The 57,671-nt window shown below is 73.4% G+C and carries 49 protein-coding genes and 1 rRNA gene (1 of these 50 running past the window's edge); 12 read left to right on the top strand and 38 right to left on the bottom strand.

The window, feature by feature from the left end; translation table 11 throughout:
• Positions 1 to 1,642, bottom strand: the 5' end (the start) of a protein-coding gene (gene dnaE / locus EV562_RS18520; RefSeq protein ID WP_133887919.1) for a DNA polymerase III subunit alpha. The gene continues 1,907 nt to the left of window position 1, outside the view; the window shows 1,642 of its 3,549 coding nt (coding positions 1–1,642); the start codon lies at positions 1,640 to 1,642; the stop codon falls past the left edge of the window.
• A 173-nt stretch (positions 1,643 to 1,815) separates the two neighbouring features.
• On the opposite strand from dnaE, the gene EV562_RS18515 reads away from it, so the two are divergent.
• Complete coding sequence (locus EV562_RS18515; RefSeq protein WP_133887918.1) at positions 1,816 to 2,880, top strand: DUF3533 domain-containing protein; 1,065 nt, start codon at positions 1,816 to 1,818, stop codon at positions 2,878 to 2,880.
• A gap of 69 nt (positions 2,881 to 2,949) precedes the next feature.
• On the opposite strand, the gene EV562_RS18510 is transcribed toward EV562_RS18515, so the two are convergent.
• From EV562_RS18510 to EV562_RS18490, 5 genes are all read right to left on the bottom strand, one after another.
• Positions 2,950 to 4,032, bottom strand: coding sequence for a S1 family peptidase (locus EV562_RS18510; RefSeq protein WP_133887917.1), 1,083 nt, complete (start codon positions 4,030 to 4,032; stop codon positions 2,950 to 2,952).
• Positions 4,033 to 4,307: 275 nt separating this feature from the next.
• A complete protein-coding gene (locus EV562_RS18505; protein ID WP_133887916.1) occupies positions 4,308 to 5,210 on the bottom strand; it encodes a S1 family peptidase in 903 nt (300 codons plus the stop codon).
• Between the two features lie 520 nt (positions 5,211 to 5,730).
• Positions 5,731 to 7,071, bottom strand: a complete 1,341-nt coding sequence (locus EV562_RS18500) for an NtaA/DmoA family FMN-dependent monooxygenase (protein ID WP_133888215.1) — start codon at positions 7,069 to 7,071, stop codon at positions 5,731 to 5,733.
• An 89-nt stretch (positions 7,072 to 7,160) separates the two neighbouring features.
• Entirely contained in the window at positions 7,161 to 8,240 is a 1,080-nt protein-coding gene (locus EV562_RS18495) for an LLM class flavin-dependent oxidoreductase (protein WP_133887915.1), read from the bottom strand.
• An 898-nt stretch (positions 8,241 to 9,138) separates the two neighbouring features.
• The gene (locus EV562_RS18490) at positions 9,139 to 10,323 is read right to left on the bottom strand and encodes a DUF5685 family protein (protein ID WP_166661867.1); all 1,185 of its coding nucleotides are present in this window, start codon (positions 10,321 to 10,323) and stop codon (positions 9,139 to 9,141) included.
• A gap of 289 nt (positions 10,324 to 10,612) precedes the next feature.
• Here EV562_RS18490 and EV562_RS18485 point away from each other — a divergent pair, with 289 nt between their 5' ends.
• Positions 10,613 to 11,050 (top strand): cell division protein SepF, encoded by a 438-nt coding sequence (locus tag EV562_RS18485; protein WP_133887913.1) that lies wholly within the window; start codon positions 10,613 to 10,615, stop codon positions 11,048 to 11,050.
• 47 nt (positions 11,051 to 11,097) lie between these two features.
• Here EV562_RS18485 and EV562_RS18480 read toward each other — a convergent pair whose 3' ends face one another.
• Together EV562_RS18480 and EV562_RS18475 are read right to left on the bottom strand one after the other, a co-directional pair.
• On the bottom strand, positions 11,098 to 12,291 hold the full coding sequence (locus EV562_RS18480) for an acyl-CoA dehydrogenase family protein (protein WP_133887912.1): 1,194 nt from the start codon (positions 12,289 to 12,291) through the stop codon (positions 11,098 to 11,100).
• Positions 12,292 to 12,459: 168 nt separating this feature from the next.
• A complete protein-coding gene (locus tag EV562_RS18475) occupies positions 12,460 to 14,064 on the bottom strand; it encodes an MFS transporter (protein ID WP_133887911.1) in 1,605 nt (534 codons plus the stop codon).
• 258 nt (positions 14,065 to 14,322) lie between these two features.
• Here EV562_RS18475 and EV562_RS18470 point away from each other — a divergent pair, with 258 nt between their 5' ends.
• On the top strand, positions 14,323 to 15,504 hold the full coding sequence (locus tag EV562_RS18470; RefSeq protein ID WP_133887910.1) for a mannosyltransferase family protein: 1,182 nt from the start codon (positions 14,323 to 14,325) through the stop codon (positions 15,502 to 15,504).
• Positions 15,505 to 15,752: 248 nt separating this feature from the next.
• Positions 15,753 to 16,772 (top strand): phosphatase PAP2 family protein, encoded by a 1,020-nt coding sequence (locus tag EV562_RS18465; protein WP_133887909.1) that lies wholly within the window; start codon positions 15,753 to 15,755, stop codon positions 16,770 to 16,772.
• 9 nt (positions 16,773 to 16,781) lie between these two features.
• Here the strand turns inward: EV562_RS18465 and EV562_RS18460 are convergent, their stop codons facing one another.
• Both EV562_RS18460 and EV562_RS18455 read right to left on the bottom strand, forming a co-directional pair.
• Positions 16,782 to 16,997: an I78 family peptidase inhibitor gene (locus EV562_RS18460; RefSeq protein ID WP_133887908.1), complete on the bottom strand. Its 216-nt coding sequence runs from the start codon at positions 16,995 to 16,997 to the stop codon at positions 16,782 to 16,784.
• 337 nt (positions 16,998 to 17,334) lie between these two features.
• Positions 17,335 to 18,171, bottom strand: a complete 837-nt coding sequence (locus EV562_RS18455) for a hypothetical protein (RefSeq protein WP_133887907.1) — start codon at positions 18,169 to 18,171, stop codon at positions 17,335 to 17,337.
• Between the two features lie 419 nt (positions 18,172 to 18,590).
• On the opposite strand from EV562_RS18455, the gene EV562_RS18450 reads away from it, so the two are divergent.
• The gene (locus tag EV562_RS18450) at positions 18,591 to 19,388 is read left to right on the top strand and encodes a hypothetical protein (protein ID WP_133887906.1); all 798 of its coding nucleotides are present in this window, start codon (positions 18,591 to 18,593) and stop codon (positions 19,386 to 19,388) included.
• A gap of 73 nt (positions 19,389 to 19,461) precedes the next feature.
• Positions 19,462 to 19,752, top strand: a complete 291-nt coding sequence (locus EV562_RS18445; protein WP_133887905.1) for a hypothetical protein — start codon at positions 19,462 to 19,464, stop codon at positions 19,750 to 19,752.
• Between the two features lie 65 nt (positions 19,753 to 19,817).
• Here EV562_RS18445 and der read toward each other — a convergent pair whose 3' ends face one another.
• The 5 genes from der to aroH all read right to left on the bottom strand — a co-directional run bounded on the left by der (position 19,818) and on the right by aroH (position 24,344).
• Entirely contained in the window at positions 19,818 to 21,296 is a 1,479-nt protein-coding gene (der, locus tag EV562_RS18440) for a ribosome biogenesis GTPase Der (protein WP_133887904.1), read from the bottom strand.
• Positions 21,297 to 21,370: 74 nt separating this feature from the next.
• Entirely contained in the window at positions 21,371 to 22,033 is a 663-nt protein-coding gene (locus EV562_RS18435) for a lysophospholipid acyltransferase family protein (RefSeq protein ID WP_133887903.1), read from the bottom strand.
• The gene (cmk, locus tag EV562_RS18430) at positions 22,030 to 22,725 is read right to left on the bottom strand and encodes a (d)CMP kinase (RefSeq protein WP_133887902.1); all 696 of its coding nucleotides are present in this window, start codon (positions 22,723 to 22,725) and stop codon (positions 22,030 to 22,032) included. Before cmk ends, EV562_RS18435 begins: the two co-directional genes overlap by 4 nt.
• A 174-nt stretch (positions 22,726 to 22,899) precedes the next feature.
• Complete coding sequence (locus EV562_RS18425; RefSeq protein ID WP_133887901.1) at positions 22,900 to 23,985, bottom strand: prephenate dehydrogenase; 1,086 nt, start codon at positions 23,983 to 23,985, stop codon at positions 22,900 to 22,902.
• Positions 23,982 to 24,344: a chorismate mutase gene (gene aroH / locus EV562_RS18420; RefSeq protein ID WP_061445536.1), complete on the bottom strand. Its 363-nt coding sequence runs from the start codon at positions 24,342 to 24,344 to the stop codon at positions 23,982 to 23,984. Before aroH ends, EV562_RS18425 begins: the two co-directional genes overlap by 4 nt.
• A 152-nt stretch (positions 24,345 to 24,496) precedes the next feature.
• Between aroH and EV562_RS18415 the strand changes: the two genes are divergently transcribed.
• Positions 24,497 to 25,240 carry a nucleotidyltransferase domain-containing protein gene (locus EV562_RS18415; RefSeq protein WP_133887900.1) on the top strand — a complete coding sequence of 248 codons (744 nt, stop codon included), beginning with the start codon at positions 24,497 to 24,499 and terminating at the stop codon, positions 25,238 to 25,240.
• Positions 25,241 to 25,253: 13 nt separating this feature from the next.
• On the opposite strand, the gene EV562_RS18410 is transcribed toward EV562_RS18415, so the two are convergent.
• From EV562_RS18410 to EV562_RS18360, 11 genes are all read right to left on the bottom strand, one after another.
• Entirely contained in the window at positions 25,254 to 26,276 is a 1,023-nt protein-coding gene (locus tag EV562_RS18410) for an ADP-ribosylglycohydrolase family protein (RefSeq protein WP_133887899.1), read from the bottom strand.
• Positions 26,273 to 26,992: an NUDIX domain-containing protein gene (locus EV562_RS18405; protein WP_133888214.1), complete on the bottom strand. Its 720-nt coding sequence runs from the start codon at positions 26,990 to 26,992 to the stop codon at positions 26,273 to 26,275. Before EV562_RS18405 ends, EV562_RS18410 begins: the two co-directional genes overlap by 4 nt.
• An 88-nt stretch (positions 26,993 to 27,080) precedes the next feature.
• Positions 27,081 to 28,229, bottom strand: a complete 1,149-nt coding sequence (locus EV562_RS18400) for a pseudouridine synthase (RefSeq protein ID WP_133887898.1) — start codon at positions 28,227 to 28,229, stop codon at positions 27,081 to 27,083.
• The gene (gene scpB / locus EV562_RS18395) at positions 28,229 to 28,825 is read right to left on the bottom strand and encodes an SMC-Scp complex subunit ScpB (protein ID WP_166661896.1); all 597 of its coding nucleotides are present in this window, start codon (positions 28,823 to 28,825) and stop codon (positions 28,229 to 28,231) included. The genes EV562_RS18400 and scpB overlap by 1 nt, the downstream gene beginning before the upstream one ends.
• A gap of 107 nt (positions 28,826 to 28,932) precedes the next feature.
• On the bottom strand, positions 28,933 to 30,216 hold the full coding sequence (locus EV562_RS35120; protein WP_166661866.1) for a segregation/condensation protein A: 1,284 nt from the start codon (positions 30,214 to 30,216) through the stop codon (positions 28,933 to 28,935).
• Positions 30,217 to 30,234: 18 nt separating this feature from the next.
• Positions 30,235 to 30,813 carry a hypothetical protein gene (locus tag EV562_RS18385; RefSeq protein ID WP_166661865.1) on the bottom strand — a complete coding sequence of 193 codons (579 nt, stop codon included), beginning with the start codon at positions 30,811 to 30,813 and terminating at the stop codon, positions 30,235 to 30,237.
• Positions 30,798 to 31,928 (bottom strand): ParA family protein, encoded by a 1,131-nt coding sequence (locus EV562_RS18380; protein WP_166661864.1) that lies wholly within the window; start codon positions 31,926 to 31,928, stop codon positions 30,798 to 30,800. The genes EV562_RS18385 and EV562_RS18380 overlap by 16 nt, the downstream gene beginning before the upstream one ends.
• A 438-nt stretch (positions 31,929 to 32,366) precedes the next feature.
• Positions 32,367 to 33,491 carry an alanine dehydrogenase gene (gene ald, locus EV562_RS18375; protein WP_133887896.1) on the bottom strand — a complete coding sequence of 375 codons (1,125 nt, stop codon included), beginning with the start codon at positions 33,489 to 33,491 and terminating at the stop codon, positions 32,367 to 32,369.
• A gap of 133 nt (positions 33,492 to 33,624) precedes the next feature.
• Positions 33,625 to 35,652 (bottom strand): tetratricopeptide repeat protein, encoded by a 2,028-nt coding sequence (locus EV562_RS18370; protein WP_166661863.1) that lies wholly within the window; start codon positions 35,650 to 35,652, stop codon positions 33,625 to 33,627.
• A 161-nt stretch (positions 35,653 to 35,813) separates the two neighbouring features.
• Positions 35,814 to 36,449, bottom strand: a complete 636-nt coding sequence (locus EV562_RS18365; protein WP_133887894.1) for an NUDIX hydrolase — start codon at positions 36,447 to 36,449, stop codon at positions 35,814 to 35,816.
• 86 nt (positions 36,450 to 36,535) lie between these two features.
• Positions 36,536 to 38,203, bottom strand: a complete 1,668-nt coding sequence (locus EV562_RS18360; RefSeq protein WP_133888211.1) for a CTP synthase — start codon at positions 38,201 to 38,203, stop codon at positions 36,536 to 36,538.
• Between the two features lie 576 nt (positions 38,204 to 38,779).
• Here EV562_RS18360 and EV562_RS18355 point away from each other — a divergent pair.
• The 3 genes from EV562_RS18355 to EV562_RS18345 all read left to right on the top strand — a co-directional run bounded on the left by EV562_RS18355 (position 38,780) and on the right by EV562_RS18345 (position 43,818).
• Positions 38,780 to 40,606 carry a glycoside hydrolase family 15 protein gene (locus EV562_RS18355; protein ID WP_208298375.1) on the top strand — a complete coding sequence of 609 codons (1,827 nt, stop codon included), beginning with the start codon at positions 38,780 to 38,782 and terminating at the stop codon, positions 40,604 to 40,606.
• Between the two features lie 257 nt (positions 40,607 to 40,863).
• A complete protein-coding gene (locus EV562_RS18350; protein ID WP_208298383.1) occupies positions 40,864 to 41,988 on the top strand; it encodes an MFS transporter in 1,125 nt (374 codons plus the stop codon).
• A 183-nt stretch (positions 41,989 to 42,171) separates the two neighbouring features.
• The gene (locus tag EV562_RS18345; protein ID WP_133887893.1) at positions 42,172 to 43,818 is read left to right on the top strand and encodes a PucR family transcriptional regulator; all 1,647 of its coding nucleotides are present in this window, start codon (positions 42,172 to 42,174) and stop codon (positions 43,816 to 43,818) included.
• Positions 43,819 to 43,850: 32 nt separating this feature from the next.
• Here the strand turns inward: EV562_RS18345 and EV562_RS18340 are convergent, their stop codons facing one another.
• The 5 genes from EV562_RS18340 to EV562_RS18320 all read right to left on the bottom strand — a co-directional run bounded on the left by EV562_RS18340 (position 43,851) and on the right by EV562_RS18320 (position 49,553).
• On the bottom strand, positions 43,851 to 44,999 hold the full coding sequence (locus EV562_RS18340) for a glycosyltransferase family 4 protein (protein ID WP_166661862.1): 1,149 nt from the start codon (positions 44,997 to 44,999) through the stop codon (positions 43,851 to 43,853).
• A gap of 612 nt (positions 45,000 to 45,611) precedes the next feature.
• Positions 45,612 to 47,330, bottom strand: a complete 1,719-nt coding sequence (recN, locus tag EV562_RS18335; protein WP_133888208.1) for a DNA repair protein RecN — start codon at positions 47,328 to 47,330, stop codon at positions 45,612 to 45,614.
• A gap of 186 nt (positions 47,331 to 47,516) precedes the next feature.
• Positions 47,517 to 48,422 (bottom strand): NAD kinase, encoded by a 906-nt coding sequence (locus tag EV562_RS18330; protein WP_133887891.1) that lies wholly within the window; start codon positions 48,420 to 48,422, stop codon positions 47,517 to 47,519.
• Positions 48,419 to 49,234, bottom strand: coding sequence for a hemolysin (locus tag EV562_RS18325; protein WP_133887890.1), 816 nt, complete (start codon positions 49,232 to 49,234; stop codon positions 48,419 to 48,421). Before EV562_RS18325 ends, EV562_RS18330 begins: the two co-directional genes overlap by 4 nt.
• A gap of 7 nt (positions 49,235 to 49,241) precedes the next feature.
• Entirely contained in the window at positions 49,242 to 49,553 is a 312-nt protein-coding gene (locus EV562_RS18320; protein WP_133887889.1) for a hypothetical protein, read from the bottom strand.
• Positions 49,554 to 49,595: 42 nt separating this feature from the next.
• Here EV562_RS18320 and EV562_RS18315 point away from each other — a divergent pair, with 42 nt between their 5' ends.
• Positions 49,596 to 49,943 (top strand): sterol-binding protein, encoded by a 348-nt coding sequence (locus EV562_RS18315; RefSeq protein ID WP_133887888.1) that lies wholly within the window; start codon positions 49,596 to 49,598, stop codon positions 49,941 to 49,943.
• On the opposite strand, the gene EV562_RS18310 is transcribed toward EV562_RS18315, so the two are convergent.
• The 4 genes from EV562_RS18310 to EV562_RS18295 all read right to left on the bottom strand — a co-directional run bounded on the left by EV562_RS18310 (position 49,927) and on the right by EV562_RS18295 (position 54,040).
• A complete protein-coding gene (locus tag EV562_RS18310) occupies positions 49,927 to 50,802 on the bottom strand; it encodes an ABC transporter ATP-binding protein (protein ID WP_133887887.1) in 876 nt (291 codons plus the stop codon). The two genes, EV562_RS18315 and EV562_RS18310, sit on opposite strands and share 17 nt — an antisense overlap.
• Positions 50,799 to 51,836: an iron chelate uptake ABC transporter family permease subunit gene (locus EV562_RS18305; protein ID WP_133888207.1), complete on the bottom strand. Its 1,038-nt coding sequence runs from the start codon at positions 51,834 to 51,836 to the stop codon at positions 50,799 to 50,801. Before EV562_RS18305 ends, EV562_RS18310 begins: the two co-directional genes overlap by 4 nt.
• Before the next feature lie 5 nt (positions 51,837 to 51,841).
• A complete protein-coding gene (locus tag EV562_RS18300; protein ID WP_133887886.1) occupies positions 51,842 to 52,888 on the bottom strand; it encodes an iron chelate uptake ABC transporter family permease subunit in 1,047 nt (348 codons plus the stop codon).
• 120 nt (positions 52,889 to 53,008) lie between these two features.
• Positions 53,009 to 54,040 carry an HAD-IIA family hydrolase gene (locus EV562_RS18295; RefSeq protein WP_133887885.1) on the bottom strand — a complete coding sequence of 344 codons (1,032 nt, stop codon included), beginning with the start codon at positions 54,038 to 54,040 and terminating at the stop codon, positions 53,009 to 53,011.
• A gap of 72 nt (positions 54,041 to 54,112) precedes the next feature.
• On the opposite strand from EV562_RS18295, the gene EV562_RS18290 reads away from it, so the two are divergent.
• Complete coding sequence (locus EV562_RS18290) at positions 54,113 to 55,405, top strand: DUF1015 domain-containing protein (RefSeq protein WP_133887884.1); 1,293 nt, start codon at positions 54,113 to 54,115, stop codon at positions 55,403 to 55,405.
• A gap of 68 nt (positions 55,406 to 55,473) precedes the next feature.
• On the opposite strand, the gene EV562_RS35345 is transcribed toward EV562_RS18290, so the two are convergent.
• From EV562_RS35345 to rrf, 3 genes are all read right to left on the bottom strand, one after another.
• Positions 55,474 to 56,259 carry a tetratricopeptide repeat protein gene (locus tag EV562_RS35345; RefSeq protein WP_208298381.1) on the bottom strand — a complete coding sequence of 262 codons (786 nt, stop codon included), beginning with the start codon at positions 56,257 to 56,259 and terminating at the stop codon, positions 55,474 to 55,476.
• On the bottom strand, positions 56,151 to 57,368 hold the full coding sequence (locus tag EV562_RS35340; RefSeq protein WP_243860099.1) for a hypothetical protein: 1,218 nt from the start codon (positions 57,366 to 57,368) through the stop codon (positions 56,151 to 56,153). The genes EV562_RS35345 and EV562_RS35340 overlap by 109 nt, the downstream gene beginning before the upstream one ends.
• Before the next feature lie 212 nt (positions 57,369 to 57,580).
• Positions 57,581 to 57,671: ribosomal RNA gene (gene rrf / locus EV562_RS18275) — 5S ribosomal RNA — on the bottom strand; the annotation flags it as partial.

Genomic DNA, 57,671 nt, shown 5'->3' with positions numbered 1-57,671 from the left:
CGCAGGGGTGCATGGCGATGCCGCGCGGGAGGGCGTCGAGGCCCTCGACCAGTTCCCAGAGCCTGCCGTACCGCCCTCCTCCGTCCCGCCGGGACTCCCCCGCCAGTTCCCGCAGCTCGGGCAGCTCCTCCAGCGCCGCGCGGGCGTCGCGGGCGCGGATGTGCGGGAAGGACTTGGCGACCCGGTCGATCTCGGCCGGGTCCATGGACAGGGCGGCGCCGACGTCGCGGATGGCGTGGCGCACCCGGTACGTCTCCGGCATGGCGACCGTGGCGACCCGCTCGGTGCCGAACCGGCCGATGATCGCGCGGTAGACCTCCAGGCGGCGGGCGGACTCCACGTCGATGTCGATGTCGGGCAGCACGACCCGCTCCTTGGACAGGAACCGCTCCATCAGCAGCCCGTGCTCGACCGGGTCGGCGTGGGCGATGCCGAGGAGGTGGTTGACGAGCGAGCCCGCGCCGGATCCGCGCGCGGCGACCCGGATGCCCATGTGCCGTACGTCGTCCACGACCTGGGCGACGGTGAGGAAGTACGAGGCGAAGCCGTGGTGGGCGATGATGTCCAGCTCGTGGTGCATCCGCTCCCAGTACTCGCGGTGGCCCGGCCGCCGGTCGTAGCCGCGGCGCACCATGCCCGCCGCCGCCCGGGACGCGAGCGTCCGCTGGGCGGTGCGGCGCCCGGCGCCCACGAGGTGCGGCTCGGGGAAGTGGACGGCGCCCATGCCGAGGTCGTCCTCGGGGTCCACCAGGCACTCGGCTGCCGTGGCCCGGGTCTGCTCCAGCAGGCGGTGGGCGGCCTCGCGCCGGAAGCCCGCGGACTCGACGATCCGCTCGGCGGCCTGCCCCATGGCACCGGCGTCCTTGAGCCAGGCCTCGCCGGAGTCCAGCTCCTTGGTGGCGTCGATCGGGACGAGGCGGCGGGCGGCGTCCAGGACGTCGGCGACGGGGCCCTGGCCGGGGTCGGCGTAGCGGACGGCGTTGGTGAGCACCGGCCGGACGCCCTGCTCGGCGGCGAAGCCGACGGTGCGGGAGGCCAGGCGCAGGGAGCCGTGACCGGTGCCCTTGCGGCCGTGCCAGACGGCCTCCAGGCGCAGGGCGTCGCCGTAGACCTCCCGCCAGGGGGCGAGGAGCTTCGCCGCGCGGTCGGGGCGGCCGGCGGCGAGGGCGCGGCCGACGTCGGAGTCGGGGCCGAGCAGGACGGTCAGCCCTTCGGCGTGGTTGTCGGGCCAGGACAGCAGCGGGGTGCCCTCGGCCGTGTGGGCGGCGGAGACGAGGCGGCACAGGTCGGCCCAGCCGCGGGCGCCGTCCCGGGCGAGGAAGGTCACCCGCGGGGCCGACTCGTCGACGAAGGCGCCGCCGCGCACGGGAGTACGGAGCCGGTCCCGGCGTACGGAGGTGTCCGTGCGTTCCGCCTCGGGCTCGGGGGCGGCGACCGCGAGCTCCGTTCCGAACAGCGGACGGACGCCCGCCTTCGCGCAGGCCTTGGCGAAGCGGACCGTGCCCGCGAGGGTGTCGCGGTCGGTGAGGGCGAGGGCGTCCATGCCCCGCTCGACGGCGCGCTCGGCCAGCCGCTCCGGGTGGGAGGCGCCGTAGCGGGCGGAGAACCCGGAGACGGTGTGCAGGTGCGTGAAACCCGGCATCACGCACCTCCCGACTCATGAACCGACGCCTGACCACGTCGGCCCGAACGCCATTATCGAACGTCTGTTCCCAGCTACCTCACCCACCATACCCCCATCCTCGAATGTATGTACGACATCCGTTCGGCCCCGCCCCACCTGCGCAAACGCTCCCCGACCCGGACTGTGGGGACATGTCACACACACCGGGCCCCCGCACGCGAAGCGGCTCCTTCCTCGGTGAGGTGAAGGACGCCGTCACCCCGCGGGCCACCCTGCTCGTACTCGGCGTGATCGCGCTCCAGCTGCTGTTCATCGCCTCCTACGTAGGAGCACTGCACGACCCCAGGCCGAAGGACGTGCCCTTCGGGGTGGTCGCGCCCGGGGCGGCGGCCGGGCGGACGGTGGACCGGCTGGAGCGGCTGCCCGGCTCCCCGCTGGACCCGCGCGCGGTGACCGACGAGGCGAGCGCCCGGCGGCAGATCATGGACCGGGAGATCGACGGCGCCCTGGTCCTCGACCCCTCCGGCCGCACCGACACCCTGCTGGTCGCCTCCGGCGGCGGCACCGTCCTCGCCACCACCCTGGAGGGCGTCACCGGCCGGGTGGAGAAGGCCGAGGGGCGCACCGTACGGGTCGTCGACGTGGCCCCGGCCTCGCCCCACGACTTCGACGGGCTGTCGTCCTTCTACCTGGTCGTGGGCTGGTGCGTCGGCGGCTACCTGTGCGCCTCGATCCTGGCGATCAGCACCGGCGCCCGGCCGGCCAACCCGCGCCGGGCGGCGATCCGGCTGATCGTGATGGCGCTGGTCTCGATCGTCGGCGGGCTCGGCGGCGCGGTGATCATCGGGCCGATTCTGGGCGCGCTGCCCGGCAGTGTGCTGGACCTGTGGGGGCTCGGTGCGCTGATCACCTTCGCGGTGGGGGCCGCCACGCTCGCCCTCCAGGGCGTCTTCGGGATCGTCGGCATCGGCCTGGCGATCCTGCTGGTGGTGATCGCGGGCAACCCGAGCGCGGGCGGCGCCTTCCCGCTGCCGCTGCTGCCGCCGTTCTGGAAGGCGATCGGCCCGGCGCTGCCGCCGGGCGCGGGCACCTGGGCGGCCCGCTCGATCGCCTACTTCAAGGGGAACGACGTGACCGCCTCCCTGCTGGTGCTGTGGGCGTGGGCGGTCGCGGGGACGGTGATCACGATGCTGGCGGCCGCGCTGCCGCGCCGCGGGCGACAGGAGCCGGACCTGCCGCCCGCGCCGGCCGGCTGACCGCCGTACCCACGCGGAAGTCCCGCCCCACGTGCGCGGGACGGGACTTCACCGGAGTGCGGGTACCGCTCAGCCGATCTGCGTGCCGGTGGCCGACAGGGCCTCCGTCACCGGCTGGAAGAAGGTCTCGCCGCCGGAGGTGCAGTCGCCGCTGCCGCCGGAGGTGAGGCCGATGGCCTTGTCGCCCGAGAAGAGCGAGCCGCCGCTGTCACCGGGCTCGGCGCAGACGTCGGTCTGGATGAGGCCGTTGACGATGTCGCCGTTGCCGTAGTTCACGGTGGCGTCCAGGCCGGTGACCGTCCCGTCGTGCACCTGGGTGGTGGAGCCGCTGCGGGTCACCTGCATGCCGACGGTGGCCTCGGCGGCGCCCGAGATGGCCTGCGAGGAGCCGTTGTAGAGGTTCACCTCGCTCGGGTGGGCCACGTCGGCGGTGTACTTGACCAGCCCGTAGTCGTTGTCCGGGAAGCTGGAGGCCTCGTTCTCGCCGATGACGTTCCCGGAGGAGTCCGACCAGCTGGAGATGGACTCGGTGCAGTGGCCGGCGGTGATGAAGTACGGCTCGCCGCCCTTGGTCACGTTGAAGCCGAGCGAGCAGCGCCCGCCGCCTCCGGTGATGGCGTCCCCGCCCGCGACGAAGGCCTTGTACTCGCCCTTGGTCCGCTTGAGCTCGGCCTTGGCGCCCAGTCCGTCGACCACCCGGGTCAGCTTGGCCAGCTCGGCCTTGGAGACCGTGCGGTCGGCGGTGACGACGACCTTGTTGGTGGTCGGGTCGGTCGCCCAGGACGTGCCCGGGATGGTCGCGTCCTCGGTGAGGGTGGTGCGCGCGCTCTTCAGGTCGGCGAGCGAGTTCTCGACGATTCTCGCCTCGGCGCCGGCGTCCTCGACGGTCTGCGCGGCGGCCTGATCGAGCACGTTGACGACGAGGCTCTTGGCCTGCGCGTCGTAGTACGTGCCCGCGGCGTCGGTGCCGAGGTCGCCGAGCAGCGTGGAGGCGAGCTTCCCGGCCGCCGTGACCGACAGGGTCTCGGGTGCGGCGGTCTTCGGGGCCTCGCTGGCGTTCGCGCTCTGGAAGGTGACTCCCGCGGCGACCAGTGCGGTGATTCCCGCACCTACCACGGCGGCCCGTCGCCTGGGTATGCGTCGGTGCTTCAACTCACGTCCTCCTGTGGGGGGTCGGTCCGCGAGGTTGTGGGGACCCCGTGAACCGGAAGGCTGGTTGACGAGCGTTGACTCTTCCGATTCCACAGGCCGCACACAAGGTCGACTCCAGGACGTGCGCACGACAACTCCAGGGCGGTCACACGGCCTTCACCATTCGTATCCCTTCGCAGAGGATTCGCGGGCCCTCGGCCCGGACAGCGGAGAGCCCCCGCACACCACTGGGTGTACGGGGGCTGGTCGCACCGCCGGCCGGACGGGCGGACCGGTCAGTAGACGCTGACGCCGTAGGCGTTCAGGGCCTCCACGACCGGCTGGAAGAACGTCGTACCGCCGGAGGAGCAGTTGCCGCTGCCGCCGGAGGTCAGACCGTACGCGGTGCCGTTGCTGCCGTAGAGCGAACCGCCGGAGTCGCCGGGCTCGGCGCAGACCGTGGTCTGGATCAGGCCGGAGACTACGTCGCCGCCGCCGTAGTTGACGGTGGCGTTCAGGGCGGTGACCCGGCCGCTGTGGGTACCGCTGGTGGACCCGTCACGGATGACCGTGGTGCCCACACTCGGGGTGGCCGCGCGGGTGATGTCCACGCCGTTGGCGGTGCCGGGCCGGGCGACGGACCCGGTGTACTGCACGATGCCGTAGTCGTTGCCCGGGAAGCTCGAGCCGGCCGTCTGTCCGATGACGGTGCCTCCGGAGCTGGCGCGCCAGGCGCCGGCGCCGTCGGTGCAGTGACCGGCGGTCAGGAAGTACTCGGTGCCGTTGCTGGCGCGGACGTTGAAGCCGAGGGAGCAGCGCCAGCTGCTCGCGTAGATGGCGTCGCCGCCCTGGATGAGCTTGTTGAACGTGCCGGGGGTGCGCTTGATCGTGAGCGCGTCGGCCTTGTCCCCGGCCTGCTTCTTGATCTTCGCGAGCTCCGCCTGGGAGACGGTGCTGTCGACGGTGAGCAGCACCCGGCCGGACTCGCTGTCGACGGCCCAGGCGGTGCCCGGGACGTCGGCCTGGAGCACCGCGTTGCCGGCACTGCTCAGCTCGGCGGCGCTGAAGGTGGCCGGGGCGGGTGCCGCGTTCGCGCTGGGGATCGCGACGGCGGCGGCGGCCACGAGGCCGGTGGAAACGGCGATCAGCCGAGTCCGTCTCGTGATGCCGCTGCGGGGGGTGGTGCGCTTGATCCTCACTTTTCGTTCCTCCACAGGGGAAGTCGGGGGCCCCGCTTGTGGGGTCGGGGGCCCGTGAGGCGCAGCCAGGGACGGACCTCCGGGGTTCCCGGATTACGTCGTGCCCCTGACAAGCGCTGAAGTTGGAGTATTCGGCCGAACGTCCGGTCGGCGCAAGAGTGCCTTTCGGACTTCGCCCTTTGAACGGCCTTTACCAACTCCCGTGGACCGTCCGGGCGGTGGACGCTCCCCCGCCTCACCCCGGGCCGCCGGACTGTCTCCCGGTGGGCGGGAGGGGCCGGACACGGTGTTCGGCGACCGCGCACGGGGGCAGCCGCGCCCGGTGGAGGCCGGCCGCCGTACGCCCTCGGCATCCGGCCCGGCCGGACGCCGAGGGCGCCGGTGGCCGCGATGTCACGGAACGCCCCGCCGTGCCGGGACGGCCGGGGCGACGTCACGGACGCCCGGGGGTGTCCGGAAGTCGCCCCTCCGGATGGTCCGCCGGCCGGCGGGTGCGACGCGTCGCCGGGCGAGCCCTTCGTCACGACGCGCCCTTCGCCGCCGGGTCGGCCAGACCGAGGTGGGAGCGCAGGGTGGCGCCCTCGTACGCGGTACGGAACGCGCCGCGCTCCTGCAGCAACGGGACCACCCGGTCGACGAACTCGTCCAGCCCGCCCGGGGCCGGATGCGGTATCAGGACGAAGCCGTCCGCGGCGTCCCGCGCCACCGACTCCGTCAGTTCGGCCGCGACCCCCTCGGGTGTGCCGACCACGGACCGCCGGGCGCCCGCCTCGATCAGGGTCTGCCGGATGGACAGCCCCCGCTCCTGCGCCAGCGCCCGCCACTTCTCGGCGGTCGCCACGTTGTCACCGTCCCGGGGCCACCCCCGGCCGGGCTGCGGACCGGGCACCGGGTCGATGTCGGGCAGCGGCCCTTCGGGGTCGTACGCGGACAGGTCGACGCCCCAGATCCGCTCCAGCGTGAGCAGTGCGGACCGCGGGGACACCTGCTGCCGCCTGATCTCCTCGGCCCGCTCGTGCGCCTCGGCGTCGGTGTCCCCGAGGACCACCGCGACCCCGGGCATGATCTTGAGGTCCCCGGGGCTCCGGCCGTAGGCCGCCAGGCGGCGTTTCACGTCGGTGCGGAAGGCGCGGCCCGCTTCCGGGGAGCCGTACCGGGTGAGGATCACGTCCGCCGACGAGGCGGCGAACTCCCGGTCCTCCTCGCGGTCGCCCGCCCGGATCACCACCGGATGCCCCTGCGGGGGACGGGGCAGGGTGAACTCGCCCGCGATGTCGAAGTGCGGTCCGTGATGGGCGAAGGGGCGGGGGGTGCCGTCCGGGGCCCAGGAGTCCCACAGTTCCCGCGCGGCGGCCACGAACTCGGCGGCCCGCGTGAGGGTTCCCTCGCCGGAGCGAAGCGGGGAGCCGGGGAGGCCGGCCCGCTCCTGGCGGTCGCCGCACCGGAAGTTCTCGCCGGTGAAGGAGTCGGAGGAGGCCACCACGTGCCAGGCCGCCCGGCCGTCGCTGAGGTGGTCCAGGGTGGCGAGCCGGCGGGCGACGTCGTAGGGCTCGTTGAAGGCGGCGTCGACCGTGGCGGCCAGGCCGAGGCGTCCGGTGACGCCGGCGAGCGCGTTCAGCATGGTCAGGGACTCGGGGCGGCCGGCCACGTCCAGGTCGTGGATGCGGCCCTTGTGCTCGCGCAGCCGCAGCCCACCGGAAACGAGGAAGAAGTCGAACAGGCCGCGTTCGGCGGTGCGCGCGAGGTGCTCGAAGGAGGCGAAGTCGATCTGCGAGCCCGAGCCCGAGCGCGGATCGGCCCGGACCGTGGTGTCGTCGACCGTGGTGTCGTCGGCCTCCGGGAAGCGCACGGCAAGGTGCATCCGCCGCGGCTGCCCCGCCTCCGGGCGCAGCGGACCGGGCCGCGTCGGCTCCGGCGGCGCCGGCTGGGTCCACGTCCGTTCCGGTCCGGTCATGACGCTCCCCGCGCGACGGCGTACTGGTTGGCGGGCCGGTTCAGGCCCAGGTGGTCCCGGAGCGTGCTGCCCGGGTAGAAGGTGCGGAACAGGCCCCGGTGCTGGAGCAGCGGCACGGTGCCGTTGACGAGGCGCTCCAGGTCCCGGCGCGGGTCGACCGGCGTGAAATGGAAACCGTCGACGATGCCGTCCCGGTGCCAGGAGATGATCAGTTCGGCCAGGTCGACGGGGCCGCCCCGGTACAGCGGGCCGTGCGGCGTGGCACGGGGGCCGCCTCCGCCGTGCCCTGGTTCGGCCGCGCACTCGCCGTCGCCCAGGTCGACGTCGAGGGCGGCGAGGACCCGCAGGTCGTCCGGGTCCCGGCCGTGCGTCCCGGCGGACGTCCGCAGTTCGGCCCGCGCGGCGGCGGCCCGGACGGGGAGCGCGGTGCGCACCAGGGCCACGTCGGCGTACCGGGCCGCGACGGCCCGTGCGGCGGGATCGGTGGCGTCGACCACGCGCACGGGGTGCCCCTGCGGGGGCCGCGGCACGGTCGAGGGCCCCTTGACGGAGAAGGCGGAGCCGGTGAAGTCGACGTGGTGGAGCTTGTCCGGGTCGACGAAGCGACCGGTGGCCGCGTCCCGGATCTCCGCGCCGTCCTCCCAGCTGTCCCACAGGCGCGCCGCCACCTCGGCGACCTCGCCGGCCTCCCGCCAGAGCACGTCGGCTGGTGCCGCGTGGCGGCGGCCGAAGAGGCGGGCCTCGCCCTCGGTGGTGGACACCTCGATCCGCCAGCCCGCCCGGCCGCGGCTGACCCAGTCGAGGGTCGCCACCGCCGCCTGGACGTGGAAGGGCTCGGTGTGCGTGGTGGAGACGCTGGGGACCAGGCCGATGCGCCGGGTGGCGGGCGCCAGCCGGGACAGGACGGCGAGCGCGTCGGGGCCGGGGCGGGCGAGGCTGTCTCCCAGGGTCACGAAGTCCAGCGCGCCGTGTTCGGCGAGCCGGGCGGCCGTCACGTACGCGTCCGCGTCGTACACCGACCGCCGGTCCAGGGCGGCGGCCACGTGCAGCCGCCGCCTGCCGGGTGAGGAGTTCATACGGCGACGCCCCTTCCGTCCGTGCCGGCGGCCCTGTCCGCACCGGACCCGGGAGAGGAACGTCCGCGGACGCACGCGCCGCGGGCGGCCCGGTGCCCGCCGGGGCCAGCTCCTCCACTACGCCGGGGAACCCCCCGGCCGGCACGGGGGCGGGCGCAGGCGCCGGTGACGCGGGGCGGATCACCGGGGGCGCTCCGGGTCGCGGGCGCGGGGCGACCGGAACACGCGCACGTGCGCCCACCGCACGGCGCACGGCACGGAGCGGGCGGCGGGACGCGGCGGGAGGAGGACGTCGACGGCGGCCGTCCACCGGGCGGGCGGCGGCGCGGGAAGGTCCGCGGGAGGACCGCCCGGTCCGGGGACGCGGGTACGGCGGCGGACGGGACGAGGTGGTCGCAGGACATGCGAAGGCTCCGTGACGGCGCGTCAGTCGGACGCGGTGGATGGTGCCTTCACACGGCCGAGCCCCTCAGCAGGCCGTCCGCCGAGAGTACGGGGGCGTTTCCGTGCGCTGTCAAGGCTGTCCACACTGTGAGCCGTGGATCTCCCTGCGTTGACGAGGAACCGGATGCCTGTTCCACTTGGCCCATGCATCCGCAGCAGTGGCTGGTCAAGCGCTCCCACATCGACTTCGGTCGAGTGTGGTCCTGTTCCTGTTGAGCCGACCTCCCTGCCCGCCCCGCTGGTCCGGCCGCCCGGCCCCCGGATCCGCCGATGGAGCGGTCCGCCGCTTGACCGGTCCCGTCAGGGCCTTCCCGGGTTCGACCTGCCGTCCCGCCTTCACACGCGCCCCCTCCCCTCGCCCCGCCCCCGCCTTTCGTTTTCAGGAGACCTGACGGCGCAGGAACCCGCCCGTTCCCACCTGACGGGCCGACATCCCACGGTCCCTGACGGCTTTTCAGCAGCTGCAACCGCAGTCGCAGCCGTCACAACCGCAGTCACACCCGTCGCCGCAGCAGTTGCAGCAGTCGCAGCAGTTGCCGCAGTCCCCGCAGTCGCCGCAGTCGCAGTTGGAACAGAGGCCGTCCCGGCGCTGCCGGCTCCACGGGTCCTCGAAGGTGCCGCAGCACATCTGGCACGTGCAGGCCAGCCCGAGCCACACGGCGCAGCCCGCGAGCAGCCCGCGCCGGTCGCGGCGCGGCGGCTCCGGGGGCGTCGGGCCGCCGGGGGCACCCGGGGTGCTGCCGGGAGGGGCGTACGGATGGCTGCCGTGGGCGCACGAGACGGTGCCGAACGCGCGGTCCACGGAGTTGCCCAGCTCGTGCACGAGCAGCCGGTGCACCAGCCGGCCGTCGGTGAACTCGGCCTCCCGCAGGGCCAGCCGGACCCCGCGCACGGCGTCGTCCGCGAGCCGCCGGGCCTCGGCTAGCGGCGTCCCGGTGGCGGCGAGCGGGTTCCAGGCGCCGGACGCGGCGTCGGCCTCCCGGTCCTCCACGGCGTCCAGGAGGTGGGCGAGCCGGCCGAAGAGCCGTCCGGCCTCGGCGAGCGGCGCGGCGTTCTCCGGCCGCCCGGCGAGGTGCGCGGTGTGCGCGAAGGCGGCCGCGGTCGCGGTCTCCGTCGGCTCGGTGACGGTCAGCAGGGGCGTCCCGGGCCCGGCGAGGGCCTCGATACCGCCCTGCCGGTCCACGGCGTCGACCAGTACGGCGGTGTCGAAGCCGACGGCGCCGCCGCCGCGCGCCCCGGCCGCGTCCCAGCCGGTGGCGATCCGGCGGGCGGCGAGCGCCACCGGCCGCCGGGCCAGCAGGCCGTCGCCGTCGGCCACGTGGTCGCGCACCTTGGCCGAGGCCAGCACCAGGGAGACGGCCGCCGCGAGCCGGGCGCCCTCGCCGTGCGCCACGGAGGCGGTGCGCATCCCGCGCAGCGGGCAGGGCCCGGCGGTGCGCCGCCCGGCTCCTGCACCGCCCCGCCCCGCCTGAGCCTCCGTCAAAACCGATATGAGCAGCCCGTCATAGTTCGTCACGATCCGCGCGAACTGTCCGTGGTCCTTGCGCAGTGCGAGACACAGCCCGCACAAATGAGCCATCCACTGACTGGTGAGGCTCTCTCCGAGCCGGTGCCTGCACGGCCTGACGATTCCGAACACGACGCTCCCCCGAGGTTGGTACGACGCTGAGCTGCGGCATCGTACCGACCGCCGCCGTCACCCGTACGCACCCGCCCTCACCCGTGTGCCGTGAAGAATCATATTTCACTCACAGTCAGCATCCGTTTGGGAAACGACCCTTGGGACACAAGGACTCTCGACGGATCCGCTGTGCACCAGTACCGTCACAAACCCCCCGCGCGGCGTCTATCCACTTGGCGCGACGTCCGCATCATGGATGACCATAGGGATGCGGAAGCACGAAAGACCGCTGTGAGAGGAGGCGTCCATGGGATCGGTACGCAAGGCGAGTGCGTGGCTCGGCCTCGTCGACGACAACGATGACGAGCGTTACTACGACGACGACTACTCCGAGGGCACCGAGTCCGGGGACGCCTGGGTCACGGACCCCCGGGTCAAGGTGGCCTCGGACGTGGCCGAGGAGAAGGGCCGCCGCATCGCGACGGTCACCCCGGACAGCTTCCGGGACGCACGGGCCATCGGTGAGCTGTTCCGGGACGGGGTCCCCGTCATCGTGAACCTGACGGCCATGGAGGGCACCGACGCCAAGCGCGTGGTCGACTTCGCGGCCGGGCTCATCTTCGGCCTGCGCGGTTCGATCGAGCGAGTGTCCACCCGGGTGTTCCTGCTGAGCCCGGCCGACACCCAGGTGATCAGCGGCGAGCCCGCCGCGCACCGTTCCGACGGTTTCTTCAACCAGAGCTGAGGCGGGGCCGCACACCACGGCCCCGCCCCCGCCCCCCCGCCGGGCTCCTACCGGAAGGCGTCGAGTCCGGTGAGCGCCTTGCCCAGCACCAACTGGTGCATCTCGACGGTGCCCTCGTAGGTGAGCACCGATTCCAGGTTCGTCGCGTGCCGCATCACGGGATATTCGAGCGAGATCCCGTTGGCGCCGAGAATCGTGCGGGCCGTACGGCAGATGTCGATGGCCTCGCGGACGTTGTTGAGCTTGCCGAAGCTGACCTGCTCGGGACGCAGGCGGCCGGCGTCCATGCGCCGCCCGAGGTGATGGGCGAGCAGGATCCCCTTGTGCAGTTCGACCGCCATGTCGGCGAGCTTGGCCTGGGTGAGCTGGAAGCCCCCGATCGGCCGCCCGAACTGCTCCCGCGACTTCGCGTACTCCACCGCCGCCTCGAAGGAGCTTCGAGCCGCGCCCATCGAACCCCAGACGATGCCGTACCGGGCGTGCGACAGACAGCTCAGCGGCCCGCGCAGCCCGGTCACCTCCGGCAGCACCGCGTCGGCGGGCAGCCGTACGCCGTCCATGACCAGCTCACTGGTGACGCTGGCCCGCAGGGACCACTTGTGCTTGATCTCCGGCGCGGAGAACCCGGGGCTGTCGGTCGGCACGACGAAACCGCGGATGCCCTCCTCGGTCTGCGCCCAGACGACGGCCACGCCGGCCACCGAGCCGTTGGTGATCCACATCTTGCGCCCGTCGAGCACCCAGTCCCCGCCGGCGTCGCGCTTGGCGCGAGTACGCATGTGAGCCGGGTCGGACCCGTGGTCGGGCTCGGTGAGGCCGAAGCACCCGATGACCTCGCCCGCGGCCATCCGCGGCAGCCAGGTCTGCTTCTGCTCCTCGCTGCCGAAGCGGTGAACGGCGTACATGGCAAGGGAGCCCTGCACGGAGACGAGGGAGCGGATGCCGGAGTCGGCCGCCTCCAGCTCCAGACAGGCCAGCCCGTACTGGACGGCGCTCGCCCCGGCGCAGCCGTACCCGTCGAGGGACATCCCGAGCGCGCCGATGGAGCCCAGCTCGCGCGCCAGCTCCCTGATCCCGGGCAGTTCGCCCTTCTCGTACCAGTCCGCGACGTGCGGCAGCACGCGGTCCGCGGCCCAGCCCCGCACGGTGTCCCGGACCGCCAGGTCCTCCGGGTCGAGGAGGTCGTCGATGCCGAGGGGGTCGGCGGGGTCGAACGCGGGCAACTTGGTGGACGCGGCCATGGGACACCCTCCGGACTGTTAAAACTAGCGCCGCTAGTCACGGCTTGTGGAGCCGACGTTACGATGCGACGCCCCGCGCGTCCACCACGGCCCGGGCCGACGCGCCCCCTCCCGCCCACGAGCCGCGTCCGCCGACCCTCCTCGGCCGGCCGCGGGCGACGCCCCTGCTCACACCGAGACGCGGGACTGCGACTCCACCGAGTCCCGGGGCGCCGGCACCGACACCGCGTCGCACTGCATCACTCGCGGCAACCGCAGCGCCATCACCGCCCCCAGCAGCAGCAACCCCGCGCTCACCACCAACGTCACGTGCAGCCCGTGCACGAACGCGTCCCCCGCGGCCCGTCGCAACGCGACCCCCGCGGGCCCCCCGAGCTGCGCGGCGACCTCGTACGCCTCCCCCAGCGAATGGCCGGCCGCCGCCGACGCCGCCGACGGCACCCCGGGCACGCCCCCCGTCAGCCCCGGCGCGTACGCCGCGTTCATCACGCTGCCCAGCAGGGCGATGCCGATCCCGGCGCCCAGCTGGTAGGAGGTCTCACCGATCGCCGCCGCCCCGCCGGACTGTTCCGGCGGTGCCTCGCTCAGCATCGACTCGTACGCCCCGAACAGCGTCGTCTCCAGGCCGAAGCCGAGCAGCACGAACCCGCTCAGCAGCAGCGCGGTGTTGTCGGCCCGGCCCATCGCCGTCAGCAGCAGCACCGCGAAGGCGGTCAGGCAGAATCCCGCACACACCGTCCGCCGCGGGCCGAAACGCCGCAGCAGCCGCGCTCCCGCGAGGCCCGCGCCCATCGCCGCGAAGGTCAGCGGCAGCAGCCGCAGCCCGGTCTCCAGCGGCGACAGCCCGAGCACCAGCTGCAGATACTGCGCCGCGATCAGCTCCAGACCCACCAGCGCCAGCATCGCCAGCACGATGCACCCGACCGACGTGCTGAACGCCGCCCGCCGGAACATCCGCAGGTCCACCAGCGGGTACGTGCGCCGTCGCTGCCGGCGTACGAAGCCGGCCAGCAGCGCCGCGCCGAGCACCAGCGGCAGCAGGGTGAGCAGGCTCGCCACCGGCTCTCCGCCGCCCAGCCGCTTCACCCCCAGCACGACCCCGAACAGACCGCCCGCCGCCATCAGCGCGCCGACCACGTCCCAGGGCCCTCGGCCGTCGCCCTTCGACTCGGGCAGCAGCAGCCGCCCCACCGGCAGGCTGACCAGCATCAGCGGGATGTTGACGAGGAAGACCGAGCCCCACCAGAAGTGCTCGAGGAGGAAGCCGCCGAGCAGCGGGCCGACCGCCGCGCCGACCGCGGCCACGGCGCTCCAGATGCCGATCGCCAGCGCCCGCTCCCGCCGATCGGGGAAGACCTGCCGCAGGATCGACAGCGTCGCCGGCATGATCATGGCGCCGCCGACCCCGAGCAGCGCGCGGGCCGCGATCAGCACCTGGGCGCTCTCGGCGAGGGCCGCGAGCGCGGAGGCGACGCCGAAGAGGGCGCAGCCGAGCAGCAGGATTCGTCTGCGGCCCACCCGGTCGCCCAGCGTGCCGAAGAGGATCAGCAGCGAGGCGCAGACCAGCGGATAGACGTCGACGATCCAGAGCAGTTCGATGGCGCCGGGCCTGAGGTCCTCGGTGACGGCGGGCACCGCCACGTGCAGCACGGTCGCGTCGACGGCGACGAGCAGCAGGCTCACGCAGAGGACGACCAGGACCACCCAGCGGTCGGCACCGGCCCCGGCCGTCCGACGGCGCAGCGCGGCGGCAGCCGTGGGCGTCCCGGACATGTACGTACCTCCAAGATGTTCCCTCGCGCCCGGCGGGCCGCGGGGCGGGGACTCCCCTGCGGCACGGCCGGAGAGGAGCGGGGGCTCCGGCCCGTGCAACGGAACGCGAGTGACTCGCCAGAGTACGCGAGACCGTGCATCGCACACGTGGCGGGCCTCACGCATCCCTCGGCACCCGTGTGGCATGCGCCACTGCGGTCACGGTCCCGCCCGCCCCGGCGACGCGACCGCCCTCGCACCCGGCAGATAATCGAGCCCGTGACCGATCTCGCAACGCGCACCGCGGGCCGCTCCGTCGCCCCGGGCCTGTCCGGTGCCCTGCGCCGGGCCGCCCCGGCGCTGCTCGGTTACGCGGCCGTACGCGCCCTGGGCCTGCTCACCCTGGCCCTGTGGAGTGCCGCGCGCGACAAGAGCGCGTACACGCTGCTCACGGCCCGGTGGGACTCCCTCTGGTACACGAGGGTGGCGGAGCAGGGGTACGGCTACGAGGTGCGGCTCCCGGACGGCGACGTGCACTCCGACCTCGCCTTCTTCCCGCTGCTGCCCTGGCTGGAGCGACTCGGCGCCGCGGTGACCCCGCTGTCGTACGCGGACGCCGGCTTCGTCGTCTCCCTGGTCGCCTCGCTCGCCGCCGCCTGGGGGATCTTCGCGGTGGCGGACCACGTGTACGGCCGCCGTGCCGCCGGGTGCGCGGTGCTGCTGTGGGCGGTGCTGCCGGTCGGCGTCGTGCAGTCGATGGCGTACAGCGAGTCCCTGTTCACCGCGCTGGCCGCCTGGTCGCTGTACGCGGTGCTGACCGGACGCTGGGTGACCGCGGGGACGCTGGCCGCACTGGCCGGGCTGACCCGCCCGGTGGGGCTGGCGGTGGCGGCGGCGGTGTGGGCGGCCGCGATCACGACGTGGGTGCGCGACCGGAACGGGGGCGAGGGCGGCGTCCCGCCCGGCGCGCGCCGCGTGCTCGGCACGGTGCTGGCACCCCTGGGCGCCGCCGGTTACGTCCTGTGGGTCGGTCACCGCACCGGCAAGGGCCCGCTGGGCTATCTCGACGTGCAGGCCGGCTGGCGCAACGGCTTCGACGGGGGCGTGGCCTTCGCCCGCTTCGTCGCCGGCCGGTTCACGTCGTTCCCCGGGGCCCTGGCGGGCGTCGCACTGACCGTGGGGGTCGCACTGCTCGTGTGGCTGTACCTGGTGGGCGTACGGCGGGGCCAGCCGCTGCCGCTGCTGGTGTACACGGGGCTCGTCGCCGTGCTCGCCCTGTGCGCGTCGAGCTACTTCGGCTCGAAGCCCCGGCTGCTGCTGCCCGCGTTCCCGCTGCTGTTCCCGCCGGCCGTGGGCCTGGCCCGGCTGCGCACCGCCAGGTCGGCGCTGGTCGTCTGCGGCGTCGCGGCGGCGTCGGCGGTCTACGGGGCCTTCTGGCTGAACGGCTCCGGGCCGCCCTGACCGGCTCCGGCCCGCCGGTAGCCGCCGGTAGCCGGCGGGTCAATTCCGTACCAGCATTCGGTGAACGCATTCATAAGCGGGATAAAATCGCCGGCCGGACAGATCAAAGGAATTGAAGTCCGCAGCCGATCGCCATTGCGGATTACCCGGAAATAGGGCCCCGCCTGAGAGGAATCCCACATCACATCGTCATCACAAAGCCGTTGATTCGTCGGGGATCACTCCTCACTCGCTGTAACGTCGATTGGGTGCGTACCGAACGGAAGCCCACCCGTCTGGACCGGGTGTTCGCGAGACTGGACCGGGAGCCGGAACGACCGGAGCTCCTGGACGCGCCGGAGATGTCCCGGCACAGGCTCGTGCTGTTCGCTTCGACCCTCGCGTTCTACGTCGCGATCGTGTGGGCCGTGGTGATCACCTCGTGGCTGGTCCGGCTCGACTGGCAGGTCATGTTCTTCCGGCCCTACCAGCAGTGGCCGCAGATCCACGCGTTCGTCGACTACTACGTGGTGCTCGGCCAGCGCGGCCCCACCGCCGTGATGGTCGCCTCCTGGCTCGGCTGGCGCTCCTGGCGGCAGCACACCCTGCGTCCGCTGCTGGCGCTGGGCGTCTCCCTGCTGCTGCTGAACATCACGGTCGGCGCCGCCAAGTACGGCATGGGCCGGCTGGGACCGCACTACGCGACCACGATCGGCGCCAACGAGATGTGGCTCGGCGGCGATATATTTCCGAGCGGTCACACCGCGAACGCCGTCGTCACCTGGGGCATCCTCGCCTACCTGGCCGCGACGCACCGCGCCCGGCGCTGGCTGTCCGCGCTGTCCGCGGTCACCTCGCTCGGGGTGGGGATGTCCACCGTCTACCTCGGTACGCACTGGCTCAGCGACGTGGTCCTCGGCTGGGCGGCGGGACTGCTGATCCTGCTGGCGCTCCCCTGGTTCGAACCGCTGATCGCCCGCGCCGAGGCGTGGATCCTCGGTCTGCGCGACCGCTGGTCCGCCTCTCGCGGCCGCGACAGGACGGCACGGCGGCCGGTAGGCGGTCCCGCACCCGCCGCCCCGCCCGCTTCCGGCCGACCGGAAGCACCGGCCTGCGAGCCGGTCGCCACGGCCCGCACCGCCCGGCCCCCGGTGTACCTGGCCGCGGGCCCGCACACGACCCGCTCGGACCGTACGCCGGTCACCCCGGCCGCCAGTCGCCGGCCGCCGCACGCCGACCGTCATCCGCGCAGCTCCGCTCCGGCCGCACGCCCCGTGTCGGGCGGCTGACGGCGGGCGTCAGCCCTTCCAGGCGCGGGACACCCGGCCGTCCTTCACCTCGAGGTTCAGGCGGCCCACGCGGTACTCCATGGTGATGACCGTGCCGGGCGCCAGGGACCGCACCGTGGACCAGCCGCGCTCCCGCGCCCGCTGTTCGGCCGCGTCGGGATCGAGGCCGACGTAGGTGTCCGGACTGTCCTGCGGCTCGGCCGGTGGTGTCGGAATCGGTGCCATACCGCCACGTTATGCCCTGCCCCGGGAGCGGGGAAGCCCGCACCGGTAACACGTGCCCCTGATGCACCTACGGTCACATCTTTGTCACAGGATCATGCGCGGCGTTTTGATGAAACACGTTCACCCGAACGGGCGGATTCACCCGTGTTCCGCACGCGGCCCAGGTGAATTTCCGCGCGTCGCGGTACTGGCCGGAATAAGCGGACGGAAAAGGCGCGCGGGGCGCACAGGCGGCACACCGCATTCCGGGCCCGAGCACTCCCGAACGCGCTTTCGCGAACCCTCTGCGGAAGAGATCGTGAGGCGCTTACGCTAATCCGACATCGGACATGCGGGGTCAGGCCGGTCGGGCTTCCAGCGGGGCGACGACGAGTGAGAGGTCGTTGTCACCGGTGTAGTACGGCCCGGCCTCCCCGGGGCCGCGCGACGTGCGCACGCGGGCGCGAGGGAAGGTGAACACGGGGTTCTTGTCGGCGATGTCGTCCAGCAGGCGCGCGAGCCGCACGGCGGGACCGGAGTCGCCGGCGGGCCGCAGCCACAGGTCCCACAAGCCCGGCGCCAAGCCGTCGTAGGGCACGGTGAAGGCGAACTCCGTCCGCCCGGCCGCGACGTCCAGCCGGCGCACACCGTCGCCCCCGCCCTCCCCGGGCCGGGCGCGCAGCGCGGCGTACGCCCCGGGCGCGAGCTGGGTGCCGTACACCCGCCCGCGCACGGTAAGGCCGCTGTCGGCGAGGACCAGCTCCACCGCCTCGGCGTGCGGGGCGCGCAGCCAGCTGCGGACGGTGAGGTTGCCCTGCCGGGTGGCGTACGGGATGCGGACGGCGACGTGGCCGAGCAGCCCGCTGGGGGTGCGCTCGGCGAGGGAGCGCAGGTCGGTCACGCCGGGCACCAGACGGCGCGGCCCGCCGCCGGACAGGCGGGCGTAGGCGTCCCAGCGGCCCTCGGGCAGGGACACGCTGCTGGGCAGCGCGGCGCGCAGCCGGCCCTCGGCCGCAGGGGCCAGCGGCAGGCTGACCGTGTCCGCGGCATCGTCGCCGTCGGCGCCGCGGCGGCGCAGGATCAGCAGGGCCGCCCCGGTGTTTCGGCGCGCGGCGACGTCGAAGGTCAGACCGCCCGCGGAGTCGCCGATGCAGTCGGCGCGCAGCGGGGCGGCCAGCGGGGCCGGCGGCATCATGCGGTGCGGTTCCTCCACTGGGCTTCTCGTCGCCCAGTGAGACCCGGAACCCCGCCCTCTGGTTGTCCGTGTCCGATTGCGATGTGGTCACGACCCGCGCGAACGCCCGACGACGACGTGCGACGACGCTTTCCGGTCACCCGGTTCATTCGCTGATTTCCTGATTTGTCGACTCCTGGCCACGAGGGATCCGGTACGCCTCTCCACCCCAATCCCTGTACACAGCACCCGACTTGGGGCGGGCAGGACGACGGCGGCCCCCGAGCGCTGGTGGGCGCCGCATGGTTCGATTCCGTTGGCCATGGGGCGTGACTCCCGCCACCGGTCCCCCGTTGTCCATGCATGAGCCGGGACCCGCCCGGACCACGGCCCGGGAGCCACCCGGTCCGGCCACGCACCGCATCCCGAGGGAGCCACCCGTGCCGCGCATGCTCGACGTCAGCGACGACGTACGCGCCGAGATCGGCGACGAAGAAGCCGACCGCCTGCTGGCCGGGGAGTCCGCCCCGGGCAGCTACGACTGCACGTCCTGCCGCACCCCGGGCGACTGTGAGCAGGAGCGCACCAGCACCGTCCTGTTCATCGGCGACGAGACCGCCGTGCTCGCCTTCGCCCACGCGGGCTGCCTGCCCTCGCAGGTCGTCAAGGTCACCGAGGAGCAGCTGCAGGGGGCCGTGCGGTCCATCAGCGCCGACCAGGCCCGCTCCGAGGCCGCTGCCGCCGCGCCCCAGAAGGCCTCGCCCGAGCAGGCCGTGCTCGGTGTGACCAGCGGGCTGATCCTGATCGCCGGAGAGCTGCACCCCGCCCTCGTGGTGGAGCCGACCGCCCCCATCGCACGGCCCGGCACGGCCGGTGCGGGCGACGACTTCCTGCCGCTGATGATCGAGCAGGGCTTCATGCCGGTCACCGAACTGGTGACCGCGCCGGCCGTGCTGCACGGCTGGTCCGTCCTGCTCGCGATGGGCCAGCTGCACGCGGTGCTGCAGCCCGGGGCGGCCGGCGGGCGTCCGGTGGCCTGGTGGCAGGCGCACCAGCCGCTCCAGGTCACCGAGGGCTGGCGCACGGCGGCCAACAAGCACCAGCAGGTGCTGATGTTCGCCGCGCCCGTCGGGTCCATCGGCCGGCAGCCGCGCGAGGACCTGCTGCGGGACGCGCTGGACAAGGCGGCGGCGAACGGCCAGCTGGTCGCGGCGGCGCTGCCGCTGGCCGGGACCTGAGCCCGTTCACGCTGCTGCCGGACGGCCGTCCCCCGGGCCGCATCCCTTCCCGCGCGAGGTCGTTTGGACATACGTGTACGCATACGACGCCTTCCACCGCCACGGCGGCCCCTCGGCCACGCCGATCTACGACGCGCTCTACGCCGAGTACGTCCGGTCCTTCCGATCGCTGCCGGGCGATCGCAGCGGTGAGGAGGAGCTGGGGTTCACGGCCTTCCGGAGCATCCCGCGCGGCAGAAGTGGCTACAGCGCCTACAGCGCGGGGGCCCAGAGCGCCCGCGTCGGCCAGCAGTCGGTGTGGCAGCGCGTCAGCGGCACGCACGTTCCGGCCGCGCTGCCGCCGGCCCCGCGGTCCGGCACCTGAGGGCAGGACGAATGACGCGAGAGGGCGCCCCCGGCCGGGGGCGCCCTCTCGCGTGGCGGTAGGTCCTACTTCTTCTTCGCGCCGCGCTTCTCGCGCACCCGCACGGAGATGTGGATCGGCGTCCCCTCGAAGCCGAACTCCTCACGCAGCCGGCGCTCGATGAAGCGCCGGTAGCCCGCCTCGATGAAGCCCGAGGCGAAGAGCACGAACCGGGGGGGCTTGGTGCCCGCCTGGGTGCCGAAGAGGATGCGCGGCTGCTTGCCGCCCCGCACGGGGTGCGGGTGGGCGGCGACCAGCTCGCCGAGGAAGGCGTTGAGCCGGCCCGTCGGGACCCGGGTCTCCCAGCCGGCCAGGGCGGTCTCGATCGCGGGGACCAGCTTCTCCATGTGGCGGCCGGTCTGGGCCGAGACGTTGACCCGCGGCGCCCACGCCACCTGGCCCAGCTCGGTCTCGATCTCCCGCTCCAGGTAGTAGCGGCGCTCCTCGTCGAGGGTGTCCCACTTGTTGTAGGCGACGACGATCGCGCGGCCCGCCTCGACGGCCATGGTGACGATCCGCTGGTCCTGGACCGAGATCGACTCGGAGGCGTCGATGAGGATCACCGCGACCTCCGCCTTCTCGACGGCGGCGGCGGTGCGCAGCGAGGCGTAGTAGTCGGCGCCCTGCTGGAGGTGGACGCGCTTGCGGATGCCCGCCGTGTCGACGAACTTCCAGGTGACGCCGCCCAGTTCGATCAGCTCGTCGACCGGGTCGCGGGTGGTGCCGGCCAGCTCGTTGACGACGACGCGCTCCTCGCCCGCCACCTTGTTCAGCAGCGAGGACTTGCCGACGTTGGGGCGGCCGATCAGCGCGATGCGGCGGGGGCCCCCGACGGCGGTGCCGAAGGTCTGCGCCGGAGCCTCGGGCAGCGCCTCCAGGACGCGGTCCAGCATGTCGCCGGTGCCGCGGCCGTGCAGCGCGGAGACCGGGTGCGGCTCGCCCAGGCCCAGCGACCACAGGTAGGAGGCGTCGGCCTCACCGCTCGGGCCGTCGACCTTGTTGGCGCACAGCACGACGGGCTTGCCGGCCTTGCGCAGCAGCCGGACGACCGCCTCGTCGGTGTCGGTGGCGCCGACCTTGGCGTCCACGACGAACACCACCGCGTCGGCGGCCTCGATCGCGTACTCGGCCTGCGCGGCCACGGAGGCGTCGATGCCGAGGACGTCCTGCTCCCAGCCGCCGGTGTCGACGACCTTGAAGCGGCGGCCGGCCCACTCGGCCTCGTAGGTGACCCGGTCGCGGGTGACGCCGGGCTTGTCCTCGACGACGGCCTCGCGGCGGCCGATGATGCGGTTCACGAGGGTCGACTTGCCGACGTTGGGGCGGCCGACGACGGCGAGGACGGGCAGCGGGCCGTGCCCGGCCTCCTCGATCGCGCCCTCGACCTCCTGGATGTCGAAGCCCTCTTCGGCGGCCAGCTCCATGAACTGCGCGTACTCGGCGTCGCCGAGCGCCCCGTGGTCGTGCTCCTCGCCCGAGCCCTCGGAGTGGATGTGGTCGTTCATGAAGTCCGTACCTCGTTCATCGTGGTGATCGGTGGTGCACCCCTGTACCGGGTGATCCACTACTCAAGTGTCACTCAGCGCCCGGTGAGGCGCCTGGCGTTTTCCAGGTGCGCGGTGAGCTGCTTCTGGATGCGTTCGGTGGCCTCGTCCAGCGCCTTGCGGGTGCGCCGCCCGCTGCCGTCGCCCGCATCAAAAGGGTCACCGAAGACGACGTCGACGCGGGTGCGCAGCGGGGGCAGCGCCTTTATCAACCGTCCGGGCCGGTCCGTGCTTCCCAGTACCGCGACCGGGACGATCGGGGCACCGCTGCGCACCGCGAAGTAGGCGAGCCCGGCCCGCAGCGAGGCGAAGTCGCCCTCGCCCCGGGTGCCCTCCGGGAAGATGCCCAGCACGCCGCCGTCGGCCAGCACACCGAGCGCCTGCCCTATGGCCGTGCGGTCGGCGGAGTGGCGGTCCACCTTCAGCTGGCCGATGCCGGTCAGGAAGCGCCCGAGCGGACCGACGAACGCCTCCTTCTTGATCAGGAAGTGCGTCGGCCGGGGCGCCACGCCCATGACCATCGGGCCGTCGATGTTGTGCGAGTGGTTGACGGCGTAGATCACCGGGCCGGTGGCGGGCACCCGCCAGGCGCCGAGCACGCGCGGCTTCCACAGCCCGTACATCAGGCCGACGCCGATGCGCCGGCCGACCTCGGCGCCCTTCTCCGAGGGGACGGGCGCTGCGGAGGATGCGGTCACTTCCCCGCCCGCTTCTCCTCGACGAGGGTGACGACGCACTCGATGACCTGCGGCAGGGTGAGGGCGGTGGTGTCGACCTCGACCGCGTCGCCGGCCTTGGCCAGCGGGGAGGTCTTGCGGCTGGAGTCGGCCGCGTCCCGCTTGATCAGGGCCTCGCGGGTGGCGTTGACGTCGGCGCCCTTCAGCTCGCCGCTGCGGCGGGCGGCGCGGGCCTCCGCCGAGGCGGTGAGGAAGATCTTGAGGTCGGCGTCCGGCAGCACGGTGGTGCCGATGTCGCGGCCCTCGACGACGATGCCGAGCGGCGCGGCGGCGGCGATGGAGCGCTGCAGCTCCGTGATCCGGGCGCGGATCTCGGGTACGGCGCTGACCGCGCTGACCTTGGAGGTGACCTCCTGGGTGCGGATCGGGCCGGCCACGTCCACGCCGTCGACCGTGATGGTCGGGCCGGCCGGGTCGGTGCCGGAGACGATCTCGGGCTTGCCGGCCGCGGCGGCGACGGCGTGCGGGTCGTCGGTGTCGATGCCGTTGCTGACCATCCACCACGTGATCGCCCGGTACTGCGCACCGGTGTCCAGGTAGCTCAGGCCGAGCTGTGCGGCCACGGCCTTCGACGTGCTCGACTTGCCCGTGCCGGAGGGACCGTCGATGGCGACAATCACGGCCGGGACGGTCGGGGCGGCGCCGTTTTCCACGAGGGGACACCTTCCTGGTGCGGTGCGGTGGGTGGTGTGCGGGGCGCGAGCGCGTCCCGACAGGGCCTGTCCGACGATCTTCCGTCGTCCGCCCGGCCGGGCAGGCGGGAATCGTCGGACAGGTCTAGGTTACCGGGCCGCCGACGCACCTCCGACAGGCGTCCGGGACCGCGATCACTGGCGGATCGCCCAGCCCCGCTCCTTCAGGGCCGCGGTGAGGACGGCGGCGGCCTTCGGCTCCACCATGAGCTGCACCAGACCCGCCTGCTGTCCGGTCGCGTGCTCGATGCGTACGTCCTCGATGTTGACCCCGGCCCGTCCCGCGTCCGCGAAGATGCGGGCCAGCTGGCCGGGCTGGTCGTCGATGAGGACGGCCACCGTCTCGTAGGCCCGCGGGGCCGAGCCGTGCTTGCCGGGGACGCGGACCTGCCCGGCGTTGCCGCGCCGCAGCACCTCGGCGATGCCGCTGCCGCCCTCGCGGCGCTTGTCCTCGTCGGCGGACTGCAGGGCGCGCAGGGCTCGTACGGTCTCCTCCAGGTCGGCGGCGACGTCGGTGAGCAGGTCGGCGACCGGACCCGGGTTGGCGGAGAGGATGTCGATCCACATCCGGGGGTCGGAGGCGGCGATCCGGGTCACGTCGCGGATGCCCTGCCCGCACAGTCGTACGGCGGCCTCCTCGGCGTGCTCCAGGCGCGCGGCGACCATGCTGGAGACCAGGTGGGGCATGTGGGAGACGAGGGCCACGGCACGGTCGTGGGCGTCGGCGTCCATCACCACGGGCACCGCGCGGCAGTGCGAGACCAGCTCCAGGGCGAGGTTCAGCACCTCGGTGTCGGTGTCCCGGGTCGGGGTGAGCACCCAGGGGCGGCCCTCGAAGAGGTCGGCGGTGGCGGCCAGCGGCCCGGACTTCTCGCGGCCGGACATGGGGTGCGTGCCGATGTAGGCGGACAGGTCGAGTCCGCGTGCCTCCAGCTCCCGCCGGGGGCCGCCCTTGACGCTGGCCACGTCGATGTAGCCGCGGGCGGCGCCGCGGGCCATGGCGTCGGCGAGCACGTCGGCGACCAGGGCGGGCGGGGCGGCGACGATCGCGAGGTCGACCGGCCCGTCCGGGGTCTCGTCGGTGCCGGCGCCGAGCGCGGCGGCGGTGCGGGCCTGCCCGGGGTCGTGGTCGGCGAGGTGGACGGTGACGCCGCGCGCGGTGAGGGCGAGCGCGGCGGAGGTGCCGATCAGGCCGGTGCCGATGACGAGTGCGGTTCTCACTGGGCGATGTCCTTGCGCAGGGCCGCGGCGGCACCGAGGTAGACGTGGGCGATCTCGGCGCGGGGCCGGTCGGACTCGATGTGGGCGAGGACCCGGACGACGCGCGGCATGGCGCCCTCGACGTCCAGTTCCTGGGCGCAGATCAGCGGCACGTCGGTGATGCCGAGCCCGCGCGCGGCGGCGGCCGGGAAGTCGCTGTGCAGGTCGGGGGTGGCGGTGAACCACAGGCTGATCAGGTCGTCGACCGTCAGGCCGTTGCGCTCCATGAGGGCGGTCAGCAGGGCCGCGACCTGCTCGTCCATGTGTCCCGCCTCGTCCCGTTCCAGTTGGACGGCGCCCCGGACCGCTCGTACCGCCACGGCGATGCTCCTTGCTGACGTTGCTGACGCGTGTTTCGCCTCTTGGTCCGTCCAGCCTAGTCAGCCCCCCTGGCTCCGGCCCGCGGCGCCCGTCCTCTGAGACGCCGGTAATTCACTCCGCCCGGCGTGACCGGCCCGCGTACGCTCCCGCCATGCACCCCGAGACCCTGGTCCGCGACCACACGATCTACGCCTGTGTCATGGGCTCGCGCGCCTTCGGTCTGGCGACGCGGGACAGCGACACGGACCGCCGCGGTGTCTTCCTCGCCCCCACGGAGCTGTACTGGCGCTTCGAGAAGCCGCCGACGCACGTGGAGGGCCCCGGGGAGGAGCGGTTCAGCTGGGAGCTGGAGCGTTTCTGCGAACTGGCGCTGCGGGCGAACCCGAACATCCTGGAGTGCCTGCACTCCCCGCTCGTGGAGTACGTGGACGACACGGGCCGCGAGCTGCTGGCGCTGCGCGAGGCGTTCCTGTCCCGGCGGGCCCACGAGACGTTCACCCGGTACGCGCACGGCCAGCGCCACAAGCTGGACGCCGACGTGCGCGTCCACGGGGCCCCGCGCTGGAAGCACGCGATGCACCTGCTGCGGCTGCTGACCAGCGCCCGCGACCTGCTGCGCACGGGCGTTCTGACCATCGACGTCGGCGAGGAGCGGGAGTCGCTGCTCGCCGTGAAGCGCGGCGAGGTGCCCTGGCCGCAGGTGGAGTCGCGGATGACCCGCCTGGCGCGGGAGGGCGAGGAAGCCGCCCGGCGCAGCCCGCTGCCGGCCGGACCGGACCGGCGCCGCGTCGAGGACTTCCTGTACCGAGCCCGCCGCGCCTCGGCGCTCCGGCCGGATCCGTACGACGGAGCCGGGCGGGGCGTCGTACGCGGCCGGGGCGCCGGGGAGCACTGACGCTGCCCGCGCCTCAGGCGTCCCAGAGCGCTCCGAGGGCCAGCAGGTCGCCGCGGTACTCGATGCGGTCCGCCCAGTCGGCCGGCCAGGCGTCGGGGCCCAGGTGGGCGCCCGCGAAGGCGCCCGCGAGGCAGGCGATGGAGTCGGAGTCGCCGGAGGTGCAGGCGCCGCGGCGCAGGGCGGTCAGCGGCTCGTCGACGAAGAGCAGGAAGCACAGCAGTCCTGCGGCCAGGGCCTCCTCCGCGATCCAGCCCTCGCCGACGGCGAGGCAGGGGTCGGTCTCGGGCGACACGGTGCGCACCGCGTCCCGGAGCCGGTCGAGTACCGCCAGGCACTCGTCCCAGCCGCGCGCGATGAAGTGCTCGGGCGTCGGGTCCTGGGCGCGGGTCCACAGGTCGCCGAGCCAGCGCTCGTGGTAGCGGGCGCGGTTGTCGTAGGCGTACGAGCGCAGCCGCCCGACCAGGCCGGTCGGCTCGGCGCCCTCGGCCAGCAGCCGTACGGCGTGCGCGGTGAGGTCGGAGGCGGCGAGCGCGGTGGGGTGGCCGTGGGTGAGCGCGGACTGCAACTGGGCGGCGCCCGCGCGCTGTTCGTCGCTCAGTCCGGGTATGAGGCCGACCGGCGCGACGCGCATGTTGGCGCCGCAGCCCTTGGAGTGGATCTGGCTGGCGTCCTGCCAGGGGCGGTCTCCTCGCTCCAGGAGTCCGCAGGCCCTGAGGCAGGTGTTGCCGGGGGCCCGGTTGTTCTCCGGTGAGCGGTTCCAGGCGATGAACTCCTGCCGTACCGGCTCGGTCATCCCTTCGGGCGCCAGGACGCCCCGGTCCATGGCCGTCCGCAGCCCCTTGCCCAGCGCGAGCGTCATCTGCGTGTCGTCGGTGACGATCGCGGGCCGGGGCAGCGCCATCTCCCGCCAGGGGCCGCACTTGGCGAGGATGGCCGGGACGTCGTTGAACTCGGTGGGAAAGCCCAGCGCGTCGCCGAGGGCGAGCCCGGTGAGCGCTCCGGTGGCGGCGCGCTCGGTGCCGGTGGTCGTGGTCATGCGGGGCGTCCTTCCCGAGGGGTGCGGAGCAGCGGTGGGTGCAGTGCGGTGGCCGGCCCCGCGCGGTAGACGGCGGCGGGCTTGCCGCGGCCTCCGGTGAGACGGGCGGCGCCCGGGACGGGCTCGACGAAGCCGGGGGTGGCGAGGACCTTGCGGCGGAAGTTGGGCCGGTCCAGGGGCGTGCCCCACACCGTCTCGTAGACCTGCTGCAGCTCGCCGAGGGTGAACTCGTCCGGGCAGAAGGCGGTGGCCAGGCAGGTGTACTCCAGCTTGGCTCCGACCCGCTCCCGGGCGTCGGCCAGGATCCGGTCGTGGTCGAAGGCGAGGCCCTCGGCCCTCTCGTACGGCATCCAGCGGGCCTCGGTCGCGTCACCGCCGCCGCGCGGCTCGGGGGGACGGGGCAGCAGGGCGGTGAAGGCGACGGACACGACCCGCATCCGGGGGTCGCGGCCGGGGTCGCTGTAGGTCCGCAGCTGCTCCAGGTGCAGCCCGGTCACGTCCGCCAGGCCGGTCTCCTCGGCCAGCTCCCGGCGGGCCGCCCGCTCCGCGGACTCCTCGGGCAGCAGGAAGCCGCCGGGCAGTGCCCAGCGGCCCGCGTAGGGCTCCTGGCCCCGCTCGACGAGCAGCACGTGCAGCCCGCCCGCGCGGAGTGTGAGGACGGCGAGGTCGACGGTCACGGCGAAGGGTTCGAAGGCGTGCTTGTCGTAACCGTGCACGAACACCCACCCCCTTAATAGTCACCAAGACTATAAAGAGAGGTGGGTGCGTGGCACAACCCTCGGAGCCGCGCGGCTCCCGGAACCCTTAGAGCTCGACCTCCTGCATGAGCATCCCGACCTCCGTGTTGGACAGGCGGCGCAGCCAGCCCGACTTCTGGTCGCCCAGGGTGATCGGCCCGAAGGCGGTGCGCACCAGCTTGTCGACGGGGAAGCCCGCCTCCGCCAGCATCCGGCGCACGATGTGCTTGCGGCCCTCGTGGAGGGTGACCTCGACCAGGTAGTTCTTGCCGGTCTGCTCGACGACCCGGAAGTGGTCGGCGCGCGCGTACCCGTCCTCCAGCTGGATGCCGTCCTTGAGCTGCTTGCCGAGGTCGCGCGGGATCGGGCCCACGATGTGCGCGAGGTAGGTCTTCTTCACGCCGTACCGGGGGTGGGTCAGGCGGTGGGCCAGCTCGCCGTGGTTGGTGAGCAGGATGACGCCCTCGGTCTCGGTGTCGAGCCGGCCGACGTGGAAGAGGCGGGTCTCGCGGTTGGTGACGTAGTCACCGAGGCACTGACGGCCCTCCGGGTCCTCCATGGTGGAGACGACACCGGCGGGCTTGTTCAGCGAGAAGAACTGGTACGACTGCGTGGCCACGGTCAGGCCGTCGACCTTGACCTCGTCCTTCTCCGGGTCGACGCGGCGCCCCTGCTCCAGCACGATCTCGCCGTTGATCTCGACCCTGGCCTGCTCGATCAGCTCCTCGCAGGCACGCCGGGAGCCGTAGCCCGCGCGCGCGAGGACCTTCTGCAGCCGCTCGCCCTCCTGCTCGGCGCCGGGGAAGGTCTTGGGCAGCTTGACGTCCTTCTTGCCCGCGTACCGCTCGCGGTTGCGCTCCTCGGCCCGCGTCTCGTACTCGCGGGACGTGGCCGGGGCGCTGCGGCCGCGCTGCTGGGGCCGCTTCGGGCCGCCCTTCGCACCGCCGCGGGCCGAGGGGCCGCGGCCGGACTTCGGGCCGTCCTTGGTGGCGCCGGGGCCCACGTCGTAGCGCCGCTCCTCCGGGCGCGGCTTCTTGGGACGGCCCCCCTGCTTGTCGTCGCGGTCGTTGCCGGCGCCGCGGTAGTTGCCGCGGCCACCGCCACTCCCGCCGCGGCCGCCGCTGTTGCCACCGCCACTCCCGCCGCGGCCGCCGCTGTTGCCACCACGGCTCCCGCCGTTGTTTCCGCTGCTGTTCCTGCCGCTGCTGCTTCGCATCAAAATTCCGTCTTGTCGTCTGCGTCCCCGGCTTCCGGGGCGTCCGGATCGAACGACGGGACCCCTTCCAGCGTCTCGGCCTCGATCGCCTCCGCCTCCGGGAGGAAGGGCGCGAGCTCCGGGAGTTCGTCCAGGCCGCGCAGGCCCATCCGCTCCAGGAAGTAGTTCGTCGTCACGTACAGGATCGCACCTGTTTCGGGTTCCGTGCCCGCCTCCCCGACCAGGCCCCGTTGCAGGAGGGTGCGCATCACGCCGTCGCAGTTCACCCCGCGCACCGCCGAGACGCGGCTGCGGCTGACCGGCTGGCGGTAGGCGACGACCGCGAGGGTCTCCAGCGCGGCCTGGGTGAGGCGGGCGTGCTGGCCGTCCAGGACGAAGCCCTCGACGGCGGCGGCGTACTCGGCCCGGCTGTAGAAGCGCCAGCCGCCCGCGACCAGGCGCAGCTCGAAGCCGCGGCCCTGGGCGGCGTACTCGTCGGCCAGCTCGCGCAGGGCGTCGGCGATCCGCCGCCGGGGCCGTTGCAGTATCTTCGCCAGCTGTTCCTCGGTCGCGGGTTCGTCGACGACCATGAGGACGGCCTCCAGCGCGGGCTTCAGGTCGAGCCCGGCGACACCCTCCGGGTCGCCCGCGGCCTCCGTGGCCGGCTCCGCGGCCTCCGTGGCGTCCGGGGCCGGTTCCGTGCTCCGCCGCGCGGTCTGCTCACTCACGCCTTCTGCTCCTCCTTCGGCACCTCGGGCGGCCGGTCGAACTCGTCGGTGACCGTCGGCTGGGCGTCCCCGTCGCCGCCGGTCCAGCGCACCAGCAGGTCGCCGAGCGCGGTCTCCTGGTCCAGCTCGACGGCCTTCTCCCGGTACAGCTCCAGCAGGGCGAGGAAGCGGGCGACGACGGTCAGGGTGTCCTCGGTGTCCTGGACCAGCACGCGGAAGCTGGCCTCCCCCAGCTCCCTCAGGCGGGCGACGACGATCCCGGCCTGCTCCTGCACGCTGACCAGGGGCGCGTGGATGTGCTCGACGTACACCTGCGGCTTGGGTCTGGGCTGCATCGCCTTGACGGCGAGCCTGGCGAAACCCTCGGCGCCGATGCTGATGACGACCTCGGGCAGCAGCTCGGCGTGATGGGGCTCCAGGCCGACGGTACGGGGGTAGCGGCGGGCCTCGGCGTCGAGGCGCTCGTTGAAGATGTCCGCGATCCGCTTGTACGCGCGGTACTGGAGCAGGCGGGCGAAGAGCAGGTCGCGGGCTTCGAGCAGGGCCAGGTCGGCCTCGTCCTCGACTTCGGCGGCGGGCAGCAGCCGGGCCGCCTTGAGGTCGAGCAGGGTCGCCGCGACCACCAGGAACTCGGTGGTCTGGTCGAGGTCCCAGTCCGGCCCCATCGCCCGGATGTGCGCCATGAACTCGTCGGTCACCTTCGACAGCGCGACCTCGGTGACGTCCAGCTTGTGCTTGGAGATCAACTGGAGGAGCAGGTCGAACGGCCCCTCGAAGTTGGCGAGCCGCACCTTGAACACACCGTCGCCGTGCTCCGGCTCCACGGGCTCCGGTTCCCCCTGCGGTTCCGTTTCCGCCGGGGCGGCGGGCGGTCGGGGAGGAGTCCCGGTCCGGGGGCCGGCCGGGGGCCGCGACTGCCCGGGGCCCGCAGGGGGCACCACCGCGCCTCCCGGAGCCGGTACGGCCGGGCGGTCGGAGTGCGCGGCCTCAGGTACGACGGACGCCTCAGGTACGACGGACGCCTCAGGTACGACGGGCGCCTGCGGCAGGGCGGGCGCCTCCGGTACGGCCGACGCCTCGGTCCCGGTGGAGGCCGACAGGTCGGCGGAAGCCGGCAGATCGACGGAAGCCGGCAGGTCGGCGGAAGCCGGCAGGTCGGCGTCCGCGGACGGTTCCCCGGTCACCGGCGGAGCCACTCGCTCCCCGGGGCCCCTGCCCAGCGCACGCCGGCGGGCGGCGCGCGGGCCGCTGCCGGGGGTGGGGGCGTCGTTCGAGGTCATGGCCCCCGCAGGCTACCGCTACCGACCGCGCAGCCGTCGTACGAGGATGCTGGCGTCCCCGCGGCTCTCCAGGTCGGCGAGGACCACGGCGACCGCTTCGCGGACGATGCGGCCGCGGTCGACGGCCAGGCCGTGCTCGCCGCGGAGCACCAGGCGAGCGTGCTCCAGGTCCATCAGCTCCTCGGCGGAGACGTACACGGTGATCTTCTCGTCGTGACGCTCCCGCCCGCTGGGGCGGCGTGCGGCGGCCCTGCCGCGCTTGCGTGACCGGTCGCCGCCCTGAGCGGCAGAACCTTCCTGCGCCGCCGTTCCCGGTTCGGAGCCCCGTGCGGAGCGCTCCGTGCCCCGGGTGCGCGACTCGCCCGCCGGACCCGGTTCCGCGTCCGCCGCGGCGTGCTCCGCGCCCTCGCCGTCACCGCCCTGTGCGGGCACCGACTGCGGTGCGTCCTCGGCGGCGGCCTGGTCGCTCTCCCCCGCCGGGGCCGGCACCCGGGCCTCGCCGCCCGCCGGTCGCCGCGGGGTGGACGCCTGGAGCGCCGTTCCCCCTGTCGTACGGAAGAGTTCGTCGGCCCCCGGCAGACTCACTCGGCGTGACACCGGGCGAGCACCTCCCTGGCGAGCTGGCGGTAGGCGGCGGCACCGACGGAGTTGGACGCGTACGTGGTGATCGGCTCACCGGCGACCGTGGTCTCCGGGAAGCGGACCGTGCGCCCGATGACCGTGTGGTAGACGTGGTCGTCGAACGCCTCGACGACCCGCGCGAGCACCTCACGGCTGTGCACCGTGCGCGAGTCGTACATCGTGGCGAGGATGCCGTCGAGCTCCAGGTCGGGGTTGAGCCGCTCCTGGACCTTCTCGATCGTCTCGGTCAGCAGCGCCACGCCGCGCAGCGCGAAGAACTCGCACTCCAGCGGCACGATCACCTTGTGCGCGGCGGTCAGCGCGTTGACCGTGAGCAGGCCGAGCGAGGGCTGGCAGTCGATCACGATGTAGTCGTAGTCGTCCATCAGCGGCTTGAGTGCCCGCTGCAGCGTGGACTCGCGCGCGACCTCGCTCACCAGCTGCACCTCGGCCGCCGACAGGTCGATGTTGCTCGGCAGCAGGTCCATGTTGGGGACCGCGGTCTTCAGCAGCACCTCGTCGGCCGCCATGCCCCGCTCCATGAGCAGGTTGTAGACGGTGAGGTCGAGCTCCATCGGGTTGACGCCGAGTCCGACCGACAGCGCGCCCTGCGGGTCGAAGTCGACGAGCAGCACCCGGCGCCCGTACTCGGCGAGCGCGGCACCCAGGTTGATGGTCGACGTGGTCTTGCCGACGCCGCCCTTCTGGTTGCACATCGCGATGATCTTGGCGGGGCCGTGCTCGGTCAGCGGGCCGGGGATCGGGAAGTACGGCAGCGGGCGTCCGGTCGGACCGATGCGCTCACGGCGCTGGCGGGCCGCGTCGGGCGCGAGCGTGGCGGCGTACTCGGGATCCGGCTCGTACTCCGCGTCCGGGTCGTAGAAGTGCCCCTCGGGCAGTTCGTCGTAGTCGGCGAAGTGGTTGCGGGGCGCGCCACTTCCGTCGCCGGCCATGGCGTTCACGTGTTGGCCATCCATACTCATGTGTGCTGTCCGAGTTGCCTGCGGACTCTGGTGGTCGGCTGCGGAGGTGCGTACAGCTACGGAGCCGACAGCCTCGAGTTGCCCGGGACCGTGGGTTCGTGCCGGCATTCCTGGTTGACCACCCCCGGGAGTAAATGTCGACTCATTCACAAGTCGTCTTACCTCCTTGGTGACCAGGGAACTTCTAGACAGGTCAGCGTGGCACCATGCCGACGTTCGGCGACTCTATGGCGTGTCGGCCGTCCGCAGCAACACAATCCGCCGGACCCGGCCCGATGTGTCGGCAATGAAACATCCCTCTGTCAAGGGCGTACGGCCGTCGCACAGCAGGTTTCACCGGTGCGCGAATCGGTTGAAGCGTTACGTTCGAGGCGAGTTGACCGAGAATCGCAAAGTGACCATACACACACCCGGCCGGACCTTGTCGGGCAAGGTCCGGCCGGGTGTGCGGGGTTGACGACGACTGTTGACGTATCGCCTTTCCCGGTTGATGACTTAGCCGACTTACCGGCCGCGCGGAGCGGCCGGGCCGACGGGTCGGGCAGGTCAGGCGAGCAGCGAGGCCAGCTCGACGTGCTTCAGGCCGTGCGCCTCGGCGACCTCCTTGTAAACGACCTTGCCGTCATGGGTGTTGAGGCCCTTGGCCAGCGCGGGATCGCGCCGCAGCGCCTCGGCCCAGCCGCGGTTGGCGAGCTCCACGATGTACGGCAGCGTGGCGTTGGTCAGCGCGTAGGTGGAGGTGTTGGGCACCGCACCGGGCATGTTGGCGACGCAGTAGAAGACCGAGTTGTGGACCGGGAAGGTCGGCTCGGCGTGGGTGGTCGGGTGGGAGTCCTCGAAGCAGCCGCCCTGGTCGATCGCGATGTCGACAAGGACACTCCCGGGCTTCATCCGGGACACCAGCTCGTTGGTGACCAGCTTCGGGGCCTTGGCGCCCGGGATCAGCACGGCGCCGATCACGAGGTCGGCCTCCAGGCAGGCCTTCTCCAGCTCGAAGGCGTTGGAGACGACGGTCTGGATCTTCGTGCCGAAGATCTTGTCGGCTTCCTTGAGCTTGTTGATGTCCTTGTCGAGCAGGGTCACGTGGAAGCCCATGCCGATGGCGATCTGCGCGGCGTTCCAGCCGGAGACGCCGCCGCCGATGACCACGGCCCGCCCCGCGAGCACACCGGGGACCCCGCCCGGGAGCACGCCGCGGCCGCCGTTGGCCGCCATCAGGTGGTAGGCGCCGACCTGGGGGGCCAGCCGGCCCGCGACCTCGGACATCGGGGCCAGCAGCGGCAGGGCGCGGCTGGGCAGCTCGACGGTCTCGTAGGCGATGGCGGTGGTGCCGGACTCGATGAGGGCGTCCGTGCACTCCTTGGACGCGGCCAGGTGCAGGTAGGTGAAGAGCGTCTGGTCCTTGCGCAGGCGGTGGTACTCCTCCGCGATCGGCTCCTTGACCTTCAGGAGCAGGTCCGCGGTGGCCCAGACCTCGTCGGCGGTGTCGAGGATGCGCGCACCGGCCGCGACGTACTCCTCGTTGGGGATCGAGGAGCCGACGCCGGCGTCGCGCTCGACGACGACCTGGTGACCGTGGCGCACCAGCTCGTGCACGCCGGCGGGGGTGATGGCCACCCGGAACTCGTTGTTCTTGACCTCGCGGGGGATGCCGACCTTCACGTGGATCACGGTCCTTGGCTCAGAGAGTGGGCTATTACAAGGCATACCCACTCAAGCATGGGCACACCGGGAGAGACCGCAGGAGAACGTGCGGCACAGCCAGTCTAATGAAGGCGTTCTCTCTGTCTAGCCTTTCAAAGCATTAATCTTCAGACGCTGCGCTGCGGATTTCGCAGGCGTCTGCGGCATCTTCCCTCAGCATTCGTTCGGCCGCACCCCGTTCCAGGCCCGCCGCGGTGGGGTCGCCGAGCCGGTCGAGCGTGTCGGCGAGCCGCAGGTGGAGGGCGGCCTGGAGCCGTACGTCCTCGGCCCGGCGGGCCCAGTCGACCGCCTCCCGGCAGGTGCGCAGCGACTCCTCGGGGCGCCCGGCGTACTCCTGGACCCGGGCCAGCTCGGACAGCGCCCGCGCGTGCGCGGCCACGTCGCCGGTCCTGCGGTACCCGGAGACGGCCGCCCGCCAGGACCGCACCGCCTCGCCGTAGCGTCCGGCGTAGGTGTGGGCGGTGGCGACCCGGCCCCAGACGCGGGCGGCGTCGGCGCGCTCGTCCCGGGCGAGGCGCTGGGCGAGGGCCCGGCCGAACCAGTCGGCGGCGCGGTCGTAGTCCCCGAGCTCCAGGTGGGCGCCGCCCACGGATTCCATCGCGCGGCCGGTCGCATACGGGTCGTTCGCCTCGCGTCCGGCGTCCAGCGCGGCCCGGTAGCGCACCAGGGCCTCGGCGGTACGGCCGGTACGGGCGTCCAGGTCGGCCAGGTTCAGCAGGGCCGCCGCCTTCTCCCGGGGCAGTTCGCGGCGCTCGGCCACGTCGAGGACGAGACGGTGGATGCCGTACAGGTCGGGGGCGGCCGCCCGGGTGCCGAAGTGGGCCACCATCGCCCGCACGAGCTGGGACATCAGGCGGCGGGCGAGGGTGTCCAGCTCCCCGTCGGCGACCGCGAGACGGGCCGCGGCGAGCAGGGCGGGGCGCCGGGAGCGCAGCCAGTCCGCGGCCGCACCGGGGTGCGGGAAGCGCAGGTCGCGCGGCGTGGCGAGGAGCTTCTCGCGGGCCTGCGGGCTGTCGGTCTCGGTGACCGCCCGGCAGGACTGCAGCAGCCGCACCGTCCGCTCCAGCATCCGGGCGCGGGCCAGCTGGAGCTCGGCGGGCCGGTCGTGCTTGCGCGCGAGGCGGTCCAGCCGGTCGTGCAGGCACCCGGGGACCTCGTACGCGGGCAGCGGCGAGTCGACGGCCCGCAGCAGACCGAGGGCGGCGAAGTCGTCCAGGGTGGCGCGGGCGCCGCTCACGGAGCAGCCGGCGAGCGCGGAGGCGGTGTGCGGGTCGACCAGGCCGGCCGGGGCGAGGGAGAGCAGCCGCAGCATCCGGGCGGCGGCGCCGGGCAGGGACGCGTACACGAGTCGGAATACGCGGCCGATCGCGTCCGCCTCCTCGTGCTCGGCGTGCAGGTGCTTGGCGAGGTCGGCGACGGCCGACTGGGGGCGGGCCGCGAGCCAGCCGCCGGCCAGGGTCAGCGCGGCGGGCTGCGCCTGGCACAGCTCGACCAGTTGCTCGGCGGCCCGGGGGTCGACGGTGACGCGGACCGAGCCGGTGTGGCGGGACAGCAGCTCCACGGCCGACTTGGTGTCGAGCCCGCCCAGCGTGCACGGGCGGACGTCCGAGATGCCGGTCAGCGGCCCCTCGGCCACGGCGACGGCCAGGCAGCCCGGGGTGTCCGGCAGCAGCGCGTCGACCTGTTCGGCGTCCGCGACGGCGTCGAGCAGCAGCAGGGCCCTGCGCTCGGCGAGCGCGGTGCGCAGGGCCTCGGTGAGGTCGTCCTCGTCGGCCCCGGGCGGCGCCGTGCGGTCCAGCTCGGCGAGCAGGTCCCGGGCGAGGCGGTCGACGGGCACCCGGGTGCCGTCCGGCTCGCTCAGCCGGGCCCGCAGCACCCCGTCCGGGTAGTCGTGCGCGACCTGGGCGGCCAGTTCCTCGGCGAGCGCGGTGCGCCCCGAGCCGGGCCGGCCCGCGATGAGCAGGACGCGCGCGCGAGGGGCCTTGCGGCCGGAGAGGGTGTCCAGGCCCGCGCGCTCGATGTCGGCGCGCAGCTCCTTCAACTCCCGGGTGCGGCCCAGGAATCCGCGCTCCTCAGCAGGCTCCTGAGACAGTCGTACGCCGTCCGTGTCCACCGCCTGATCCGTCACGGGCCACACTCCCGATCCCACCGCACGCCGGTGCCCGCCGGAAGCCCGGTTCGGGCGTTTCCGAGCCTAGTTCACGCTCTGCGACGTTCCCGGCGGAGCGCGGCGGACGGATCCCCCGATCGGATCAACCGATCGTCACACCGGCGACGGTTCAGGGGCCCTCAGGCCTCGAAGGGGCGGGCGGGCCACGGCGCCCCGGCCGGGCGGAGCGCGTCGAGGCCGTCGCCCTGCTGAGCGGCGACCAGCGACAGCACGCCCACGACCAGGCAGTTGTTGTGCAGCTCCCCCGCGAGCACGCCCCGGACCAGGTCCGCGACGGGCACCCGCTCCAGCTCCATGTCGGCCTCTTCGTCCTCGACCTCGAAGCGCTCGCCCGCGGCCTCCGACAGGTCCCGGGCCAGGAAGATCCGTACGGCCTCGTCGCAGCCGCCGGGGGTGGTGTAGACGTCGGTCAGCACCCGCCAGTCCTCGGCCTTGACGTGCGCCTCCTCGTACAGCTCGCGCTGGGCGGCGTGCAGCGGGTTCTCGCCGGGGACGTCGAGCAGGCCGGCCGGGATCTCCCACAGCCGCTCCCGCACGGGGTGCCGGTACTGGCGGATGACCAGCACCCGGCCCTCGCCGTCCAGGGCGAGGACGGCCACGGAACCGGGGTGGACCTGGTAGTCGCGGGAGGTCACGGAGCCGTCGGGCATGACCACGTCGTCCGTGCGCACCGAGGTCTTCTTGCCCCGGAAGGGCGTCCGGCTGCCCCGGATCTCCCACTCCTCGGGAACGTCCTTGATCGTGCTGCCCGTCATCGGTGACCCGCCCTTCCAGACGTACGCGAAAGCCGGGGCCCGCGCCGTCGAGTGCGCGTGCCCCGGCCAACCGTACAACTGGTGTGTTACTTCGACGTCTTCCGCTCGACCGCGGCCTTGACCAGCCCGGCGAAGAGCGGGTGCGGACGGGTCGGCCTGGAGCGCAGCTCCGGGTGGGCCTGGGTGGCCACCAGGTAGGGGTGCACCTCGCGCGGGTACTCGACGTACTCGACGAGCTTGCCGTCCGGGGAGGTGCCCGAGAAGACGATGCCGGCCTTCTTCTCCAGCTCCGCGCGGTAGGCGTTGTTCACCTCGTAGCGGTGGCGGTGCCGCTCCTCGACGTACTCCTTGCCGTCGTACACCTCGCGCACGATCGAGCCCTCGGCCAGCTTCGCCGGGTACATGCCCAGTCGCATGGTGCCGCCCAGGTCGCCCTCGCCGGCCACGATGTCCAGCTGCTCGGCCATGGTGGAGATGACCGGGTGGGCGGTGGCGGGGTCGAACTCGGTGGAGTTGGCGTCCCCGACGCCGGCCAGGTTGCGGGCGGCCTCGACCACGATGCACTGCAGGCCCAGGCAGAGGCCGAGCAGCGGGATCTTGTTCTCGCGGGCGTACTCGATCGCGCCGACCTTGCCGGTCACACCGCGCTCGCCGAAGCCGCCCGGGATGCAGATCGCGTCGACGTCGCCGAGCTGCGCCTTGGCGCCGGCCGGGGTCTTGCAGTCGTCGGACGTGACCCACTTGATCTTGACGCGGGCCCGGTTGGCGAAGCCGCCGGCCCGCAGCGCCTCGGTGACCGAGAGGTAGGCGTCGGGCAGGTCGATGTACTTGCCGACCAGGGCCATGACGATCTCGTGCTCGGGCTTGTGCACGCGGTCGAGCAGGTCGTCCCAGGTCGTCCAGTCCACGTCGCGGAACGGCAGGTCCAGCTTGCGGACCACGTAGGCGTCCAGGCCCTCGGTGTGGACGACCTTGGGGATGTCGTAGATGGAGCGGGCGTCGGGGCAGGCCACCACGGCGGCCTCGTCGACGTCGCACATCAGCGAGATCTTGCGCTTGATCGCGGTGGGCACCTCGCGGTCGCAGCGCAGCACGATCGCGTCCGGCTGGATACCGATGTTGCGCAGGGCGGCGACGCTGTGCTGGGTGGGCTTGGTCTTCAGCTCACCCGAAGGGCCGATGTAGGGCAGCAGCGAGATGTGGACGACGAACACGTTGTCGCGGCCGACCTCGTGCCGGACCTGGCGGACGGTCTCCAGGAACGGCAGCGACTCGATGTCGCCGACGGTGCCGCCGACCTCGGTGATCACGACGTCGACCTCGTCCGTCGCCATGCGGCGGATGCGGTGCTTGATCTCGTTGGTGATGTGCGGGATGACCTGCACGGTGTCACCCAGGTACTCGCCGCGCCGCTCCTTGGCGATCACGGCCGAGTACACCTGCCCGGTGGTCACGTTGGCGGTGCCGTCCAGGTCACGGTCGAGGAAGCGCTCGTAGTGGCCGATGTCCAGGTCGGTCTCGGCCCCGTCGTTGGTGACGAAGACCTCACCGTGCTGGAAGGGGTTCATCGTGCCGGGGTCGACGTTGAGGTAGGGGTCGAGCTTCTGCATCACGACGCGCAGGCCCCGGGCCTTGAGCAGCATGCCGAGGCTGGAGGCGGTCAGCCCCTTGCCCAGCGAGGAGGCGACACCCCCGGTGACGAAGATGTGCTTGGTCGTCGAGGCTGTGCTGTTTCGAAAAGCGGTGGGCGGCATGGCCAAGAGGGGGCTCCCGTGGTCGCGGTCTGGGGTGCGGTGCGTCCGTCCTCCGCCCCGGTCGTACCGGGGGTCGGCGGCGGCGCCGTCGCTGCGGTTCCGGGGTTCTTCTCCCACCGGTCCACGGGCTACCAGCGTAACAGCGCCTGGGGACGATGGCTTCCGGCCACCCTCCGCGCACGGCCGGACACGCAGGTGGGACGGTCACAGTTTCCTCACCGCACGGTCACTCGTTCGGCGGACCCGGGTTGCCCGGAGCGGCACCCGGATCATCTACGTGCGTCGTATCCTGCTCGGACGTTCGCTGCCGAGCCCGCCCGGCGACACGGCACCACCCCTCGCCTGTCGGCAACCGGACCACGGGAGCTCGTCAGTTCGCTGCGCAACAATGGTTGTCCGGGGTACCACGTTTGGCTTCACGGCCGGACGGCTGCTTTGCTTCATGGCTCAATGAGGCATGACACGCGGGGCACCCGTCCCTCGGAACACATCCCCCGAAGCACGTCCCCGACCCATTCCTCTGACCCCACACCTTGACCGCTGACCGTATTAGCGACCGCCCCCACGCGGGGTGACGTGGCCGTTCGACTGGAGTTGCACGTGGCCGGGCGCATCGAAGACTACGCACTCATCGGAGACATGCAGACCGCTGCCCTGGTCTGCCGGGACGGCACAGTCGACTGGCTGTGCCTGCCCCGCTTCGACTCGCATGCCATCTTCGCCGGCCTGCTGGGCACCGGGGAGCACGGCTTCTGGCGGCTCGGCCCCGCCTATGCCCCCGGCGCCGAGCCGCCCACCTCGGCCCGGCGGACCTATCGCGGCGACTCGCTGATCCTGGAGTCCGAGTGGGACACCCCGCGCGGCACCGTGCGCGTGATCGATTTCATGCCGCCGCGCGACGGCGCGCCGCAGCTGATCCGGATCGTGGAGGGCGTCTCCGGCCGGGTGCCGATGCGCTCGGAGCTGCGGATGCGGTTCAGCTACGGCCGGGTGGTGCCCTGGGTGCACAAGCACGAGGGCCGCACGGTGGCCGTCGCGGGCCCGGACTCCGTCTGGTTCGACACGGAGGCGGAGACCTACGGCAAGGCGCTGACCACGTACGCGGACTTCACGGTCGCCCCGGGTGACCGGATCGCGTTCACGATCTCGTGGGAGCCCTCGCACAAGGAGCCGCCGGCGCTTCCTGAGCCGGAGCAGTCGCTGGTGGCCACCGAGGACTTCTGGCGCGACTGGGTCGAGCACTGTACTTACCACGGTCCCTACCGGGAGGCCGTGGTCCGCTCCCTGATCACGCTGAAGGCCCTGACGTACGCCCCCACCGGCGGCATCGTCGCCGCGCCCACCACCTCCCTGCCGGAGGACATCGGCGGCGTCCGCAACTGGGACTACCGCTACACGTGGCTGCGCGACGCCGCGATCACGCTGTCGTCGCTGCTGCGCACCGGCTACCGCGAGGAGGCCCGCGCCTGGCGCGAGTGGCTGCTGCGCGCGGTCGCGGGCGACCCGGAGAACCTGCAGATCATGTACGGCATCGCCGGTGAGCGGGAGCTGGGCGAGGCGGAGCTGGACTGGCTGCCCGGCTACGAGAACTCCACCCCGGTCCGGGTGGGCAACGGCGCGGCCCACCAGCTCCAGCTGGACGTCTACGGCGAGGTGACCGAGGCCCTGCACCTGGGCCACATGACGGGCCTGGCCCGCAACGACTACGCCTCGGTGCTCCAGCTCAAGCTGATCCGCTACCTGGAGTCCCACTGGCACGAGCCGGACGAGGGCATCTGGGAGGTGCGCGGCCCGCGCCGCCACTTCGTGCACTCCAAGGTGATGGCCTGGGTCGCCGTCGACCGCACCATCAAGCTGATCGAGTCCGGCGACGCCGACGGCCCGCTGGAGCGCTGGAAGCAGCTGCGCGACGACATCCACCGGGACGTGTGCGAGAAGGGCTACGACAAGGAACGCAACACCTTCACGCAGTCCTACGGCTCGCAGGCGCTGGACGCCTCGCTGCTGCTGATCCCGCAGATGGGCTTCCTGCCGCCGGACGACAAGCGGGTCATCGGCACCATCGAGGCCATCCAGCGCGAGCTGTCCACCTCGGACGGCTTCATCCTGCGCTACCCGACGGACGGCGAGGCGGAGGGCGTCGACGGCCTGCCGGGCGACGAGGGCGCCTTCCTGGCCTGCTCGTTCTGGATGGCGGACGACCTGGCGATGATCGGCCGGGTGGACGAGGCGAGGAAGCTCTTCGAGAAGCTGCTGTCCCTGCGCAACGACCTCGGTCTGCTGGCCGAGGAGTGGGACCCCCGCCTGCAGCGCCAGGTCGGCAACTTCCCGCAGGCCTTCAGCCACGTGCCCCTGATCGACACGGCCCTCAGGCTGACGGCCAGCGGCGCCTACGGCGGCTGAGCACCCGGCATGTCCGACCGCCCCGGCCCGCACCCGCCCGTGCGGCCGGGGCGGTCTGCCGTGCCGGCGGTGACCGCGTCTCCCCGGCGGGCGGGTGACCCCGGGGTGTGACGAATTCGGTTGCCGCGAGCCGGTGAACCCGGTGAGGTACCCCCATGGACGGCGCCACGCAGGAGCCGGGAACGGCGTGGGGAAGCGACCGGGTGCCCGCCGGGCGACCGGCTCCCCGGCACAGGTCGGCGGTGCTCTTCGCCCTGATGCTGGCCGCCTTCACCTTCAACACCGCGGAGAACCTGCCGATCGGTCTCCTGGAGCCCGTCTCCGAGGACCTTGGGGTGTCGCTGTCGGCGGTCGGGCTCCTGGTCACGGGTTACGGGGCGACGGTGGCCGTCTCGTCCCTGCCGCTGACCCACGCGGTGCGCGCGGTGCCCCGGCGCCACGTGCTCACGGGGCTCCTCGCCGCGCTGGTCGTGTCCAGTCTGGTCGCGGCCCTCGCGACCTCCTACGGGTTGCTCCTCGCCGCGCGGCTGCTGACGGCACTCGCCCAGGCACTGTTCTGGGCGGTGATGGGTCCGGTCGCGGTGGGCCTGTTCCCGCCCGCGGTCCGCGGCCGCGTGGTCGGGGCGTTGTCCGTCGCCGGTTCACTCGCCCTCGTGCTCGGTGTGCCCGCCGGGAACTGGCTGGGCGGTCGGAGCGGCTGGCAGCTCCCCGTCGCCCTGCCGGCGGCTCTGGGACTCGTGTCCCTGGTGACGATCGCCCTCGCGCTGCCGACCACGCCGCCGGAACGCGGGAACGCCGGCCGCGGCACCCGTCCCGACGCCCGCCGCTTCGGGATCGTGCTGGCGGCCGGGACCCTGTCCGCCACGGGTGCCTTCACGGGATACACCTACGTCGTCGAGCTCCTGGGGGACGTCAGCGGCTTCTCCTCGGGCTCGGTCAGTGCCCTGTTCGTGGGTTTCGGCGGTGCGTGCCTGGTGGGGGTGACCGTCACGGGGGCGTTGCTGGACCGCTTTCCCCAGGCCACGCTGACGGTCGCCGTCGCCACCCAGGCGGTGGGCATGCTCGGTCTCTGTGCGGCCGGCGGCGACCGGGTGGCCGCGGTGGTGTTCCTGGCGCTGCTGGGCGGTGCGCTGGGGCCGGTGTTCATGACCACCCAGAACGCGATGCTGCACTGCGCGCCGGGCCGTACGGACATCGCGCTCGCGGCCAACTCCGGCCTGTACAACGCCGGCATCGCGGCGGGCGCCGCACTCGGCGGACTGGTCCTGCCGCTCACCGGTGTCGCGGGCACCTTCCTCGTCGGCGGGCTGCTGACCGTCGGGGCCTGCGCCGTGCTGCTCGGCGGGCGGCTGTCACTCCGCGCGCCGAAGTCCGGCGTGTAGGTCCCCCAGCGGCACGCCGGTCACCTCCGCCTACGGCCGCCGTGCCGCTGCCCGTCCCGCGGGGGGCCCGAGTGGTCCTCCGGAGAGCGGGGGCCGGCGATGGGCGTCGGCGTCGGGGCCGCCGTGCTGCCCGGGGGCACCGGGTGGATGTCCCGGGCGGCCGCGCCGGGTAGCGTCCGGCTCATGGACAGCGGCATGAACAGCGGATTCGACACCCAGGGCGCCGGGATCACGGTGCGGCGGGCACTGGAGCTGCCCGGGCTGCGCAGTGGTCTGCCGGAGATCCTCGCGGGCGCCGACCGGCTGCACCGCACGGTGCGCTGGGTGCACGCCGGTGAGGTGCCCAACATCGCCTCGCTCCTCAAGGGCGGCGAGCTGCTGCTGACCACGGGGTACGGCCTGGGCACCCGCCCCGCCGAACAGCGGGCGTTCGTCCGCACGCTGGCCGAGCGCGGCATCGCGGCCCTCGTGATGGAGCTGGGGCCGCGCTTCGCCCGGCTGCCGGCCGCCTTGGTCGACACCGCCCGCGCGGCCGGCCTGCCGCTGGTCCAGCTGCACCGAGAGGTGCCGTTCGTGACGGTCACCGAGGAGATCCACACCGAGATCGTCAACGGTCACTACACGCTGCTCCAGCGCGCCGAGGAGGTGCACCGCCGCTGCACCGAGGCCCTGCTGGGCGGCGGCGGGGTGCCCCAGGTGCTGGGGATCCTGGCCGACTTCGCCGGCAACCCGGTCTTCCTGGAGACCACCGACGGCCGCCTGCTGTACGCCGCCGGTGCCGGGCCCGAGGGCGCCGATCCCCTCCAGGTCTGGGAGGGGCTGCGGGGCCCGCACAAGGACGCGCCGCCTCCGGCGGGCTCGGTCCTGGTGGACGTGCCCGGCGGCGGGCCGGGTGCCGGGTCGGTCCGGGCCCGCCTCGTGCTGCTGCCGGTCCGGTCCCCGCTGGCGCCGGTGCACCGGATGGCGGCGGAGCGGACGGCCGGCATCCTCGCCGTGGTGCTGATGCAGGCGCGGCAGGAGGAGGAGCTGGCGGCGCGCGGCCGGGGCGACTTCCTGACCGACCTCGCCGAGGGCCGGATCACCGCCGCGGACGCTCCGGCGCAGGCCCGCGTCCTGGGCTTCAAACCCGGCTCGGGACCGCTGCTGCCGGTGGTGATGCGGCTCGGCGACGCCCTGTCCCCGGCGGGCGGCGGCTGGGCGGTGCTGGCGCGCGCGGTCGCCGAGGAGCTGGCGTCGGTGGGGGTTCCGGTGCTGCTGGGCGTACGTCCGGTGGAGGGCCGGGTGCCGCTGCTGCTGGGGCTGCGCGCGGAGTCGGAGCGGACGACGGTCGCGGACCGGGTCGCTGCGGCGCTGCGGACGGGCGCGGAGCGGGCCGGGATGCAGCGTCCGGGGGCACAGCCGCCGGTGGTGGTCGTCGGGGTGTCCGGCGGCTGGGCGGCGGCGTCGGCGGGTCTCAGGCACGCGGCGGAGACGGCGACCGCGGCGCAGGGTCTGACCGGCCGGCTCTGGTACGACGCCCGGCGCCTGGACATCGACCTGCTGCTGTGGCGGCTGCGCGACCATCCGGACCTGGCGGCGTTCGTCGACCGGGCGATCGGGCCGCTGCGTGAGCACGACGACCGCTCGAAGCCGCCCCTGCTGCCCACGCTCCAGACGTACTTGGCGCACGCCGGACGCAAGGCGGAGACGGCACGCGAACTCCATCTGAACCGGCAGACGCTCTACAACCGGCTGGCCCGGATCGGGGAGTTGCTCGGCACGGACCTCGACGACCCGCAGACCGTGCTGGCGTTGAGCCTCGCCCTGCGCGCGCGCCGGCACGTGCCGTAGCCCCGGCCCGCCACCCGCCCGCGGGCGGGTGCCTAGAGCAACGGCGTGGGCTGCGTCAACTCGTCGTAGATGCTCAGCACCTGGGCGACGGTCTCGTCCTCGGTCGGCCAGCCGGCCGCCTGCCGTACGCCGCGCTCGCGCAGCCCGGCCCGCCGCACCGGGTCGCCGAGCAGGCGGATGACGGCGTCGGCGAGCGCCTTCGCGTTCCCGGGCGGCACGAGTTCGGCGGCGTCGCCGACCAGTTCGGGGATGCCGCCGACGGCGCCCGCGACGAGCGGCACGCGCGCGTGGAGCGCCTCCTGGGCGAGGACGGACCGTCCCGGCTCCCGGCGGCTCGGCAGCAGCGCGAGGTCGGCCGCCGCCAACAGGTCGGGCACGTCGTCGCGGCTGCCGAGGAGCAGCACCGGCAGTTCCTCGCCCTCGATCCGCGCCTGCAACTCCCCGCGCAGCGGCCCCTGTCCGGCGACGACGACCAGTGGCGCCGGATCGAGGCGGCGCCACGCGCGGGCCGCGTCGAGCAGCACGTCGTATCCACGGTGCCGGTCGAGGGAGCCGACGGCGATCAGCAACGGCCGTTCGACGGCGCCGAGTTCGGCGCGGACCTTGGCGCGCAGCCGGTCGGGGTCCTCCGGTCCGGGCGGTCGGGCCGGCCGGGCGGGGAGGGCGACGGGGCCGAGCCGGGCGTCCCGCGCGCCTGCCCGCCGTGCCCCGTCGACCAGCTCCGAGGTGGCGCCGAGCACGACGGTGGCGGCCTTCATCACCCGCCGCTCCAGCACGCGCAGCAGTGGGGCGCGGGCTCCCTCGGCGTGCACCCGGTCGTGCCAGGTGACGACGAGCGGCGTCCGCACGCGCCGCCCGCCGAGGGCCAGTACGGCCCGGAAGGAGGCGTGCAGCCCGTGCGCGTGCACCAGGTCGGCGTCCGCGCACACCGTCCGCAGCGCGGCCACCGACGCGGGGTCGCTGCTGCGCGGCACGTGCACGTGGTCGGCTCCGGCACCCGTGAAGTCGTAGGTGTACTCCGCGTCGGAGGGGGCGCACACCGTCACCTTCACGCCCCGCGCGGCGAGCCCCGCGGCCAGCGAGCGCACGTGCGTGCTGCTGCGGGCATTGCCGCCGCCCAGCACCTGCACGGTGCGCAGGGGCGACTGGCCGTGCGGTGAGTGGCTGCTCACGAGGGTCACCTGGCCGGGGCTCCTGGGTTCGGCGGGGACGGTCACGAAGAACGTACAGAAGGATGGTGCGGACGGGGTGCGCCGGGCGGATTCCCGTGCGCCGCTCAGTCAAGGATGCCAGGCCGCACGGGTGTTCCGGCAACGACGAGCGCCACGTACGGCGGACCGACGGGACAACGACACCGAACCACCTCACTCGTACGAGTGAATGCGACGCGCACACCCGGGCGGGCCGACGCACCGGCCCTCCGACACGGCGTCCGCGGCCGGACCCGCCCGCGGAGATCCGGGGCGCCTCCGGCGCACGCTGCCCGGCAAGGGCTGCCGGACGACGCCAACTCCGCGCATGCCCCGATACCGCCCCGCGACACCCCCGGCCGCCCGGACGTCACACCCTCGTGCGCCGGCGAACACCGCCCGCCCGGCCCCCATCCACCCGCCGGCCAGCCACCCGGCGTCCGACCCGCGGGCCACCGAGGCCGCCCTCCGGCAGGAGGCCGCGCCGGAACACCGGGCGGCTTCGGCGTGCTGCTGCCCGGGGCAGGGGTCGGGCGGCCGGTGCGGTCCGTAACCGGGCCGGGCGCGTTCCCCGGCGTTCCGTGTGCGGGCGGCCGTGTGCTGCTACTGGTCCGAGCGGGCCGTCTCCAGGAGTTCCTCCGCGTGCGCGCGGGCCGTCTCGGAGTCCTCCTGGCCGGCGAGCATCCGGGACAGCTCCCGGACGCGGTCCTCGCCCTCCAGGACCTTGACGCCGGAGCGGGTCACGGAGCCGTCGTTCGTCTTCTCCACCAGCAGCTGCCGGTCGGCGAACGCCGCCACCTGCGGCAGGTGCGTGACGACCACGACCTGCGCCTTCTTCGCCAGTCGCGCGAGACGACGGCCGATCTCCACCGCCGCCTTTCCGCCGACCCCGGCGTCGACCTCGTCGAAGAGGTACGTCGGCACCGGATCCGTGCCCGCGAAGACGACCTCCACGGCCAGCATCACGCGCGACAGCTCACCGCCGGACGCGCCCTTGGCGATCGGCCGAGGCGGCGCGCCGGGGTGCGGGGCGAGCAGCAGCTCCACCTCGTCCGCGCCCGACGACCCGTACGCGACCGTCCGCCCGCCGACCTCGACGCCCTCGGGGTCCTCGGTCTGCCGGATCTCGAACGACACGCGCGCGTGGGGCATGGCGAGCGACGCCAGCTCGGCGGTCACGGCGGCGGCGAACCGCTCGGCGGCCTCGGTGCGCGCGTCGGTCAGTGCCTGGGCGAGGCCGCCGAGTTCCGCCCGCAGCGCGTCCCGCTCGGCCGTCAGCTCGCCGATCCGCTCGTCGTCGCCGTCCAGCTCGGTCAGCCGCGCTGCGCTCTGCTCGGCCCAGCTCAGCACGGCGTCGATGTCCTCGCCGTACTTCCGGGTCAGCGCGGTGAGCGCGGCCCGGCGCTCCTCGACCGCCGCCAGCCGCAGCGGGTCGGCGTCCAGGTCGTCGGCGTACCCGGCGAGCTCCCCCGCCACGTCGCGCAGCAGGATGCCGACCTCACCGATCCGCTCGGCGAGCCCGGCCAGCGCCGGGTCGTGGGACCGTACGGCGTCCAGGGCCCGCTGGGCGCCCGCGACGAGCGTCGCGCCGTCCACGCCCTCGGGATCCTCCGGGTTGCCCGCGAGGGCGGCGTGGGCGGCCGTGGCGGCCGACGCGAGCGCCTCGGCGTGGCCCAGCCGCTCCGCCTCCTCCGCCAGCTCGGCGTCCTCCCCGGCGCGCGGCTCGACCGCGGCGATCTCGTCGAGGCCGTAGCGCAGCAGGTCGGCCTCCTGGGCGCGTTCCCGCGCGCGCGTGGTGATCTCGTCCAGCTCGGCGGCGACGGCCCGCAGCCGCCGGTAGGCCTCGGTGTACTTGGCGAGCGGCCCGGCGACCGCGTCGCCCGCGTACCGGTCGAGGGCCTGCCGCTGCCGGGACAGCTTGAGCAGCCCCTGCTGGTCGGTCTGCCCGTGCACCGCCACCAGCTCGTCGGCCAGCTCGGCGAGCATCCCCACCGGCACCGACCGCCCGCCCAGGTGCGCCCGCGAGCGCCCTTCGGCGGAAACGGTACGGCTGATCAGCAGCGCCCCGTCGTCCAGCTCGGCCCCGGCCTCCTCGGCCCGGACGGCTGCCGCGGCGTCGCCGGGCACCGCGATGCGCCCCTCGACGACCGCGTTCTTCGCCCCGATCCGCACCAGCGCCGCGTCCGCGCGTCCGCCCAGGAGCAGCCCGAGGCTGGTGACCACCATGGTCTTGCCCGCGCCCGTCTCACCGGTGACAGCGGTGAAGCCGGGCGACAGCTCGACCACCGCGTCGTCGATGACCCCGAGCGACCGTATCCGCATCTCCTCAAGCACGGACACGACCTTACGAGGTCGAGGGCGGGAAGCGCACACAGGCCGCCCATGCGACACCGGGGAGCGCACGCCCTCAGGGGCGCGGGACTGTGCTGGCAGCGGCTGCGCCGCGGGACGCGACCTGCCCGGACGGCCCGCGGCCGGGCCACAACCAGAACCACCCCTTCGAGACCGCTAGTGCGGCGCCCCGCGCCACCCCGACACCGGCAAAGCGAACTTCGCGACCAACCGGTCCGTGAACGACGCGTGGTGCAACCGGGCCAGCCGCACCGGCACCGCCCCCCGCCGCACCTCGACGCGCGCGCCCGGCGGCAGCTCCACCGTCCGGCGCCCGTCGCACCACAGCACCCCCGGCGGGACGTGCGGCAGCACCTCCACCGCGAGCACCGAGTCCGGCGAGGTCACCAGGGGCTTGGCGAACAGCGCGTGCGCGCTGATCGGCACCATCAGCAGCGCCTCCACCTCCGGCCACACCACCGGCCCGCCGGCCGAGAAGGCGTACGCCGTCGACCCGGTCGGCGTGGACAGCACGATGCCGTCGCAGCCGAACCCGGTCACCGGACGCCCGTCGATCTCCAGGACGACTTCCAGCAGCTTCTCGGCACCGGCCTTCTGCACGGCGGCCTCGTTCAGCGCCCAGTCGGTGTGCACGATGTCGCCGTTGCGGTGCACGACGACGTCGACGGTCATCCGCTCCTCGACCTCGTACGCCCGGTTCACCACCCGGTCGACGACCTTGTCGAGGTCGTCCCGCTCGGCCTCGGCGAGGAAGCCGACCCGCCCGAGGTTGACGCCGAGCATCGGCACCCCGGAGGCGCGGGCGAACTCGGCGCCGCGCAGCAGCGTGCCGTCACCGCCCAGCACGATGAGCAGCTCGCACCCGTCCAGGCACTGCGGGGTCGCCTCACCGACGAGGTCCACCTCGCCCGGCAGCGGCAGGTCGCGCGCCTCGGCCTCCAGGACCCGCACGCCGATCCCGGCCAGCAGCAGCCCCTTGACCACCAGCTCCGCGCTGCGGATGGCCGCCGGACGCCCGGTGTGGGCGAGCAGGAAAACAGTTCGCGCTCGGTTCTGTGTCAACGCGGCCCCTCCGCCACTGCACGATCGACATCGGCCGGGTCCAGTGCACCGGCCCCGGCCCGCAGCCACAGAAAGTACTCGACGTTCCCGGAGGGACCCGGCAGCGGACTGGCGGTGACCCCCTTCACGCCGAGCCCCAGCTCCCAGGCCTTCTGCGCGACGCCGCGCACCGTCTCGGCCCGCAGCTGCGCACTGCGTACCACTCCCCCGCTGCCCAGCCGTTCCTTCCCCACCTCGAACTGCGGCTTCACCATCATCACCAGATCGGCGTCCGGCCGGGTGCACCGCACCAGTGCGGGCAGTACCAGCCCGAGCGGGATGAAGGACAGATCCCCCACGACCAGGTCCACGGGCTCCCCATCGATCGCTTCCGGCGTCAACTCGCGTACGTTCGTACGGTCCTTGACGGTGACGCGTTCATCCTGCCGGAGACTCCACGCGAGCTGTCCGTACCCGACGTCCACGGCGACGACGTGCGCGGCGCCCGCCCGCAGCAGTACGTCGGTGAAGCCTCCGGTGGAGGCGCCCGCGTCCAGGGCCCGGCGGCCCTCGACGACGAGGCCCTGCGGCCCGAAGGCGGCGAGGGCGCCGGCGAGCTTGTGGCCGCCGCGCGAGACGTAGTCGGGGTCGTCGTCGGCGGCGGTCACCACGATCGCGGCGGCGGTCTCGACCTGCGTGGCGGGTTTGGCCGCGACGGTCTTGCCGACGGTGACCCGCCCGGCGGCGATCAGCTGGCTCGCGTGCTCGCGCGAGCGCGCCAGCTTGCGGCGCACCAGCTCCGCGTCGAGACGGCGGCGTGCGACTCCTGCCACGTTCGGTTCAGCTCCTGCGGTCGTACGGTGATGGCGGCGACGGGGGCGCCGGTGGTCCCGGGCGGGCGTCCAGCGCGGTGAGCGCGTCGCGCAGCCCCCGGTGTACATCCTCGTACACCTCGACGTGTCCGTCGGTGGCCAGGTGGTCGGCATCGGCCAGCCGCGCCAGCCGGGCGTCGACCTCTGCGTTCCCGGTGGGCGCGCGGGGGACCTCCAGCGGGGCGGGGGCGGCCGGCTCGTGCCCCGGCTCCGGACGGTCCCCGTGCTGCGCCTCTTCGGGTCCCGGCCGAGGCTCCGGCTCGGGTGCTGCGTCGCTCATGCCCCGACGCTACCGCGTGGCACTGGGGTACGGTCGGTCCCGATGGCGACGACTGAGGAGTGCCGTGCCGCACTCGACAAGCTTTCGGACAGCATGCGCGGCGCCGAAGGGGACGTGCGGGCGGCCACGGAGCTGGACCGCTCGGTGAGCTGCCACATCACCGACCTGGACGTCACCTTCGCCGGACGCATGACGGACGGCCGCATCGACGTGCGCGAGACCCTGGAGGGCCCGCCGCGCGAGAGGGCCGAGATCAGGCTGGCGATGACCGGGGACGACCTGGTGGCCCTGGTGGCGGGCGAGCTGAACTTCGCCAGGGCCTGGGGCTCGGGGCGAGTGAGGCTGGAGGCGGGTCTGCGCGACCTGTTCCGGCTCAGGAAGCTCCTGTAGCGACCGCCTTCACCGGCTCGGTACGCCGCTTGCGCGCGGCCGGCACCACCAGCGGTGTGCCCGTCTCCGGGTCGTCGATGACCTGGCAGCGCAGCCCGAAGACCCGCTCGACGAGGTCGGCGGTGACGATGTCCTTCGGGGCGCCCTCGGCGACGACCTCCCCGCCGCGCAGCGCGATGAGGTGGGTGGCGTAGCGGGCGGCGTGGTTGAGGTCGTGCAGCACGGCCACGAGGGTCCGGCCCTGCTCCTCGTGGAGCTCCGCGCACAGGTCGAGGACGTCGATCTGGTGCTGGATGTCCAGGTACGTCGTCGGCTCGTCCAGGAGCAGCAGCGGGGTCTGCTGGGCGAGCGCCATGGCGATCCACACGCGCTGACGCTGTCCGCCGGAGAGTTCGTCGACGTAGCGGTCGGCCAGCTCGGCGATGCCGGTCTGGGCCATCGACTCCTGGACCACCCGTTCGTCCTCGGCCGACCACTGCCGCAGGATGCCCTGGTGCGGGTAGCGGCCGCGGCCGACGAGGTCGCCGACGGTGATGCCGTCGGGCGCGATGGACGACTGCGGCAGCAGGCCGAGGGTCCGGGCGACCTGCTTGGCGGGCATCGACTGGATGACCGACCCGTCGAGCAGCACCCGCCCCTCGCTGGGCTTGAGCATCCGCGACAGGGCCCGCAGCAGGGTGGACTTGCCGCACGCGTTCGGGCCGACGATCACCGTGAAGGAGTTGTCGGGTATCGCCACCGACAGCTTCTCCGCGATGACCCGCTGGTCGTAGGCGAGGGTGACGTTCTCGGCGGTCAGGCGGTTCACGTTGCTCCTTCGGTTGTTCAGCCCGCTGTGGTCACCGGTGCCGGCCCTCATATCCGGCCCGCCTTGCGCTCGGTGACCAGCAGCCACAGCAGGTAGACGCCGCCCAGGACACCGGTGACGACGCCCACGGGCAGCTGGTCGGCGCCGAAGACGCGCTGCGAGATCCAGTCCGCGCCGACCAGCAGGGCGGCGCCCATGCACAGGGACGGCACGAGGTTGGGGCCGGGGGAACGGGTCAGGCGCCGGGCGAGCTGCGGTGCGGTGAGCGCGACGAAGCTGACCGGCCCTGCGGCGGCGGTCGCGGCGGCGGTGAGCAGGACGGCGGCCACCATCAGCAGCGCCCGCACCCGCTCGACGCGCACCCCGAGGGCGTAGGAGACGTCGTCGCCCATCTCCATCATCCGCAGCGCCCGGCCGTTGGTGAGCACGAGCGGGACGAGTACGGCGCACAGCGCGAGCAGGGGCCAGACCTGGTCCCAGTCGCGGCCGTTGAGGGAACCGGTCATCCAGACCACGGCGCGGGACGCGTCGACGATGTCGGCCCGGGTGAGCAGGTAGCCGTTGACCGCCGTGACGATCGCGGACATGCCGATACCGACCAGGACCAGCCGGTATCCGTGCACGCCCCGCTTCCAGGCGAGCAGATAGATGGCAAGTCCGGTCACCAGGCCGCCGACGAGCGCGCCGACGGTGACCTGGGCCGAGCTGCCGGAGAACAGGACGATCATGATGAGCGCACCGGCCGTCGCCCCCTGCCCGAGGCCGAGGACGTCGGGACTGCCCAGCGGGTTGCGGGAGATGGCCTGGAAGAGGGCACCGCCGACACCGAGCGCGCCGCCGACCAGCAGCCCGACCAGGACCCGCGGCAGCCGCAGTTCGTCGACGATGAACTCCTGGCCCGCGTTGCCCTGGCCGAACAGGGTCCTCAGCACGTCGGCGGGCGGGATGTCGAAGTCGCCGGTGCCGATCAGCAGCACGCTCGCGGCGAGCGCGAGGACCAGCAGCAGGGCGACCACGACGGCGGCCCGCACGTCCAGGCGGAAGGACAGCCCGCCCCGGCTGCGCACGGCACGGTTGGTCTTCACGGTCTTCACAGCTGGGCCGTCCTCCGCCGTCGTACGAGAAAGATGAAGACCGGCCCGCCCAGGACGGCGGTGACGATGCCGACCTGGAGTTCCGAGGGCCGCGCGACGATCCGGCCGAGCACGTCCGCGCCGAGCAGCAGCACCGGCGACAGGATCGCCGCGTAGGGCAGGATCCAGCGCATGTCGGGCCCGGTGAAGGAGCGGACGATGTGCGGGATCATCAGCCCGACGAACACGATCGGACCGCAGGCGGCGGTCGCGGCCCCGCACAGCACGGTCGCCGCGAGCATGGACAGCGCCCGGGTGCGGTTCAGGTTGGCACCGAGGGCCCTGGCGGTGTCGTCGCCCATCTCCATGGCGTTGAGCGGCCGGGCGAGCGCGAGGGCGAGGACCGTGCCCGTCACGAAGAAGGGCAGCACTTCCCGGATGGTGCCGTTCGTCGCCGAGGCCAGCGAACCGACCGTCCAGAAGCGCATCCGGCCCAGCGCCGCGTCATCCATGATCATCACGGCCTGGAGGTATCCGAAGAGCGCGGCGCTGATCGCCGTGCCGGCCAGCACCAGCCGCACCGGCGTGGCCCCCCGGCTGCCGCCCAGGAACCAGACGAGGGCGCCGACCCCCGCCGCACCGGCGAAGGCGAACCAGACGTACCCGGTCAGCGAGGTGACGCCGAAGAAGGTGATGCCCGTGACGACGGCCGCCGAGGCGCCCGCGTTGATGCCGAGCAGCCCGGGATCGGCCAGCGGGTTGCGGGTGAGCGCCTGCAGTACCGCCCCCGCGAGTCCGAGGGCGGCCCCGGCCAGCAGGCCGAGCGCCGTCCGCGACAGCCGCTCGCCCACGACGACGTCGCCGTAGGTGCCCGAGTCGTGGAAGAGGCCGTGCCAGACCTCCCCCAGGGAAAGGTCCTTGGCGCCGATCGCGATGCTCGCCATCGCGACGAGCACCAGGACCGCCACGGCGACGGGCAGCCCCGCGGCACGCAGGACGCGGCGCTTGGAGGGCGGCGCGGGAGCGGTCTCCGCGCGCTGTTCGGGGGGACTGTCGACCAACACGCAGTTAGGTTAGCCTACCCTGCCAACCGATCACGATCCCCGAGGTGCCCCGGAGCCTCCCGCTCCGGCACACCCCGGAAGCCTCCGCTCCGCGAAGGGGCGCCTTCCCCGTGCGTCGCCTCACAACCCCAACCGCGCCAGCGCCTTCCCCGAGTCCAGCCCGCAGCCGTGCTCCCCGCCCGCCGTCCAGGCCGCCGCGCACAGGGCACGGAGCCCGTCCAGCGCCGCGCCGTCACCCGCCAGCTCCAGCCGCTCCTCGCCGGCCGTCGCCGTCCAGCCGCCGCAGCGGAAGCCTCCCTCGGCATCGCCGGTGACGTCCGGCTGGCCGGTGAGCAGCCCGCGCAGATCGGCGTCCACGTACGTCGGCCGGTGCTGCGGCGGCGCGGCCAGCAGCTGCGCGCCGTCGGTCACGCCGGTCAGCACGAGCAGCGAGTCGACCTCCCCGTTGAACGCCCCCTCGATGTCCGTGTCCAGCCGGTCGCCCACCACCAACGGCCGCTCGGCGCCGGTCCGCAGGATCGTCTCCCGGTGCATGGGGGGCAGCGGCTTCCCCGCGACCTGCGGGTCGGCGCCGGTCGCGATGCGCACGACCTCCACCGCCGCGCCGTTGCCCGGGGCGATCCCCCGGTCGCTCGGGATGGTCAGGTCGGTGTTGGAGGCGTACCAGGGCACGCCCCGCGCGATGGCGTAGCAGGCTTCGGCGAACCGGCCCCACGGCAACTCGGGACCGCCGTACCCCTGCACCACGGCCGCCGGATCGTCCTCGGCCGACTCCACCGGCTCGAGACCGCGCTCGCGCAGCGCCACCCGCAGCCCCTCACCGCCGATCACCAGCACCCGCGCCCCCGAGGGCACCTGCTCGGCGATCAGCCGGGCCACCGCCTGTGCCGAGGTGATGACGTCGGCGCCGTCCGCCGCTATCCCCAGCTCGGTCAGGTGTGCGGCCACCGTCTCCGGGGTCCGCAGCGCGTTGTTGGTGACGTACGCGAGGTGCATGCCCCCGTCGCGGGCCGCGGCGAGGGACTCGACGGCGTGAGCGATCGCGTTCCCCCCGGTGTACACCACGCCGTCCAGGTCGAGCAGCGCCGTGTCATAGGCCTCGTTCAGGCCCTGCCCACTGCCCTCGGGCCTCGTCCTGACGCTCCGGCTCATTGCGCATCGCTCCTCGTTCGTCGCCTTTCCCCCGATCATCCCCCATGCCGCTGACACACGTACGATGCCGGGATGAATACTGCAGGTCACCCGGAAGCAACGGCGCGCCGGGGCCTGGAACTCACCCCGTTCCGAGGCCTCCGCTACGACCCCGACCGGGTCGGCAGCCTGGCCGCCGTGACCTCCCCGCCCTACGACGTCGTGGTCCGCCCCGACGGCCTGCTCCACCTCGAGTCCGCCGACCCGCACAACATCGTCCGGCTGATCCTGCCCCAGGCCGCCACCTCCGAGGCGCGCAACGAGCAGGCGGCCCGCACCCTGCGCCGCTGGACGGCGGAGGGCGTCCTGACCACCGACCCCGAGCCGGGCCTGTACGTCTACGAGCAACGCGACGACGCCGGCCTGCTGCAGCGCGGTGTCATCGGCGCCCTGCGGGTGACGGACCCCGCGGAGCGGGTGGTCCTGCCGCACGAGGACGTCATGCCCCACGTCGTCGCCGACCGCGCCGCACTGATGCGGGCCACGTGGGCCAATCTCGAGCCCCTGCTCCTGACCTACCGCGGCGACGGCGAGACCCCGGCCACCAGCGAGCTCGTGGAACGCACCGCCGCCCAGCCGCCGCTGCTCGCGACGACCACGGAGGACGGTTTCCGCCACCGCCTGTGGTCGGTCACCGACCAGGCCGCCGTGGCCCGCGTCCAGGCCGAACTGTCACGGCAGCAGGCCCTCATCGCCGACGGCCACCACCGCTGGGCCACCTACCGCACCCTCCGCGCCGAGCACCCCTCCCCCAGCCCCTGGGACCACGGCCTCGTCCTTCTGGTCGACACGGCCCGCTATCCGCTCCGGGTCCGTGCCATCCACCGTCTGCTGCACGGCGTCCCGGTGCACGACGCGATCGCCGCCCTGGACGGGCACTTCCGCGTGCGCCGCCTGGACACCCCGCTGCCCGAGTCCCTGAAGACGCTGGCGAAGGCGGCCGAGGCGGGCAACGCCTTCCTCCTCGCCGGCGACGGCGCCTTCCATCTCGTCGACCTGCCGGCCCCCGGACTGCTGGCCCGCACGGTCCCCACCGACCGGCCCGAGGCCTGGCGCACCCTGGACGCCACCGTCCTGCACGCCACACTGCTCGCCCACGTCTGGCACGTCCCCGACGACTCGGCGGCCCACATCTCCTACATCCACGACACGGCGGCCACCGTCGAGAAGGCCGAACGCGACGGCGGTACGGCGGTGCTGATGCACCCGGTCCGCGAGGAGGTCGTGCGCGACCTGGCCCGACAGGGTGTCACGATGCCCCGCAAGTCGACGTCCTTCGGCCCGAAACCCGCCTCGGGCCTGGTACTGCGCGCCCTCGACACCTGACCCGGCCCACGACACGGCGAGGGGGCGGGCCCTGTCCACGGGCCCGCCCCCTCGCCGTACGCGACGCGTCAGTCTTCGTCGCCGTCCTTGTCCGGGTTCGTGTCCCGGTCCTTGTCGCCGTCTTCGGTGGACGCGCTCTCCACGTCACCGCCGGACCCGGCCTCGCCCTCGTGCTCGTCCAGGGCGTCCACGAACTCCACACCGTCCAGCTCGGCGAGCCGGTCGGAAGCGTCCGTACTGCCGTCCCGGTCCGACTCGACGGCCTTCGCGAACCACTCCCGCGCCTCCCGCTCCCGGCCCGCGGCCAGCAGCGCGTCGGCGTAGGCGTACCGCAGTCGCGCGGTCCACGGCTGCACGGAGTTGGAGGCCAGCTCGGGGCTCTGCAGCGTCACGATCGCCGCGTCCAGCTGCCCCATGTCCCGCCGGGCGCCGGCCGCGACGAGGCGCATCTCGACCTGACCCGCCTTGTCCAGCTTGTGCACCTCGGGGGCACCGGCCATGTCCAGCGCCTTCTCCGGCCGGCCGAGCCCACGCTCGCAGTCGGCCATCACCGGCCACAGCTCCACCGACCCGGTCATGCGCCGCGCCGCCCGGAACTCCGCCAGCGCCTCGCTGTACTTCTGGTTGGCGTACGCGGCGAACCCGGCCGCCTCCCGTACGGCGGCGACACGGGACGCGAGACGCAGGGCCACCCTGGAGTAGCCGTACGCGGCCTCCGGGTCCTCGTCGAGCAGGCGCGCGACCATCACCAGGTTCCTGGCGACGTCCTCCGCGAGCGTCTTGGGCAGGCTCTGCAGCTCCTGCCGTACGTCCTTGTCGATCTCGTCGCCCGTGACCTCCTCGGGGATCGGCAGGCGCTTGATCGGCTCGCGGTCGCGGTCCCGGTCACGGTCGTCACGGAAGCGGCCACCGCCACCCTGCCGGTCGTCACGCCCACGGAAGCCACCGGGCCGCCCACCGCGGTCGTCGCGCCGGGGCCCACGGCCCCCACGGTCGTCCCGCCCGCGGAACCCTCCGCGGTCGCCGCCCCGGCTGTCGTCGCGCCGGTCGTCACGCCGACCGAACCCGCCGCGCTCGCCGCGGTTGTCGTCGCGACGGAAACCGCCACGATCACCGCGGCTGTCGTCCCGACGGTCGTCACGGCGGAAGGGGGGACGGTCGTCACGCCGGTCGTCACGGCGGTCGTCACGACGCTCGTCACGACGGAACGAGGGACGGTCGTCACGGCGCTCGTCGCGGCGGTCGTCACGCCGGTCGTCCCGACGGAACGAAGGACGCTCGTCGCGCCGGTCGTCACGACGGAACGAGGGACGGTCGTCACGGCGCTCGTCGCGGCGGTCGTCACGCCGGTCGTCCCGACGGAACGAAGGACGGTCGTCACGGCGGTCGTCACGCCGGAAGGAGGGACGGTCGTCACGACGGAACGCGGGGCGGTCACCGCGGTCACCGCGATCGTCACGGCGGAAGGCCGGCCGGTCACCGCGGTCGCCACGGTCGTCACGACGGAACGAAGGACGGTCGCTGCCCCGGTCGTCCCGACGGAAGCCCCGGTCATCGCCACGGTCACGATCGTCCCGACGCCCGTAACCGGCACCGCGGTTGTCCTCGCGACGACCGTCACGCCGGTCGTCACGCCGGTCGTCCCGACGGAAACCACCGCGCTGCCCACCCCGGTCGTCACGACGGCTGTCGTCGCGCCGGCTGTCATCACGACGCCCGAATCCTCCGCGGTCGTCGCGGCGGTCGTCACGACGGAACGCGGGGCGGTCACCGCGGTCACCGCGATCGTCACGGCGGAAGGCCGGCCGGTCACCGCGGTCGCCACGGTCGTCACGACGGAACGAAGGACGGTCGCTGCCCCGGTCGTCCCGACGGGGCCCGCGGTCGCGGTCGTCCCGGCGGAAGCCACCACGCTGTCCGCCCCGGTCATCGCCCCGGCGGTCGTCGCGACGGAACCCACCACGGTCCCCGCGCTGACCCCCGCGGTCGCCACTGTCCCGTCGCCGCTGGTCGCGCTCCGGTCGATCCTCGGGAGAGTTGGTGGACATCGGTGACTCCTGTCTTCGGTACCGCAAGTCATTCTCGCGCAGCCGGGTACCCGGTGCGCCTTGGAAAAACGAAAGGACCCCTGGTCCCCAGCTGAACGCTGGGGACCAGGGGTCCTTCCCAAAGATTGTTCGGCGGCGTCCTACTCTCCCACAGGGTCCCCCCTGCAGTACCATCGGCGCTGTAAGGCTTAGCTTCCGGGTTCGAAATGTAACCGGGC

It is taken from the genome of Streptomyces sp. BK208, assembly GCF_004364245.1.
In the GTDB taxonomy this organism is placed as follows: Bacteria; Actinomycetota; Actinomycetes; order Streptomycetales; family Streptomycetaceae; genus Streptomyces.
This window is presented reverse-complemented; position numbering and strand designations above follow the sequence as displayed.

Excerpts from the sequence above, each read along its gene's own strand:
- EV562_RS18515 (WP_133887918.1), top strand. The coding sequence starts at position 1,816 with ATGTCACACACACCGGGCCCCCGCACGCGAAGCGGCTCCTTCCTCGGT.
- EV562_RS18500 (WP_133888215.1), bottom strand. The coding sequence starts at position 7,071 with ATGCACCTTGCCGTGCGCTTCCCGGAGGCCGACGACACCACGGTCGAC.
- EV562_RS18495 (WP_133887915.1), bottom strand. The coding sequence starts at position 8,240 with ATGAACTCCTCACCCGGCAGGCGGCGGCTGCACGTGGCCGCCGCCCTG.
- EV562_RS18485 (WP_133887913.1), top strand. The coding sequence starts at position 10,613 with ATGGGATCGGTACGCAAGGCGAGTGCGTGGCTCGGCCTCGTCGACGAC.
- EV562_RS18480 (WP_133887912.1), bottom strand. The coding sequence starts at position 12,291 with ATGGCCGCGTCCACCAAGTTGCCCGCGTTCGACCCCGCCGACCCCCTC.
- EV562_RS18475 (WP_133887911.1), bottom strand. The coding sequence starts at position 14,064 with ATGTCCGGGACGCCCACGGCTGCCGCCGCGCTGCGCCGTCGGACGGCC.
- EV562_RS18460 (WP_133887908.1), bottom strand. The coding sequence starts at position 16,997 with ATGGCACCGATTCCGACACCACCGGCCGAGCCGCAGGACAGTCCGGAC.
- EV562_RS18455 (WP_133887907.1), bottom strand. The coding sequence starts at position 18,171 with ATGATGCCGCCGGCCCCGCTGGCCGCCCCGCTGCGCGCCGACTGCATC.
- der (WP_133887904.1), bottom strand. The coding sequence starts at position 21,296 with ATGAACGACCACATCCACTCCGAGGGCTCGGGCGAGGAGCACGACCAC.
- EV562_RS18415 (WP_133887900.1), top strand. The coding sequence starts at position 24,497 with ATGCACCCCGAGACCCTGGTCCGCGACCACACGATCTACGCCTGTGTC.
- EV562_RS18410 (WP_133887899.1), bottom strand. The coding sequence starts at position 26,276 with ATGACCACGACCACCGGCACCGAGCGCGCCGCCACCGGAGCGCTCACC.
- EV562_RS18400 (WP_133887898.1), bottom strand. The coding sequence starts at position 28,229 with ATGCGAAGCAGCAGCGGCAGGAACAGCAGCGGAAACAACGGCGGGAGC.
- EV562_RS35120 (WP_166661866.1), bottom strand. The coding sequence starts at position 30,216 with ATGACCTCGAACGACGCCCCCACCCCCGGCAGCGGCCCGCGCGCCGCC.
- EV562_RS18380 (WP_166661864.1), bottom strand. The coding sequence starts at position 31,928 with ATGCCGGCACGAACCCACGGTCCCGGGCAACTCGAGGCTGTCGGCTCC.
- EV562_RS18365 (WP_133887894.1), bottom strand. The coding sequence starts at position 36,449 with ATGACGGGCAGCACGATCAAGGACGTTCCCGAGGAGTGGGAGATCCGG.
- EV562_RS18360 (WP_133888211.1), bottom strand. The coding sequence starts at position 38,203 with ATGCCGCCCACCGCTTTTCGAAACAGCACAGCCTCGACGACCAAGCAC.
- EV562_RS18350 (WP_208298383.1), top strand. The coding sequence starts at position 40,864 with ATGCTGGCCGCCTTCACCTTCAACACCGCGGAGAACCTGCCGATCGGT.
- EV562_RS18345 (WP_133887893.1), top strand. The coding sequence starts at position 42,172 with ATGGACAGCGGCATGAACAGCGGATTCGACACCCAGGGCGCCGGGATC.
- recN (WP_133888208.1), bottom strand. The coding sequence starts at position 47,330 with ATGCGGATACGGTCGCTCGGGGTCATCGACGACGCGGTGGTCGAGCTG.
- EV562_RS18320 (WP_133887889.1), bottom strand. The coding sequence starts at position 49,553 with ATGAGCGACGCAGCACCCGAGCCGGAGCCTCGGCCGGGACCCGAAGAG.
- EV562_RS18315 (WP_133887888.1), top strand. The coding sequence starts at position 49,596 with ATGGCGACGACTGAGGAGTGCCGTGCCGCACTCGACAAGCTTTCGGAC.
- EV562_RS18310 (WP_133887887.1), bottom strand. The coding sequence starts at position 50,802 with ATGAGGGCCGGCACCGGTGACCACAGCGGGCTGAACAACCGAAGGAGC.
- EV562_RS18295 (WP_133887885.1), bottom strand. The coding sequence starts at position 54,040 with ATGAGCCGGAGCGTCAGGACGAGGCCCGAGGGCAGTGGGCAGGGCCTG.
- EV562_RS18290 (WP_133887884.1), top strand. The coding sequence starts at position 54,113 with ATGAATACTGCAGGTCACCCGGAAGCAACGGCGCGCCGGGGCCTGGAA.